This window comes from Pseudomonas sp. fls2-241-R2A-110 (assembly GCF_030209165.1).
Classification (GTDB): Bacteria; Pseudomonadota; Gammaproteobacteria; order Pseudomonadales; family Pseudomonadaceae; genus Aquipseudomonas.
In genome coordinates this window covers 229,625-286,085 of the sequence record NZ_JARVSN010000007.1, presented here as the reverse complement: position 1 = coordinate 286,085, position 56,461 = coordinate 229,625, and the positions used below count along the sequence as shown (strand labels likewise).

Here is a 56,461-nt window from a genome sequence, read left to right as displayed (position 1 = left end):
GCCGCCAACAGCACTCCTTCCGGCACTTCATCGATGTGAATCCGCACCGGCACTCGCTGCGCCAGGCGCACCCAGTTGAACGTCGGGTTCACGTCGGCAATCAGCTCGCGACTTTCCGGGTTATCGCGGTCATAAATACCGCGCGAAATGCTCTCCACATGCCCCTTCAACACTTCGCCGCTCATCAACTGCATGTCGGCTTTGTCGCCCACCCGCACATGCGGCAGTTTGGTCTCTTCGAAGAAGCCATACACCCAGAACGAGTTCATATCGACCACGGCCATTTTCGCTTCGCCCATGCGCGCGTAGTCGCCGCGATGCACGTTCAGGTTGGTGACGTAACCGTCCACCGCCGCACGGACTTCGGTGCGCTTGAGGTTGAGTTCGGCCGCTTCAAGTTGTGCCTGTGCGTGCTGATAATCGGCCAGCGCCGAGTCGGCGATGTTGCTGGCGTCGTCGCGGTTTTCCTTGGAGATCACCAAGGCATCCATGTCAGCGCGGCGATGGGCGTTGACCTTGCGCATCTCCCACGTCGACTTGCGTGAGGCCACCAGCGCTTGTGCTTGTTTGACCGCGATGCGGTAGTGCTCGGGGTCGATCTGCATCAGCAAATCGCCCTTCTTCACCTGTTGGTTGTCGCGCACCGGAACGTCCACCACTTCGCCGGTGACATCGGCGGCGACGTTGATGATGTCGGCGCGCACCCGACCGTCGCGGGTCCACGGCGTGTCCATGTAATGCACCCACAGGGTCCGGCCGATCCATAGCGCGAGGGCCAGTACCAGCAGGGTGGCGAGGAGGCTGAAAAGCTTTTTCATCAGGGCCTTCTTCAGTGATAGAGAGTCAGTGATAAACAGTCAGCGCCAGGGCGCCGAACAGACAGGTAAACAAACTCAGGCGCAACAGCGCCGGGTGCCAGAAGAAGCGGTACAAGTCGAAACCCGACAGGAACCGGTCCAGCGCCCAGGCGAGCGCCGCGGCGATGAAAAACATCAGCGTCATGGTCGGCATGTACACGCCGTGGAAGGCGATTTCACGAGGCATGTTCAAGTCCTTGGGGCTTGGCGACAGCGCTGGCCTTCAGGTAGCCGGCGAGCGGTGATTGCGGGTCCAGCAGTGAGGTGCGGATGAAGTGCAGGTAGCTCTTCACCCGGCGCAAGGCCGAGGTGTCGAAGTGCGGCGCGAACGGTTCGTCGGTGGCTTGCACGCGGCTGATCGCATGGTCGACCGCGATCAATCCACGTTCCAGATTGCTCTGGCTCGGCTGCAGAAACAGCCGCACCAGCGAACGTCCCATCACGCGGATCGCCTGGCGCCACGGCTGGGATTCGGCATAGGCCGGGTGCACCGGCAGGATCGCCTGTTCCTTGCGCAACTCGATGATCGCGTGACCGACCTCCAGCACCACGAACATCCAGCGCAGCAAGTTTCGTTGCACCTGCGGCTGTCCCGCCGCGAGACCGTAGGCCTGGTGCAGCAGGTCCCGCGTACTGCTTTCAAACCCCGACGTCAAACCCTTGAGCTTGCCGCTGATGGCGTACACCACTTGCCCGCGCAGATCCTGCTCCAGTCGCCGCCACAACCAGCGACTGTTGGGCGGCAGGATGATCGCCCCGGCCGCCGCGCACACCAGCATGCCCAGCACCATGGCGATGTAGTCATTGATGAACGCGTAAGGGTTGTAGACAGTGAGATTGTCTGGCACCGAACCGGTGCTGAAGAAGATCAGCAAGCCGAGGCCGACACCGGCGTATTGCGGCCGCGAAGTGAGGAACGACCCGAGCACGATCACCGGCGCGAGCATCACGCACAGCAGTGGAAAACCATCGATCAACGGGAAGATAAAAAACATCTCGAAGAAGCCGATCAGCGCCCCGAGAAATGTCCCGCAGGCCATTTGAAACGCCATGCGCTTGGGGTTCGGCGTGGCCGCAGAAAGGCCCACGGTGGCTGCGGCGATCAGGGTCATGGTCGCCCCGCTCGGCCACGCCGTCGCCACCCAATAGCTGCCCAGCACCACCAGAATGAACGCCGCGCGAATGCCCGACGCGGCCGAGGCCATCCAGTTGGTTTGCGGGGTGAACGGCTCGTCCCATTGCTCCCGCGCATGGCTGTGATCGGCCAGCGAGGCGTGGGTCTGTGCATAACTGTGCAACTCATCGACGAAGCGATACAGCAGCTCGTACGCGGTGTGGAAATCGAGCTGCTCGGCGTCGCTCGGCTCGCTCTCCTGAAACGTCGCCCGAAGGCTCCGGACCCGGGCCGGCAGGTTTTCCTTGTAGCTCGCCAAGGCGTTCGTAAGGCGGGCAGCGTCGGGGCTGGTCAAGGCGCGACCGCTGAAGCCGTCGAGCAATTCGGCGAGGTCCTGCAGCCCCGGTTTGATCGCCGCGACCACATGATCCGCACCACTGCTGCGCAAGCGTTCGAGCAATTGATGCAAGGCGTTGAACCGCGTGGTGATGCCCATGAATTCGCTGTTCAGGCGACTGAGGCGGCCGTTGCGCCGACGCATGTGCGGGTCTTCGAACACGGTGACGCTGCGCAGCCCTTCGAGCCCGACAGCCTCGGCGATAAAGCGCACGTTGCTCGCCTCAAAAGCCTCGGGTTTGCTGCGACCGCGCAAGCCGTCGGTGACGAACAAGGCGAACACGCCGAAGCGTTGATACAAGGCGTTGCGCATCGCCGCGCTGGCGGTTTGCGGCAGGATCGCGGCGCTGACCACGGTTGCGCAGAGAATCCCCAGCGAGATTTCCAGCACCCGCCAGACCGCCGCCATGAACGCGCCATCCGGGTGCGCCAGCGCCGGCAGACCGACCATCGCGGCGGTGTACCCGGCCAGCACAAAACCATAGGCGCGAAAGTTGCGATACCGCGCGGCGCCAGCCGAACAGATGCCGACCCAGATCGCCAGCGAGCCGAGGAACAGTTCAGTGTTCTGCGCAAACAAGGCAATCAGCGCGACCATCACCGCCGACCCGGTCAGGGTGCCAAGGAAGCGATAGAAACTCTTGGCGAACACCTGGCCGCTTTGCGGCTGCATGACGATGAACACGGTGATCATCGCCGTGCGCGGTTGTGGCAACTCCAGACGCATGGCCAGCCACAACGTCAGGAACGCGGCGAACAACACCTTGAAAATGTACACCCAGGTCACGCCGTCGCTGCGTGCCCAGTCGAACAAACCCCGGCGCCATTCAAGGGAGTACAGCCAGCGCAAAGGTGCGGGCAAGGGAGTCATGGAATCCTGCTCACTGTAATTCAGTCAGGTAGAGAACCTGTGGGAGCCAGCCTGCTGGCGATGGCGGTGTGTCAGTCAATGCTGATGTCACCTGACCCACCGCCATCGCCAGCAGGCTGGCTCCCACAGGTGTTGTGTTCACTTGAGAAGCACCGGGGTTTTCGGAGCCTGGGTCTGGCTGTCTTTGGGCACATCGTCGCCCGCACCGAGTCCACCGCCGAGCGCCGTCACCAGTTCAGCGTGGGCGCTCAGCCGTGCGGCCTGCACCTGTTGCTGGACTTGCTGCTGCTTGAACAACAAGGTCTGGGCGTTGAGCACGTTGAGGTAATCGGTGAGCCCGCGTTGATAGGCGATCATCGCGATGTCGTAGGTCTTTTGCGCCATCGCCACCGACTCGGCGGCGAAGGCTTGCTGCTTGTCCATGGATTCGCGACGGATCAACTGGTCCGAAATGTTTTTCAGCGCATTGACCAGGGTCTGGTTGTACTTGGCGACAGCGATATCAAACCCGGCCGAGGCTTCACCCAGCTCCGAACGCAAACGGCCGCCATCAAAGATCGGCAGCGAAATCGCCGGGCCGACGCTGTAGTTGAGTTTCTTGCCGGTCAAAAACTCCAGCGCCCCGCCGCCGGTGGCCATGTAGCCAAGGCTGCCGACCAGATCGACGTTGGGATAAAAACCGGCGTGAGCGACATCAATCCCACGTGCCTGGGCCGCCACTTGCCAGCGACTGGCGACCACGTCCGGGCGTTGACCGAGCAATTGCGCGGGCAATGACGACGGCAGTTTCAGCGGCGCGGCCAACGACAGCGTCGGGCGTTGCAACTGCGCACCCTCCCCCGGTCCCTTGCCCGCCAACGCGGCGAGTTGATTGCGGCTCAGGGCGATTTCTTCGTCCAGGGCGTCAATCTGGCGGTGGGTTTCCGGCAGCGGCGCTTGCGCCTGACTGACCTCGAAATGGGTGCCGATGCCGCCATTCAGGCGTTTCTGCGCCAGGTCGAGGATTTGCTCTTGCTGCTTCAGGGTGGCCTCGACGATGTCCCGTTGCGCGTAGTGCAACGACAGTTCGATGTAGGCGCGCACGATGTTGTTCTGCAATTCGAGCTGGGCCAGACGCGCTTCGGCGGCGCTCATGTGCGCCATGTCCACAGCACGCTCGGTGGCGTTGCTTTCCCGACCCCAAAGGTCAAGGGCATAGCTGAAGCCCAACGCGGCGTTGTTGTCCCAGGTCGTGGTGTTGGCCAACTCGCCCGGCCCGTAGAACTGATCGGTGGGCCAGTTGTGGCGCTTGAGGGTGGACTCGCCATTGATCTGCAATGATTCGGCGGACTCGGCAACCCCCGCCATGGCCTTGGCCTGACGCACACGAGCGGCGGCCATGGCCATGCTCGGGCTGCCTTGCACGGCGAGGTCGATCCAACGGTTGAGTTGCGAGTCGCCATAGGCCTGCCACCATCGGGCGGTGGGCCAGTGAGCGTCTTGCGCGGCGCTCTGGATAGCTTCGTCGGTGGCCAATGAATTGGCCTCCAGTGCCTTGCCCTGCGGGGCAATACCTCCGGTTCCGATGCAGCCGCTGATGGTCAGGGTTAAAGCCAAAACACTGAGCGTCTGAAGCGCTCTGCTGATGCGACGCGGCACTGCTGAAAATTCCTGAGGTGGGGAGTTGTTCCTGAGGCCGCAATTCTAGGGGGGGGCTTTGTTGGCGATAAGCTGGGAATCCTGTGAATCTTTGTTACCGTTAACGCGATAATCCGTTGGTCGGGGTCACCGCCCCCGTAACTTCGTGTCACAATTTGCCATCGCACCCGAGAGCACCCCATGGACACTTTGCAAAACATGCGCGCCTTCAGTTACGTGGCCGAGGCCGGCAGCTTCACCGCCGCCGCCGTGCAACTGGACACCACCACGGCCAACGTTTCGCGCGCGGTCTCCAATCTGGAAGCCCATCTGCAAACCCGCCTGCTCAACCGCACCACCCGCCGCATCGCCCTGACCGAGGCCGGCAAGCGCTACCTGTTGCGCTGCGAGCAGATCCTGGCCTACGTCGAAGAAGCCGAAGCCGAAGCCAGCGACGCCCACGCCCGCCCCGCCGGGCAGCTCAAAGTGCACACCATGACCGGCATCGGCCAGCACTTCGTGATCGACGCCATCGCCCGCTACCGCAGAACCCATCCCGACGTGACCTTCGACCTGACCATGGCCAACCGCGTGCCGGACTTGCTCGACGAAGGCTACGACGTGTCCATCGTGCTCGCCAGCGAACTGCCGGACTCGGGTTTCGTGTCCCAGCGCCTGGGCATCACCTACAGCATCGTCTGCGCCTCACCGGCGTACGTGAAAGCCAACGGCTGCGCGCAAAAGCCCAGCGACTTGCTCAATCACATGTGCCTGCGCCTGGTGAGCCCGGTGATCCCGCTGGAGAAATGGACCTTCGACGGACCTGAAGGCCAGGAAATGGTCACCATTAACAGCTCGCCGTTCCTGGTGAACTCGGCCGACGCCATGAAAACGGCCATCACCAGCGGCATGGGGGTTGGCGTGTTGCCGGTGTATGCGGCGATTGAAGGCCTGCGCAACGGCACACTGGTGCGCGTGATGCCGAACTACCGCTCACAGGAATTGAATCTCTACGCGATCTACCCGTCGCGGCAATACCTGGATGCGAAGATCAAAACCTGGGTCGAGTATCTGCGGGGTTCGTTGCCGGAAATCCTCGCGGCGCATCAAGCGGAACTGGCGGCATATGAATTGAGCGGGACGCTGGGTGGGGCTCGGCTGGCGAACTGATCTCACGGTCCTACAGACGCGGTGAATTTGCGGGATGTTTCCGACGAACTCTGTCGGTTGTTGGGTCAGACGGGAAATCGGTAGGCTTTGTGGGTCGCTGGCTTTCCAGCGATCGGGTCTGGAAAACCCGAATAAGGATCACGGCACATGACATAATGCGGCGCTTTTTCAGCTCCGCAATTTGAGTTATGGCGGCTGTGCGTGGGAGACCTTCGGGTCTGCCGGGTTTGATCCTTTCTCGGTTTTTCCAGTCCGCGTACAGCTGCCACCTCCTCGTCTGGAAAACGAAAAAGTGGCAGTTCCTCAACTCTAAGGATCTTTGCCAATGATTAAAGAAACTCCAAATCCCCCGGAAGCCGACGACGTTTCCCCCTACGAATCCGCCGACTCCAAAAAATTCAACGACGCGGCTGAACGCGCGCTGGATCACTACCTCAACCCCGCCGCCCTCAAATCACCGGCTAACCGCAAACCCAGCACCCTGTTCCTGGTTGCGCCGGACATCAAAGACGAAGACCTGCTGGCCCACACCTGCGAGTCGCTGGCCCAGGCCAGTGTCATGGCCAGTGACTTTGCCGGGTATCTGGAAGGCCCGCATCGACACACAGCAATGGCGATTCAGCAGATAGTGATGCTGGCCGAGCTGGCGGTGAATCGGATGCTCGATAACGTCGAACTGCCAAAACCCGCGCCACACTGCTAATCCCCCTGTGGGAGTAAGCCTGCTCGCGGTGGCGGTGTGTCAGCCAACATTGGTGTCGCCCCGCCAAAATCGCGAGATGCACCAACCAAAGCTTTTGAAACCAACTAAAAAAACAAACCAACCGATCTAACACCGCTTATATTTCGATCCATCAAATAAACCTGTCAGTTATGACAGTAGACACACCACCCTTAGAGATGGAGACTTTCCTAGACGACTTCCTAATTAACGCTGCAGGAATACGCGAATGAATGAAAAATATCTATGGGAAAACTCCAATGCCGTGTCTGGCACCCTGACTACTGTGCCCCTCTCTGAAATCGGACCACTTAAGGCACCTGCCTTTAGATTTATAACAAATAGAACGTTGGTTGTGTTTTCTGCCAGACAGGACATTGAGCCGGGGAAATACCACCACGTACATATAGAGTTCCCCTTTGACATTAAAAACGGAAGACATGATTTTACCGAGACGAGTTTAATACGCCCCCCGCTTGTTGCGCTGATATGGAATTACGGCAACGCTTTTCGCCCTCTACTCTCACGACCCGGCGCTGGATATATTGATATCGATTTCGACAGCATTAACGGGACTTTGAATGCCCAATTCAGTTTCGGTTTTAATGGCGAAATAACTGAAAGTACTGGCCAGATCAAGGATGGTGCGGGCATGGAGTATTTGGAGCCGAAACCATAGTTAAATCTGACCAAGCGTCTTGAATCTGACCAAGCGTCTTCAAACCGCGAAAGCTTCTACAGCGGGTAGATATCCGACTATCGGCAAACCACTGATCCCTGTCCTTGAGCCTGCTCGCTTCCATAGTTTGATCCGGTATAAATCGCAGCAGTGTGGCTCCGCCCTCAGACGACCCAGCGCCTAGACACCTACAGGTGCGGCGGGCGGCTGGCGGCTGGCGAACTGATCTCACGGTCCTACAGACGCGGTGAATTTGCGGGATGTTTCCGACGAACTCTGTCGGTTGTTGGGTCAGACGGGAAATGGGTAGGCTTTGTGGGTCGCTGGCTTTCCAGCGATCGGGTCTGGAAAACCCGAATAAGGATCACGGCACATGACATAATGCGGCGCTTTTTCAGCTCCGCAATTTGAGTTATGGCGGCTGTGCGTGGGAGACCTTCGGGTCTGCCGGGTTTTGGTGGGTGTTCCGGTTTTTCCAGTCCGCGCACAGCTGCCACCCTCTCGTCTGGAAAACGAAAGATGGCAGTGCCAATTCATCTGCCAATGAGTAATTTCCGCATGATTAAAGAAACACCGAACCCTCCGGAAGCCGACGACGTTTCCCCCTACGAATCCGCCGACTCCAAAAAATTCAACGACGCGGCTGAACGCGCGCTGGATCACTACCTCAACCCCGCCGCCCTCAAATCACCGGCTAACCGCAAACCCAGCACCCTGTTCCTGGTTGCGCCGGACATCAAAGACGAAGACCTGCTGGCCCACACCTGCGAGTCGCTGGCCCAGGCCAGTGTCATGGCCAGTGATTTTGCGGGGTATCTGGAAGGCCCGCATCGACACACAGCAATGGCGATTCAGCAGATAGTGATGCTGGCCGAGCTGGCGGTGAATCGGATGCTGGATAACGTCGAACTGCCGAAACCTGCGCTAAACCGCTAATCCCTTGTGGGAGCGAACCTGCTCCGGGCGGCGTTCCGACGATGGCGGTCCGACATCCAACATTGATGCTGACTGACACACCGCCATCGCTGGCAGGCCAGCTCCCACAATAAAAACAGCAGTACACCGCCCGCTTTTCACCACTCAACAGGCCGAGCGTTAGCTCGCCTGCAGCTTTTGATCTTGATCCACCCGCCCCATTGGAACGCGGAGCGTCCCTGGCTGCATTCCCACGCGGAGCGTAGGGAACGATCAGTAAGGTAGCAGGAAGAGATTGGTCGGCTGTCAGGGTGCCATCGCTGGCAAGCCAGCTCCCACAATAGACCGGCGTACACGCTTCGCTCTTCACCACTCAACAGGCCGAGCGTTAGCTCGCCTGCAGCTCTTGATCTGGCTTTTGATCTACCCGCCCCTTCGGCAGGCTGAGTGGAGGCGTTCATCTGGGGGCAGGCGCGTAGCGCCGTGCGGCGAAGCCGCACACATCGAGAGGAGGTCGTCGCGAAGCAGACCGGAGGCGATGCCCCCAGATGAATGCCGGAACGAAGGAACACCGAGCCCCAGCGAGGGGCCGAACGCCGGGGCAAGCCTTTTTGGGTACTTTTTTGGCGTTTGAAAAAAGTGCCTCGCCGTAAGGGCGAAACCCTAGGTGGCCGTTACCGCAGAAATGGATATGTACACCTGAAAGAAAATGGTCGGCTGTCAGGCCGCCTTCGCGAGCAAGCCCGCTCCCACAGGGTTCGGTGTACACCTGCAGGAGACTGGTCGGCTGGCAGGTCGCCATCGCTGGCAGGCCAGCTCCCACAGGGTTCGGTGTACACCTGAAAGAAACTGGTCGGCTGTCAGGCCGCCATCGCGAGCAAGCTCGCTCCCACAATTAGCCCAGGTACATCCAAGAGAACATGGTCGGCCCAAAGGCCGCCACGCATACACCCCCAACCACTCGCACAAAAGCGAAGAACAATGCTAGCGTGCCAGCCATTCAAAAAGCCCCGACGAGCCCCCCCATGAAAAAGACCGTCCTAGCCTTCAGCCGCGTCACCCCCGAAATGGTCGAGCGCCTAAAACAAGACTTCAACGTCATCGTCCCCAACCCGAAAAACGGCGACATCAACGCCCAATTCAACGAAGCCCTGCCCCAAGCCCACGGCCTCATCGGCGTCGGCCGCAAACTCGGACGCGAACAACTCCAAAACGCCACCCAACTCGAAGTCGTCTCCAGCGTCTCCGTCGGCTACGACAACTACGACGTCGCCTACTTCAACGAACGCGGCATCATGCTCACCAACACCCCCGACGTACTCACCGAAAGCACCGCAGACCTCGCCTTCGCCCTGCTCATGAGCAGCGCCCGCCGCGTCGCCGAACTGGACGCCTGGACCAAGGCCGGCCAATGGCAAGCCACCGTCGGCGCCCCCCTGTTCGGTTGCGACGTACACGGCAAAACCCTCGGCATCGTCGGCATGGGCAACATCGGGGCCGCCATCGCCCGTCGCGGTCGCCTGGGCTTCAACATGCCCATCCTCTACAGCGGCAACACCCGCAAGACCGAACTGGAACAAGAACTCGGCGCCCAGTTCCGCACACTCGACCAACTCCTGGCCGAAGCCGATTTCGTCTGCCTGGTCGTCCCGCTCAGCGAAAAAACCCGACACCTGATCAGCCACCGCGAACTGGCACTGATGAAACCCAGCGCCATCCTGGTCAACATCGCCCGCGGCCCGGTCGTAGATGAACCCGCCCTGATTGAAGCGCTGCAAAACAACCGGATTCGCGGCGCCGGCCTCGACGTCTACGAAAAAGAACCACTGGCCGAGTCGCCATTGTTCCAACTGAAAAACGCCGTGACATTGCCACACATCGGCTCCGCCACCCACGAAACCCGCGAAGCCATGGCCAACCGCGCCCTGGCCAACCTGCGCAGCGCCTTGCTGGGCGAGCGACCGCAAGACCTGGTCAACCCGCAAGTCTGGAAAGGCTGATTAAAACGGGCAGACGTTTTCAGACGTCTGCCCATCAAATCAAGCGAGTTTGCCGTTGCCCTGCACCATCGGTGCCTTGGGTTTACGAAACACCAGCACGTTGCCCAGCATCACCAACACCAGCCCCACCAATGCCGGCGCGGTCCATTGGTAGCCTTCGGCAAACGCTGACACATTCAGCGCCACGATAGGGAAAAGCACGGTGCAATACGCCGCACGCTCCGGTCCCATGCGCCCGACCAGTGTCAGGTAAGCGGTGAAACCGATCACTGAGCCCGGGATCACCAGATACAGCAGCGAACCGACATACCGCGCGCTCCATTCAATGTCGAACGGGATGCCCTTGACCAGGCACCACACCGACAACATTGCCGCGCCATAGGCCATGCCCCAGGCGTTGGTGGTCAGCGGTTTCAGACCGGCCTTTTGCTGCAAACTCGACAACATGTTGCCGGCCGAAAAACACAGTGTTCCGAGCAATGCCAAGCTCAGCCCGAGCAAGGTTTGCGGGCTGGCGGTATGGCCGGCCAGCTCAGGCCAGAACAACAAGCCCAACCCGAACAACCCCAGCGCCCCGCCCATCAATACGTTGCGGGCGACTTTCTGACCGAAGAACACCCGCGCATTCAAGGCATTCCAGAGGGTCGCGGTAGAAAACACCACGGCGACCAGGCCGCTGGGAATCCACTGGCTGGCGGTCAGGAAGCACATGAAGTTGACGCAGAACAGGCACAATCCCTGTGCCAGACAGATCAGGTGTCCGCGACGGTTCATCACTTGCAAGCGACGACTGAGCAGCAACATCACGAAAAGCACCAACGCCGCAAGGCCAAAGCGATAGACGATCGACACCGGAATCGCCACCACCCCCAGCTGCCATTTCAGGGCAATCCAGGTGGTGCCCCAGATCAACACAGTCAGCAAGTACAACGACAGGTTCATGGCAAACACTCCTCAATAGGCGTTCAGTGTCCTGCGCCACACCTTTTCGCACTTGCATAAACTTGCGCTTTTGTCGGTCGGGAGGCTGGCACGGCAAGGCCTACGGAGTAGGATGCAAGGCGTTGGAGAGAAGCGATCATGCCCGCACTGGAATCCCTGCAAGTCTTTCAAGCCCTCAACCGCTCGCCCAATGCTCGCCTTGAGCACAGCGCCGAGCTCGGTGACGGCATGGCTGCAGCCTTGTGGAGCAACCATCACGATGCCCAGGATTATGAAGCGCCGAGCCATCACACCTTGTCCTGCTACATCGCCGGGGGCACCGGTACGTTTCGCCGCGACCAGCCCGGCACCAAGGGTGGCCCGGACAAGTTGTGCATTCTTCCGGCCGAGCACCAATCGGGCTGGGTGATCAATGGCGATATTCGCCTGGCCCACGTTTATTTCAGCCCCGAACAATTCGCCCTCGGCTGCGTCACGCTGCTGGACCGCGAACCGCGCGAACTGCAATTGCGCGAAGCGACTTTCCTGGACGATCCGCTGCAAGCACGGCGTTTTCGGCAAATGCTCACACTCAACTGGGACGAACCCGGCGAACGCCTGCTCACCAGCAGCCTGGCCCATGAAATGCTCAGTCACGTCTTGCTCGGTCAGGTCGGCATGCGCGAGGGGTTGCGGCTCAAGGGAGGATTGGCGGCGCATCAGCGGCGACAGTTGGTGGAGTTCATCGACACTCAATTGGCCGAGGCCATCAGCCTGGGACAATTGGCGGCGTTGTGCGCGTTGTCCGAATACCACTTTGCGCGGATGTTCCGAGAGAGCTTTGGCTTGCCGCCGCATCAATATGTATTGGCGCGCAGGCTGAGCCGGGCGCGGGAGTTGTTGCGCTCAACGTCTCAACCGTTGGGAGAGATTGCACTGGCCTGCGGGTTTGCCAGTGCGAGCCACTTCACCAATCGGTTTCGGCAGGTTTTGGGCGGGACGCCTGGGGAGTACCGGCAGGCGTTTTTGCGGTAATGCTGAAATTTGCAGCGAATGTCAGGCCGCCATCGCGGGCAAGCCCGCTCCCACATGAGATCTGTGGCGCTCACAAATCCTGTGGGAGCGAGCCTGCTCGCGATGAACGATGACGCGGTTTTCGATCAGAACTCCAGCGTGCTGGACAGTGAGATCTGCCGCGAATCCCCCATCGACACAAAGAACCGGCTCGCCGCTGACGTGTAGTAAGTGCGATCAAACAGGTTCTTCACATTGAGCTGAAACTTGACCTTCTGCCCTTCGACCTTGGTGTCGTAGGTGGCGAACGCGTCGGCCACGGTGTAGCTCGGCAAGTCGAAATCGTTGACTGCGTTACCCGCTCGCTCACCGACATAACGCGCACCCGCGCCGACTCGCAACTGATCGCCGCCAACGATGGTGCCGAAGTCATAGACCGCCGACAGCGAGCCGCTGTTCTTGGCGACGTTTTGCAATTGCTTGCCCTGGTAGACCGGGTCTTCAGTGACTGAAGCGTCGGTGTAGGCGTAGCTGCCGATCATGCTCCAGCGATCACTGAGCTGGCCGCTCACATCCACTTCCAGGCCACGGGAACGTACTTCACCGGCGGCGCTGTAAATCGTCACCGGGCCTTCGGAGTTGGCCACCAGCACATTGCGTTTCTTGATGTCGAACAGCGCGATGTCGCCGGTGATGCGCCCCGGCATGTCGAGCTTGGCCCCGATTTCCCAGGACTTGGCTTCTTCCGGGGCGATGCTGCCGTCTAGCACGGTGCTGCTGCCGCTCAACGGTGCGATGGTCGAGTTGGGTTTGAACGATTCGGTGTAGCTGCCGTAGAACGACAGTTCATCGGTGAAGCGATAGACCAGGCCGGCACGCGGCACCCACTTCTGCCCGTTGCCGTCGGTGTTGGCCTGGAATGGCACGCCTTTGCCGGCGTACTGGTCGTATTCCTGGAAGCGTGCGCCCGCGACGAAAATCCATTGATCCGTCAGGTGAATCGAGTCCTGCAGGAAGATCGAGTCGCTGCGCAGTTGATCGGTCTGCGCGCTGTCGGCCGGGCTGACAGTGGTCCCGGCGACTTCACGGCCATAGACCGGATTGACGTAGCTGAAGGTGCTCAGGCTTTTCTGGCGGATCAGGTCTTCGCGGTAGATCTTGCGGTATTCGTCATCGATGCCGACCACCACGTCATGTTGCAAGCCCAGCACATTGACGTTGCCTTCGAGGCTGGCGGTGGTGAAACGGTCGGTGCTGATCGCATTCTGCGTGCCGTCCATGCTGCGGGTCAGCGTGCCTTTGTTGGTGTCGATGGCGGTGATGCGCACCTGGCTGGCGTCGTAGGTTTCACGGTTCCAGCTGTAACCGAAGTGGGCCTTCCAGTTGTCGTTGAGTTCATGATCGGCTTCGAAGTGGTACAAGTCCGAACGGCCTTCCATGTTGTTGAACGGCTCGTCCAGGCGCTCGTTGCGCGAGATATCCAACGGGTGGTTGGTGCGCGGATCGATGACGGTGCCACGGTCGAACGGGGTCAGGAACTCACGGTGTTCGTAGGCGAATAACAGCGTGGTGCTCTCGCCGAACCAGGCCAGTGATGGCGCCACCAGCGTCTCGCGGTGGGTGCCGAAATTGCGCCAGTAATCTTCGTCTTCATGGTCCAGCACCATGCGGTAAGCGAGGCCGGAAGTGCCGAGCGCGCCGGTGCTGTCGAGGCCGCCACCGCTGCCGTTCTTGCCGTCGCCGTACGTGGAACCACGCAAGGTCAGGGCGTTGTATTGCTCGAGCTCGGGTTTCTTGCTGACCATGTTGACCACGCCGCCCGGGTCTTGAATGCCGTACAGCAGCGAGGCCGGCCCCTTGAGCACTTCGACGCGGTCGACGCTCGCGTTCATGCCACGGCCCTGCACGATCGGCATGCCGTCGCGCATGATCGAGCCGTTGCGGTTGTCGCCAAAACCGCGGGTCATCACAGAATCCTGAGTACTCGCCAGCGTATTGCCCTGGGTGATGCCGCTGACGTTGGCCAGCGCGTCATCGAGGTTGCGCGGCGCCTGATCGCGAATGACCTGGGCCGGGATCACGTTGACGGTCTGGGGGATTTCCTGAAGCAAGGCTGACGAGCGCATTACCGAACTGGTCGGCGGCGGTTGGTAGCTTGTGGATTGATCGGCCACCGAGGTAATGGTCGTCGCGCCCAGATTCAACGTGCCGGCGGTGGGCACCGGTTCCAGTACGAAGGTGTGGGCATCGGTACGGCGGAAGGTCAAACCCGAACCGCTGAGCAGACGCTGCATCGCCTGCTCGGCGCTCAATGGGCCATTGATCGCCGGCGCGGTGAGACCGTAAGGCGCTTCATCGGTGTAGACCACGCTGATGCCGGTGAGGCGGCTGAAATCGCTCAGGGCCTGGGGCAGCGGTTTGGCGGCGATGGCGAAGCTCAACGGCGGGAGTTGCGGCGTGCCGGCAGCCTCAGCGGCCGACGCAATACTCAACGGCAGCAATGCCAACGCCGAAAAGCTCAGTGCAGAGGCACCCAACCATTGTTTGACCGAACCCGATTTTGCCCTGGACTTCATTGCTCAATGACCTGTGTAGAACCTACGGAATGCGAATGACTCGCAGTTTCAGTCACTACACGGATGGGGCTCGGGTTTACCTCACCAAAATGTTGAAAATAATTTAATTGAGTGTCGGTGGTGTTTGATCAGGCCCCATCGCGAGCAGGCTCGCTCCCACAGGGGAATGCATTCCAAATGTGGGAGTGAGCCTGCTCGCGATGAGGCCAGCCGCCTCAGCGCAAAATAATCAGATGTCCCATGACCTTGGTCTGCTCAAACCCCACCACTCCCTGCAACGAACTCAACACCGCTTGCGGGTCCTTGCTCGGGAAACTGCCACTGACCCGCCGCGCCGCCAGCTCATCGTTGAGCAACACGATCTGCCCCGGGTAATAACGCCGCAGATCCTGCACCACCTCGGCCAGCGTCGCCTTGTAGTAATTGAGCCAGCCCTGACGCCAGGCCAGCTGCGCTTCGCTGTCGACAGGGTGCAGTTTTTCCGCCGAGCCCTCGCCGTACGCCACTTGCTGGCCGGCGGTCAGGATTTGCTGCTCGGCTTGATTGTCCGCCGTCACGCCGACCCGTCCGGACAGCACAGTGACTCGCGCGCCGTGCGGTTGCAGGCGCACTTCAAACTGCGTGCCCAACACCCGCGCCTGACCCTTTTCGGCTTCGACCACAAACGGATCGCCGGTGTGCGTCACGCTGAAAAATCCGGCACCGCGCCGCAATTGAACATGGCGCTCACCGCGACTGAAATCCACCGCGATGGCGCTGTCGGCATCCAGCGTGACTTGCGACTGATCGGCTAACGTAACGGTTTTGATTTGCCCCGGTGCCGAGACATAGTCGGCCCCCAGATCATCGATCCATCGCAACGGCTGCCATCCAACGCCGAAACCGATCATCAGCAACAGACACGCCGCCACGGCCAGCGCCCCCGACCAACGCAGCACGCTGTGGCGGCGAGAGGAATTGATAGCATTGAGGTAACCCTGCAAGGCAAACGCTTCTTCATGGGCCAGCGTTCGTGCCGGCCCTTCACTGAGTTCCCACAGCACTTGTGCCTGAGCATAGGCCTCGGCATGCGCGGGATCGGCCTGCAGCCAATGACTGAACGTGAGCTGGTCGCCGCTGCTGGGCTGGTCGTGCAAAAGGCGCAGCCAGGCCAACGCGGCCTGCTCTTGCGCGGGCGTCGGGGTGACGCGGTCGAATGGGTTCAAGGTGCTTTCCCTGGCGTGCGCATGGGCGGTTCCCGCAGGCTGGCCTTGCAGGCCTCGAGGGCGCGCATCATGTGTTTTTCCACAGCGCTTTGGGACAGGCCCATGGCCGTGGCGATTTCGGCGTATTTGCGACCGTGGATGCGATTGAGCAGAAAGATGTGCCGGGTGCGCTCAGGCAACGCGCGCAATGCCGCTTCGACATGACGCAGATCGTTGCCCGCCTCCAAGGCGGCTTGCGGCTCACTGCCCTGGCTGTCTGGCGGGTCCGGCGCCCAGCCTTCGTTGACCCGCACCCGTGCGCCTTCGCTGCGTAAATGATCGATGGCGATGTTGCCGGCGCAACGCAGCAAGTAAGTGCTGAGCTCCTCGACTTGCACCAAAGGCCGGCGCCAGAAACGCAGAAACAAGTCCTGCACCAGATCAGCGGCGGTCGCCTGGCAGCCGACACGCCGGTTCACCAGCGCTTCCATTTGCGAGCGCTGGGACAGGAACACCTGAAGAAAATGCGCGCGGGCACCCCGGTGTTCATCGTCGCGCAATTCCGGGGGGCTGGTGATCATCGGCTCGGCCACTGCGCCGGCGCCGCAACGCCACAGCCGCCCAGCATCCGGCAAGTGACCACCAGTCGGTAGCAAACAGATAGCGTGCTGATCTTGCCTTTCATGCTTCGACCTTGAAACGGTGAGGCCGCGTGAACGTCACACGGTCAACAAGGCCGCAATACTAATGATAAATATTCTCATACGCAAAGCCGATTCAATTGCCGGATGCCCGCCTGCGTCGCCAAGGTGTTGAGCAGCACCTCTGATCGGTTCTCGACACAAACAAAAACGGGCCTGCATAAGCAGACCCGTTTGTCAGTGGAAAAGTAGAAATTAACTCAGGACTTAACCGTTCTGTGCAGCCTGTTCGTTTTGGAGAAATTCATCTTCCAACAGCGCATCGGCTGTGGCTCTTTCGAACGGCACCACAGCGGCACGTGGTTTGCCCCGCAGTTTGCCAAACAGGTGATCCAGCGCATGTTCAAGTTTTTCGGCCGCACCGTCGATGGCTTGCTCCAGAGTGTCGGCTTTGTGAGTGACAGAAATCGGTTGATGGCCTTTTGGCCGCGCTTCCAGCTGGCAGCGCAAATCGTGGGGACCAGGCTTGTCGCCGTTCTCGTCCCGCAGATGAACCTCGACGCGGGTCAGGTTCTCTTCATAGCGTTCGAGCGTGCTCTCAATGGTAGTACGTACCCACTCCTCCAGTCGGTTGCTGCTTTGAATATGGTTATCACTGTTGACTTGGATTTGCATAGTTCATCCCTTATTTCAGCTAGCTCGCGAGAGGCCCTTCGACTAGCCCTTGGGCGTCATTACCGTGACCTCTTGTTTACACAATCGGTCTGCTCGACAAACATTTCAACCCCTAAAAAAAGATAATTCCGGATTCGCAGAAAAAGCCGGACAAGGAGCAAAAGCGCTGTTAAGGTCGGGAGTTGGCTCGTATCGCTCGTTTGTCATAATTGCTCACATCTGTCGCTCCGCCAGTGGGTGCAAGCTGCGGAAAACCGCGGCCTCTTCTACCAGCCAGTCATGCACCGCGCGCACGCCCGGATGGCTCAACGCCCCCGGCGCATAAAGCAACACGTAGCGCTTGTGATTGGGCACCGCCAAGCCAAACGGCACAATCAATGTCCCCCTCTCCAGCTCATCGTTAAGCAGTGTCCTTCGCGCAATCGCCACGCCCATGCCGGCAATCGCCGCTTCGATGGTCAGGTGATTGCGGTTGAAGGTGTGGCCGCGCCGCACGTCCGCCCCCTCGAAACCGATGGCGTTGAGGTAAAACTCCCATTCCGCGTACTCGTAACTGCCGCGCCAGGCGGTGATGTCGTGCAACAGCGGAAAGTGCACCAGATCCACCGGGCCGTGCAGCGGTCGCCGACCACGCAACAGGCTCGGCGCACAGACCGGAAAGATCTGCTCGTCGAGCAAGGTTGTGGATAACAAGCCCGGGTAACTGCCGTCATTCAGATCGATCGCCAGGTCGAAATCACCCTCGTGCAGCGGCACGCTGCTGTCCTCAGCCACCAGACGCAATTGAATGTCCGGAAAGCGTTGCTGCAAGCGCGGCAATCGCGGTGTCAGCCATTTGCTCAGGAATGACGGAATCGAGCGCAGCCGCAGAATTCCGCTGATCATTCCCGCGTCCAGTCGTCGCAATTCCGCATCGATGCTGCCGTATGCCTCGTTGACCGTGATGGCCAGTCGCTGGCCTTCGGCGCTCAGCTCCACGCCTCGAGCGCGACGGTGGAACAGTCGGAATCCCAGCCGTTCTTCCAGTTGGCGGATTTGCTGACTGACCGCACCCGGCGTGATGTGCAGTTCTTCGGCGCAACGGGTGAACGACAAGTGCCGCGCGGCACAGGAAAACACGTGCAGCCAGACGTAAGTCTGGGCGTGCAATTGGCGACTCATTGTTTAGTCCTGCTAAAGGCTGTCTTAGGAAGTTTCGTTGGTCACCTCGGACCGAGGGAGGCAGTATCGCCGACATTGCGCTTGTCCTACAAAACATGGCAGCGATTCCTCTTCCATTGCTTGTATAGGCTTTAGCATGGCTATCAGTGTTTTCGATCTCTTCAAAGTTGGCATCGGTCCGTCCAGCTCCCACACCGTCGGCCCTATGCGCGCCGCCGCGACCTTCGCCCAGGCGCTGATTGACCAGCATTTGCTGGACGCCGTACGTCGGGTAGAAATCCGCCTCTACGGCTCGTTGTCGGCGACCGGGGTCGGTCACGCCACCGACCGCGCCTGCATCATGGGCCTGATGGGCGAATGGCCGGACAGCATCGACCCGACCACCATCGATAGCCGAATCCAGGCCCTGCGCGAAACCGGCGAATTGTCCCTGGCCGGCAAAACCACGATTGCCTTCAACTGGCAACGCGATCTGCTGCTGCTCGACGAGAGCCTGCCCTACCACCCCAACGCCATGTCCCTGACAGCCTTCGGTGAAAACGGCGAATTGTCGGAGCAGACTTACTATTCGATCGGCGGTGGTTTCATCATTGAAGCGGCCGAAGCCGAGTCCGGTATCGCGCCGACCAGCGACGTGGTGCTGCCGTACGATTTTTCCAGCGCCGCTGAGTTGCTCAAGCTCTGCAACCAGCACGGCCTGCGGGTTTCCGAGCTGATGATGGCCAATGAACTGGCTTGGCGCAGTGAAACGGAAATTCGTCAGGGCCTGCTGCACATCTGGTCGGTGATGCGCGAGTGCGTCGAGCAAGGCCTGCTCCACGAAGGCATCCTGCCCGGCGGTCTGAATGTTCCGCGCCGCGCGGCGAAATTGCACCGCAGCCTGCTGGAAATCGGCAAGCCCAATGTCATCACCTCCACCCTGTCGGCCATGGAGTGGGTCAACCTGTTTGCCCTCGCCGTGAATGAAGAAAACGCGGCCGGCGGAAGAATGGTGACCGCGCCTACCAACGGGGCGGCCGGGATCATCCCGGCGGTGCTGCACTACTACATGAAATTCAACCCGGATGCGTCGGACGACGACGTCGTGGCGTTCTTTCTGGGCGCGGCGGCGGTCGGCATTCTCTGCAAGAAAAACGCGTCCATCTCCGGCGCCGAAGTGGGCTGTCAGGGCGAGGTCGGTTCCGCCTGCGCAATGGCCGCCGCCGGTCTGGCCGATGTGCTTGGCGCCACCCCGGAACAACTGGAAAACGCCGCCGAAATCGGCCTGGAACACAACCTCGGCCTGACCTGCGATCCGGTCGGCGGCCTGGTCCAGGTGCCGTGCATCGAGCGCAACGCGATTGCCGCCGTGAAGGCCATCAACGCCACGCAAATGGCCCTGCGCGGCGACGGCAAACACTTCATTTCCCTGGACCGGGTCATCCGCACCATGCGCGATACCGGCGCCGATATGCATGACAAATACAAAGAGACTTCACGGGGCGGCTTGGCGGTGAGCTGGGTGGAGTGCTGAGGAGCATTTCCTGACCGCCCGTAACCGTGAGCCCGAGCAAGAACAATAACGAGGCCAAACGATGACCGATGTACGTACACCTGCTGCCGATAATCCCGCTGTAGACCTGACACGCCAAACCGAAACCGCCCACAAGGGCTGGAGTAAACACGACACCACCTGGATGCTCGGCCTCTACGGCACGGCGATTGGTGCGGGCACGCTGTTCCTGCCGATCAACGCCGGCGTGGGCGGTTTCTGGCCGCTGCTGATTCTGGCCGTGCTGGCGTTTCCAATGACTTATTTTGCTCACCGGGGCCTGACCCGTTTCGTGCTGTCCGGTCGTTCCGGGGACATCACCGAAGTGGTGGAAGAACACTTCGGCATCGGCGCCGGCAAACTGATCACGCTCCTGTATTTCTTCGCGATCTTCCCGATTCTGCTGGTGTACAGCGTGGCGCTGACCAACACCCTGAGCAGTTTCATGGAGCATCAGTTGCACATTGCCCCGCCACCCCGGGCGATCCTGTCGCTGGTGCTGATTCTCGGCCTGATGGCTATCGTCCGTTGCGGCCAGGGCGTGATCGTCAAATGCATGAGCGTGCTGGTTTACCCGTTCGTCGCGGCGTTGCTGCTGCTCGGCCTCAGCCTGATCCCGAACTGGAACGGGGCATTTTTCGCCACCGCCAGCGAGGGCATGCCGCTGCCGTTGTTCTTCAAGACGCTGTGGCTGGCGATTCCGGTGATGGTGTTCTCGTTCAATCATTCGCCGATCATCTCTGCTTTCGCCGTCGATCAGAAACAGCGATATGGCGAGCAGGCTGAACGCAAGAGCAGCGGCATCCTCGCCATTGCCCACGCGATGATGGTGGTGACGGTGATGTTCTTCTGCTTCAGCTGCGTGCTGGCGCTGTCCCCGACGGACCTGGCGGCGGCCAAGGCGCAGAACATTTCGATCCTGTCGTACCTGGCCAACCACTTCCAGACCCCGGTCATCGCGTATGCCGCGCCGCTGATTGCGCTGGTGGCGATCACCAAATCCTTCCTCGGCCATTACATCGGTGCCAGCGAAGGCTTCCAGGGCCTGATCGTGAAAAGCCTGCGCGGCCGTGGCCGGGTGATGTCGTCCAGCTGGCTGAACCGCATCACCGCGCTGTTCATGATTCTCAGCTGCTGGGCCGTGGCAACGTTCAACCCGAGCATTCTGGGCATGATCGAAACGCTTGGCGGACCGATCATCGCGTGCCTGTTGTTCCTGATGCCGATGTACGCCATCCGTCGGGTGCCAGCCTTGCGCCAGTACTCGGGGCAGGCATCGAATGTGTTCGTGGTGTTGATCGGTTTGATTGCACTGTCAGCGATCATCTACTCATTCATGCCCTGAAACGGGCAGGCAAAAAGAAGGCGGGCCACCGTGCCCGCCTGTTTTTTGCCGGGTTTATTGTTCGACAATTTTTCCGGCATGCCGCTTGCTACATCACCTGCGAGGCAAAAGGATTTTTGAAACCTCGGCGAGCAATCTGCCAATGGTCTGGTGGGGCGAACCAACCCGATCATGGCCGGTCAACTACTGCACGTTCAATCAGGCGGTGACGCATCATGGACAACCCCTTTCAGCTCATTACCGATGCCTTTGCGCCGGACTATCAGATCAATCTGAGCATTCAAGGTCTGGACGGCAGCATCATGCTGACCCTTTCCAATGGCGGTCGCGTAGTCGCCAAACGGATGATCAGCGCCGAGCAGCGCAATGATCCCAAGCGCCTCAAGCGCCTGGTGCAAAGCATTCAGTTCGGCATTGCTATCGAACAGGGTCACAGCGCCATGACCATCCTTGAAGCCATGACCGACGGCGACAATCGCAACCTGCCGCCGCCCTCCGTCAAAGGCCAGGCTCGCCCGGCCAGCAGGCTTTAAAGCTCGCCCTTCTCCACTTCGGGATGCTCACTGGACCCCGCACCGATCTTGCGCTGCGGGTGTTCGATCTTCACTGAAGGAAACTGCGACGACGCGTAGCGCACCACCAGAATCGAGAACGCCAGCAGCAAAATTCCGCCGCACAGGTAGATGATGCCGATGTCCGGCGGATTGTGGTGCGATACGTTGGAGATCAGCAGTCGCGTCAGCGCCGTGATCGCCACGTAGATCAGGAAACGTACCGGCATGTGGTTGGTCTTGAAGTAAATCCCGACCATCGCACCCAGTTCCAGGTAGATGAACAGCAGCAAGATGTCATCGATCTTGATGTGTCCTGCCTCGATCATCCCCAAAAATTCCATCACCGCCGCCCATGCGGTCACGGCACCAATGGCGAACAGCGCCATGTAATGGAAAGTCTCGACGAACAGGTTGCCCAGTGACTCGGCGAGTTGATGCACGTTCTGCCGCAGGTTCTCGGCCCAGTTGATTTTCACGATGATGCTTCCTTAGGTCGGTTCGACCGGATAATGCAAGTTGGACGTGACGGTTGTTCTGCATGCAGAAAAAAGGCCAGAGGCTGTGAATTGAGATGAAGGCCGAGTGACATGAGGCACGTCGGTGGTGTCTGGATAGACGCCATCGCGAGCAAGCTCGCTCCCACAGGGTCAGCGCTAATCCTGTGGGAGCGAGCTTGCTCGCGATGGCGGCACCACGGTTTAGCTGACAAACCCTGATTTCGGTCTACATTAAAAAGCCACTACCCAAAGCGCAGGGATTCGCTTATCCTTTTCGCTGTATATAAATACAGTGGTCGAAACAGACAACTAATGTGAAGGCATGTGAGGTGGTGAATGGCCGTCGAAGTGGTATACCGCAGCAGCCGAGATCTGGAGCGCTTGTTCATGGATAAAGCCGAAGCTGACCGTCATGACAAAATGCTCGAACTGGCCGAATTGCTGGCTGAAGTGTTGCAAAAAGCCGTTCCGTCCCTGAGCGAGCAGCAAGTGGAAGAAGCCGGCATCTACATGGCGAAGAATCGCGATGTGTTTGCCAAAGCATTCAAGAGCCAGCCGGATGCACTGTCCGAACTGCTGAATGCGCCGGCTGAAGTGATTGAAAAGGCTGCACCGGTTGAAGCGCCTGCCCCGGTTGAAGCAGAGGAAGCTGCACCCGCCAAGCCCGCCAAAGCGGCCAAGGCAACGAAGTAAGCAACGCCCGAATTGAATAGGCCCTGAGTCAAATGGCTCAGGGCCTTTTTCATGCCCGGGAAAAATCAGGCATCGGGTTGCTCCAGGGCATCGACCAGCGCCTTGAAGAACCGCGCCGCCTCACCGCCGGTCACCACGCGATGATCGAAGGTCAGCGACAGCGGCAGCACCGGATGCACCACTACCGCGCCATCGACGGCCACCGGCTCGTCGCGAATCGCGCCAGCGGCGAGGATTGCCACTTGGGGCGGCACCACCACCGGGTTGGCGTAGCGGCCGAACAAAGTGCCGAAATTCGACAGGGTCAGAGTTGCGCCCATCATTTCCTTGGGCGGAATAGAGCGTGCCTGCACGTCGGCGCGCAATCGCATGACGCCTTCTTTCAAGTCCGCCGTCGAGCGCTGGCCGACATCGCGCAGCACCGGCACAAACAAACCGTCCGGGGTGTCGACGGCGATGCCCAGGTCGAGCCGTTCGTGTTGTTTTAGCGACAGGGTCTTGCCGTCGAACGCGCTGTTGAGCACCGGTTCCACCGCGCAAGCCGCCGCCATCGCCTTGGCCAGTCGAATCAGCGGCTCACGTGCCTGGCCCCAGCGATGCAGGTCGGCGTCACCGTAAAGGGTCACCGGCACCACTTCGGCGTGGGAGCGGGCCATGTTCAGCGCCATGCTGCGGCGTACGCCACGCAGTTTCTCGCCGCCGAACCGTTCACGATCGTTCTGGGCAGCGCTTTCCACGTCACTGCGAATGATCAGTCCATCGTTGCCGGAACCTTTCAACCCGCTCAGTTCCACGCCCAACTGCCGGGCCAGTTGACGCACGGCCGGTGTGGCTCGAATCGCCAAGTGCTCGCGGGTGGAAGGTGCCGCTCCGATAAAAAAAGAATCCTCCTCACTGTTGCCGCCACCCTCGAGCCGCCCGACTACGGTGCCCGCGTCCGCCTCGCCTTCGTACCCGAGCAGCGGTTCGCCTACGTGAATGATGTCGCCCTCGCCGCCATACAGTTTTGCCACCACGCCGTCATAGGGCGCGGGAATGTCCACAAGGGCCTTGGCGGTTTCCACCGACACCAGCAGTTGATCGGTCTTGACGGTGTCGCCAACGCTGACATGCCAGCGAACGATCTCCGCCTCCTGCAAGCCTTCACCCAGATCCGGCAGTTTGAAATATTTCATCGCGGCCTCCTTGGGTCGGGCGTCTCTTTAGAAGTGGTGCAGCAGGACGTTGTCGCAGGCCAGAAGAATGTCGTCGACGTTGGGCATGTACAGCGATTCCAGCCGATACAGCGGCGGCGGAATGTCCGGCGCGGTGACGCGCTGGATCGGTGCCTGCAATTCCAGCAACGCTCGCTCATAAAGGCTCGCGGCGATTTCCGCGCCGACGCCACAGGAGCGCGGCGCTTCGTGGACGATCACGCAACGACCGGTCTTGCGCACCGAGGCTTCCAGGGTGTCGAGGTCCAGCGGTTTGATGCTGGCAACGTCAATCACTTCCGCCGAGACGCCGCGCTCGGCCAGCGCAGTGGCGGCTTGCAGGGTTTCCATGACGCTGGCGCCCCAGCTGATGAGGGTGATGTCGCTGCCTTCGCGCAGGGTGAAACAGCTGTCCAGCGGCAAGCGTTTGCCATCGTCCACCAGGGTTTGCGGGTTCATCCGATAGAGCCGGGTCGGCTCCAGAAACACCACCGGGTCCGGGTTGTCGATGGCCGCCAGCAGCAAGCCATAAGCTCGGGCCGGGGACGAGGGGATGACCACCCGCAGCCCCGGAATGTGCGCGAACAGTGCTTCGGTGCTTTCGCTGTGATGCTCCGGCGCGCGAATCCCCGCGCCCATCGGCGTGCGCATGACCATCGGGCAAGTGATCCGCCCGCGCGTGCGATTGCGCATGCGGCTGGCGTGGGACACCAGATGCTCCATGGCGGCGTAGATGAAGCCCATGAACTGAATTTCCACCACTGGTTTCAAGCCTTGCGCCGCCATGCCGATCACCAGTCCGCCGAGCATGGTTTCGGCCAGTGGTGAGTCGATCACCCGCTTGAAACCGAAGCTGTCGCGCAGCCCTTGGGTGGCGCGAAACACGCCGCCGTTGACCCCGACGTCCTCGCCCAGAACGATGACGTTGTCGTCTTCGCTCATGGCCCGATGCAGGGCGAGATTCACCGCTTCCAGCAGCGTGAACTTGCCGTTACTCATGGCCCGGACCTCCTGCCCGGCGCGCCGCCCGCTCCAGCAGCCAGTCACGCTGCTCGGCCAACGCATCAGGCCAGGTTGCATAGACGTGATCCAGTATCGATTCAGGGGCCTGAATACCCGCCGCTTCGAAGTTATCCACAGCGCGCTGCACCAGGTCCTGGCATTCGCTGATCAATGCCTGCTCCCGGCCTTCGTCCCACACGCCTTGCCCGACCATGAAACGCTGCAGGCGTTTGACCGGTTCTTCGAGCCAAGCGTGCCGGACTTCGTCCGCCGACCGGTAGCGCGTGGCGTCGTCAGCGGTGGTGTGATCGCCCAAGCGATAACTCAAGCATTCGAGCAACACCGGGCCTTTGCCGTGGCGCGCGCGTTCGAGGGCCGCTTGCACCCGGTCGTAAACGGCGAGCAGGTCATTGCCGTCGACTTGTTCACCGTGGAACCCGGCACCGATGGCTTTCTGCGCCAGAGTCGGAGCGCCGCACTGAATCCGTCGCGGGACCGAGATCGCCCATTGGTTGTTGTTGACCACGAACACCACGGGCAACTGCCAGGCGCCAGCGACATTGAGGGCTTCGAGGAAATCGCCTTTGCTGGTTGCGCCGTCCCCGCACGTGGTGACCGCGACCCGATGCTCGCCACGGATCTTGAAGGCGCTGGCGACGCCGCAGGCATGCAACGCTTGCGTGGCGATGGGCACGCAAATCGGAAAGTCCTCGGCCACCGCCGGTTCGGCAAAATCGCTGCCGCGCTCATCGCCGCCCCAGTACAACAGGATTTCTTCCATGCGCACCCCGCGCATCAATTGCACCGCGGTGTCGCGGTAATACGGCACCAGCACGTCTTCGGCGTGCATCACACTGCCAATCGCCACGCCGATGGCTTCCTGGCCCAAGGTGGGCGCATAGGTGCCGATGCGCCCGGTGCGTTGCAGGGCGACGGCTTTCTGATCGAAGAGGCGGGTCAGGACCATTTGCCGATAGAGGCGCGTCAGCAAATTGAAGTCGTCGGCCCAGGCTGGAAGTTCGCCGAGCAACTGACCGTCAGGGGATAAAAACCGGGTGTAGGGCAGCTCAACCTTGTGAAACATCACAGGGCTCCTGGCACGCGGGGTCGGCGTGCGGTTAACCGGCCCGACACTTGTGACGCCGGGCCTGTGGAGCAAGTTTGCCGGGTAGGCCCTTACTCCTTCATCGGTACAGCACTTTCTCCGCCAACTCGTCCGCCACCCGCGCCGGCGAACGTTTTTCCGCCTGGGCATGGGCAAAGACTTCGGTCAGCCTCGAGGCGATTTTCGACAGGTGTGCAGTAATGGTCGTGAGCTCTTCACCCCGGTGTTTGAGTGATACGTAGATCAGCCCGCCGGAATTGATCACGTAATCGGGGGCATACAAAATGCCCCGCCGCTCCAGTTGATCGGCGACCTCCAGGTGAGTCAGCTGATTGTTTGCAGAGCCGGCCACCGCCGAGCAGCGCAGTTGCGTCACGCTGTGACTGTTGAGCACGCCGCCCAGACCGCAGGGCGCAAGAATGTCGCAAGGAGTGCTGAGCAGCGCTTCGTTGGCGATCGGGTGCGCACCCAATTGTTCCATCGCCAGTTGCACCTTGCCGTGATCGATGTCGCTGACCAACAGTTCGGCGCCGGCGGCGTGCAGTTGTTCCGCCAAGGCATAACCGACGTTGCCCAAGCCCTGAATGGCCACGCGCAGGCCTTCTAGGTTGTCGCTGCCCAGGCGGGCCATCGCGGTGGCACGAATACCGGTGAATACGCCCATGGCAGCGTGAGGCGCAGGGTCACCCGCCGAGGTGGTGCTGGTGACGTGCTGGGTCTGTTGAGCGATGCAATCCATGTCCGCCACCGAGGTGCCGCTGTCGATGGCGGTGATGTAGCGACCATCGAGTTCATTGACGCAGCGTCCAAACGCTTCGAACAACGCGGCGCGGCTTTCCACATGGGCGGGGCGAATGATGACGGCAACCCCGCCGCCCTGTGCCAGGCCGGCAAGCGCAGCCTTGTAACTCATGCCTTGGGCGAGGCGAATGGCATCCTCGACCGCTGACTCGTCGCTGGGATAGGCAAGGTAACGACATCCGCCCAGGGCTGGCCCCAGACGTCTGTTATGAATGGCAATGACCGCCTTCAACCCGGTCACCGGGTCGACGCTCAGATGCAGCGATTCAAGGCGAGTGCTTTGCATGAGAGCGAACATCGTAAGGCTCCCGAATCACTTCTTGTAGTCGCCCCAGTATAGGCTTGCGCCCAAAAATTGCAGAAGCGCACAGGAATAAGCAGCGCTGCGATGCAGGCTTTCGGACATAACCTCAAGCTGCCCGTGTACAGCACTGGACGAATGCTGGAGACGGGGCTAAAACGAGGCATTGCCCGGAGATTTCCATGACGCCCCGCCAATGTTTCTTTGCCTGCCTGCAACGATCACCGCCCGCGCTGTTCGAGGCGGCGCTGTGGATGGCGGCCGAGCACGATAAGGCGCTGAACCCGGAAACGGTCCTGGCAGACTTCAACGATCTGCAACAGCGGGTCAGCTATGGCTTGCCGATGTTACCGGTGAGCGAACTGGCCCAACCGCTGTTACGGCGAATGAATGACCTGGGGTTCGCCCAGGACGACTTCACGCCGCTGCGCCCACAAGTGGCGTTGATCCATAAGGTGCTGGAACTGCGGCGCGGCCAGCCGTTGTCACTGGGACTGATTGCCCTGGAGTTGGCCAGGCGCCTGGAGATCCCTTTGGTCGGGGTCAATTTCCCAGGGCATTTCCTGCTGCGGGTACCGGGCGCCGATCACTTGCTGGACCCGTGTGGCGGGCGTCGGTTATACCCCAACGATTGCCGTGAACTGCTACATCGCCAGTACGGCCCGAACATGCAACTCGGCGCCGACCACTTGCTGACTGCCGACCCGGTTCAAATGCTGCAGCGCCTGTCGCGCAACTTGCGCCAGTTGCACCTCTCACACGATGACTACATCGGCGCCTTGATCGACGCCGAACGCGTGCTCGAACTGGGCAACGCCAACGCCTCCGATTACCTGGCGCGCGCCAGCCTCTATCAGCGGCTGGACTGCCCGAACGCCGAGCGCTTTGACCTGGAGCATGCGTTGCTGCTCAGTGATGACCCGATCCAGCGGATTCGCCTGACTGAACGGCTGGGGCATCTACCGCCCAATGCAATCGTCCATTGATCGCAGATCCATTGTGGGAGCGGGCTTGCCCGCGATGGCGTTAGTAAATCCAACATCAATATGTGAGTCAGACCGCTATCGCGAGCAAGCTCGCTCCCACATCGTAATGCTGTTCACTTAAGAACGTTTTGGGGTTGCGGGTTGCGGGTTGGGTACATATCCGTTGCTGCGGTAACGGATATGCCCCCCAACCCAAACCCAAAAACGGTCTTAAGTGAACAGCATTAGCTCCCACATCGGGGCTTTAAGGGGTATCTGGCTGGTTGGCCGGGTGAGCTTTTATGAACGCCGGATGGGTTGCAGCCAGCGCCGCCACTCGGCGAATCCGTGGGTACGCTTCAAGTGAAATATTGAAGCGCTCGGCCGCATACAGTTGCGGGATCAGGTAGACGTCCGCCAGTCCCGGATGATCGCCAAGGCAAAACCCCGCATCCCCAATCAACTGTTCAACCGCCGCCAGCCCTTGGCTGATCCAGTGGCCGATCCACTCCACCACCTGCGGCTCATCGTGTCCCAATTGCCGAAGCTTGTTGAGCACGCTGACGTTGTGCAGCGGATGCACGTCGCACCCGATCAACGCCGCCACACCGCGCTCATGAGCGCGGGCAGCGAGGTCTTTGGACAGCAACGGCACCTGTGGATAACGCTCCTCCAGGTATTCGATGATGGCCGGTGACTGGATCAGCAGTTCGCCCTCATCCGTGCGCAAGGCCGGCACGCGGCCTTGCGGGTTGATGGCCAGGTACGGCGGCTGACGATGCTCGCCGCCGGGCGGCGCGATCAGGTTGATCGGCAGCGCCTGATAGTCCAGGCCCTTGAGCGCCAACGCAATGCGCACCCGGTAAGACGAGGTCGAACGGTAGTAGGTATAGAGTTCCATGACCCGATCCTCTTAGCGCGCCGCCACGACTTTGCCACGGCATTCGCCGAAGCCGATGGACGCAAAACCGTCGCGGCTGCAACGGGCGCGCAGGATGATTTCGTCGCCGTCCTCGAGGAATTTGCGGACTTCGCCCGATGCCAGCTCAATCGGCTTTTTCCCGCCCTCGGTAATTTCCAGCAGGCTGCCGAACTGACCGTTCTGCGGCCCCGACAATGTGCCCGAACCGAACAGATCACCGGCCTGCAACTGGCAGCCGTTGACGCTGTGGTGCGCGACCATTTGCGCCACGGTCCAGTACATGTGTTGGGTGTTGCTCAAGGTCAGGCGATGAGCGGGCAGTTTTTGCTCGCGCAGGCCTTCGGTCATCAGCAGCACTTCCAGTTCGATATCGAATGCGCCCGTCGCTTGATCGCGCTTGTCGAACAGATACGGCAGCGGCTGCGGATCGCCTTCAGGACGCGCAGGCTGAGCGCGGCGGAATGGCTCCAGCGCTTCGGCCGTCACGACCCATGGCGAAATGCTGGTGATGAAGCTCTTCGACAGGAACGGCCCCAGCGGCTGATATTCCCAGGCCTGGATGTCGCGCGCCGACCAGTCGTTGAGCAGGCAGAAACCGGCGATATGATCGGCGGCATCACCGATGGCGATCGACTCTCCCATCTCGTTGCCCGGGCCGATCCAGATGCCCAGTTCCAGTTCGTAATCCAGGCGTGCACACGGGCCAAAGGTCGGCTCGGTCTGACCGGCTGGCAAGGTCTGGCCCTTCGGACGGCGAACGTCGGTGCCGGACGGGCGAATGGTCGAGGCACGACCGTGATAACCGATCGGCACGTACTTGTAGTTGGGCAGCAACGGGTTGTCGGGGCGGAACAGCTTGCCGACGTTTTGCGCGTGCTCGATGCCGACGTAGAAGTCGGTGTAGTCATTGATTTTCGCCGGCAGGTGCATCGCGCAATTTGCCGCCAGAGGCAGCAGCTTTACACCTTGGGCTTCGATCTTGCCACGCAGCGTGCTGCCCTCGGCGAACAGTTCCAGCAGACGTTCGCGCAGCGCGACGCGAGCCTCACGGCCCAGTTCGAAAAACCCATTGAGCTGACCGCCACGGGTGGCTTCGACGGCGGTACGAGCGACGCCATCGAACAGGCCCGCGTCCAGTGCCGCTTCCAGATCAAAGATATGCTCGCCAATGGCCACGCCGCTGCGCGGTGCCGAACCGTTGACGCTGAACACACCCAGAGGCAGGTTTTGCAGCGGGAAATCGGTGTGGCCGTTGGCGGAGGCAACCCAGCTACGAGTGATGGAAGTCTGAGTCATGGGTTATCTCCGGGTCGGGTCGAAAGTGGCGGGCAGCGTGGCCCAGCAGGCATCGTAGTTGGGTTGCAGTTGCGGGCACTCAAGGGCGAATCGGCTCGGGCGCAGCACCTGGCTGGTCTCGAACATGAACGCCATGGTGTTGTCGATTTTCGTCGGTGCAAGTTCAGCGTTGATCGCTTTGGTGCAGGTCTCACCGTCCGGGCCGTGCGCGCTCATGCAGCTGTGCAACGACGCACCGCCGGGCACGAAACCTTCGGCCTTGGCATCGTACTCGCCCTTGATCAGGCCCATGAATTCGTTCATCAGGTTGCGGTGGAACCACGGTGGACGGAAGGTTTTCTCGGCGACCATCCAGCGCGGCGGGAAGATCACGAAGTCCAGATTGGCCAGGCCGTGGACGCTGGTCGGTGACGTCAGGACAGTAAAAATCGACGGATCCGGGTGATCGAAACTGACCGTGCCGATGGTATTGAAACGGCGCAGGTCATATTTGTACGGCACATTATTGCCGTGCCAGGCGACCACGTTCAGCGGGGAATGATCGAGCTCGCAGCCCCACAACTGGCCGAGGAATTTCTGCACCAGAGTGGTCGGTTGCTTGAGGTTTTCGTAATGCGCGACCGGCGTCAGGAAGTCTCGCGCATTGGCCAGGCCGTTGCTACCGATCGGTCCCAGGTCCGGCAGGCGCAGTGGCGCGCCGTGGTTTTCGGCGATGTAACCGCGAGCCTGCGGGTCGAGCAGTTCAACGCGAAATTTCAGCCCGCGCGGCAACACGGCGATTTCCAGTGGCTCCAGTTCCAGCACGCCCAGTTCGGTGGCGATGCGCAGACGCCCCAACTCAGGCACCAGCAGCAGTTCGCCGTCGGCATTGAAGAACACCCGCTCCATCGAACGGTTCGCGCGGTAGCTGTAGATGCTGATCCCAGACGGTTTGTCCGCGCCCGAGTTGGCGGCCATGCTCACCAGCCCGTCGATGAAATCGGTCGGCTCGCTAGGGAGGTCCAACGGGTTCCAGCGCAGGCGATTGGGGGTCACTTCACCCAACGGGCCTCCGGCCAGTTGTCGATCCAGTTTGACGAACGCCGGGTGATTGGCCGACGGCTGAATCCGATACATCCACGTGCGCCGCGCTTCGCTGCGAGCCATGGTGAACGCGGTGCCGGAGAACAGTTCGGTGTAGAGGCCGTAAGGGGCTTTTTGCGGGGAGTTCTGGCCGACGGGCAGTGCGCCGGGCAACGCTTCACTGCTGAATTCGTTGCCGAAGCCTGACTGGTAAGCCAGCGCTGGCGCCGTTGAATCGAGGTTCATGGAGCCTCCTGAACAGGGAGTAGGCAATGGCCTGTCGCTCTGTTGCAGAGGTTGGGGCCTGCCTGGGTTATTTTTATCGTAATTCGATTACGCATAACGTAATTTGATTGGTATTGACCGTCAAGCTATAAAGACGCCCATTCATCCCCGGATCAGACCGCCTTCATGGAAACGCCGCGCAACAACGATAAACAGAAAGTCCGCTCGGCCGAGGTCGGTACAGACATCCTCAAGGCGCTGGCCGAGTTGTCACCTTCGACCTCGCTGTCGCGCCTGGCGGAACACGTGCAGATGCCGGCAAGCAAGGTTCATCGTTACTTGCAGGCCTTGATTGCCAGCGGTTTTGCCGAGCAGAACACGGCCACCAACCATTACGGACTCGGTCGTGAAGCACTGCGCGTAGGCCTTGCCGCACTCAACAGTATGGACGTGCTGAAAGTCGGCGCCCTGCCCCTGGCCGAGTTGCGCGATGAACTGAACGAAACCTGTTTTCTGGCGGTGTGGGGCAATCAGGGTGCGACCGTGGTGCACATCGAACCGGCCGTGCGCGCGGTGACGGTGGTAACGCAATTGGGCTCGGTGCTGCCGTTACTCAGCTCGTCCACTGGCCTGGTGTTTGGCGCTTATCTCCCGAAACGGGAAACCGTGGACTTGCGTGACCAGGAACTGCGCAACACCACCGACCATGCCTTGGCGGACGATCAGACCTATGCGGCGTTATGCGAACAGATCCGCGAACGCGGCCTGCATCATGTGCATGGTTTGCTCATGCCTGGGGTCGATGCGTTGTCGGCACCGGTGTTCAATGCTGTCGGGAATGTGGCGGCTGTCATGACTATTGTCGGCCCGGCGTCGTTGTTTCACGCCGATGAAAACGGCCCGGCGGCGCAGCGATTGCTGGCGGCGACGCGGGCCGTTAGTTGGCGGATGGGGTTTGAGCCAACCCCGACAGCGGTTCAGCTCAAGGATTAACCGGCAGTCAGATCAACGTACCGTGGTTTTGCTGCTCCTTACGCCGACCTCGGACAGTACGTCCTCAACAATCTCTATTAGCACTTTGTGAGGGACCTCTCGGCCCATGGCCTGGGAAACCAGGCCTGCAACTGTCTTCGCATCCCCGGCAAGACTGATCAGTGTTTTCTGGGTGGCGGTGACTGCTTGCTTGCCAAACTCCTTGTATTTGCCATAGCCCAATGAAGCCAGATCGATCAGTGCATCCTTGAAATGAGTGATGGCTTTGTCTTTGTTTCCATCGTGATAAGCCTGTGCACCCTCCAAGATGTTCTTAGTGATTTGAATCGCGGCAACCGCCAGCCCAAGGGGAGGAATAATCAGGCTGATGACTTGTGCGGCCTGGATGACGGCATTGTAGGTCAGACCTGTAATGATCTCGGCAAGACTGGTGGTTTGCGCATCCACTTCCCTGATAACGCGCCGTACCCTGTCATCGTAAGACCTGGCGAAGTCCCGGACGCGGCTGTTGTGTTCCAAGTCAGGCGGCGGCACGCTGCGAGTCGACGCTTCCAACTCGTCGAAGTAATTGCTGACGGCGAGTTGATCAGTGAAGTGGACTCGCGTCGCGTAATACTCCCTCAAGCCCTTGATACGCACCGATGAAACAAAATGGCCTAGCGGGCGAAACCACGTTCCGTCTGGCGCTTGCGGCGTATACAACCAATCCTCGTTTGTTTTCCCGTTCATAAGCCGGAATACATAGACCCCTTCCACTGGACGTCGTCGACCAAGGTGAAACTGGTAAACACTGTTTTCCATCGCAGGGTAATCGCCCAACGGATCGCGCGTTTGCGAACTCTTGAGGGAAACAATGGAATTGAGCAAGCCATTGAGTTGTTCAAAGGTCATTCGCTGCTGAAAGTACTCAGACAACGCAGCCCGGTTCATTTCCGCTAACTGACGCTGACGATGGACCTCGCGCCTGAACGTGTAGCTCAACTCGGTGGGCTCAAGATAAACCGAACTCAGCATTGCAATGTACTTCTCACCTGGACGTAGCGTCCGGGCCCACTGGGCAAGGTGCACGATAGTGAGTTTTTTGAGCGAGGGATGCCCAGGTTCCAGTCGATACCTTGGGTAAAGATCGGGTGACGTGTTTCCCTTCTCAACTGGATAGAAGACTTTTTCACTGGCAATAACAGAAGTCAGCGTGGCTTTTTCCGAAGGACTGAACTCAATCATAATTAGATCGGGATCGACGGCTGCGAATTCGCCTTGAGACTTTAGTGCCTGTTCAAGGGTGTATTTTATTAAGTCGTAGGCAAATTGCTGATACGAAATGAACGTGTGATCCCGAGCTTCGACGGTATAGAGCGCCTTCAGTTCGGTATTAAGTCGAGCAAACTGCTCACGCCAAAAGACAGGCGCATTACGATAGTTTGCCGGGGCCAACTCACCCGCCTCGATTGTGTCCCAGCGAATCTGTTCAGACACGACACCGAACAGAGGCTGCCCTGGTTTCGGAGAAATAAACTCGCGCAACTTTACATCGTCGTTTTTCCAGAAGCGCTTGTTCTGCGCCAGCTCGCGGAAAAATAGATGAGCGGAGTCTCGATAGCGGACACTCACCTGATCATCAATAAACGCTGGAGACTTGCTTGCCCAATCACCTACGGCATTTCCCATTGCGACGACGTTATCGAAACTGTGCCAGACCTTTCCATCGGGAGCGCCAGGCGCATATAGAATATTTCGACCTTGCGGATTCCCCTGTTCACTGATAACAAACAGGTTTTTCATCGGAGCTGCCGAGCCCGGTAAAATCACACCACGTACAAACAGCGCAGGATCTCCTTGCAGGTATCGCAGAACCCAACGGTCGTCCAGACGTTCGTAATAGCGTTCGACGTTAGCGCAAAAAAGCGTGAACTCTATCTGTCGAGCCAAATGCTCTTGCATCGCCTCATTGATCGCTGCGGATGCACCGGAAACCATCATGATCGTAAAGTCAGAACGAATATCTGTCGAAGAGAGCCAGCGCTGAAGGCCAGAACTTGTGAGCCCCGGAAAGACCGTTCCTGAAAAATCCAATTGTTGCAGCGTCGACATTTGCAATCCGAAAATAACAAACTCGGTCAACGATCGCTTGTCTTCCTGCACAATCTCTCGTCCCCCCACGTTAAATTTATGCACGGACGTCACGATAATCTGGTCAGGCTCACACTCGACACCCGCCGAACTTTGTGCCCATGAACGAATGCGATGACGCGCATAGGCTTTCAATGAAGCTCGTGGCCCCAATACTTCATTCAACGTGTTTTCACTTTCCACCAAGGCTGATTCAAGAGCCAGAAAACGCTGCACATTTTGTTCACCATAATTTTCACGCCAATAGTCCAGTCGCAACTGCCTTTGACTTGGTAATTCCTTATTAACACTCATCAAAATAATCCTTGTTGATAACGATAATGGCAACACGCCAATTATTCGATCAACAAAAACTAACTTCATTTTCTAAAATTCAAAACCCACAACATCTTTCTTGTTATGTAAGTTACGACTCTTCACCCACACAAAAATACCTGGTTATTTTTAAAAACAATAAAAAGCAAAACCGCACTACAACCAGCCAACCCTCTTTTCAATCAAGCAACCCCAACCTCTTGGCCTTTGCAACTGCCTGAGTCCTACGCTCCACACCTAACTTTCCATGGATGCGCCGAGAATGTGTCTTGACTGTATGTAACGAAATGAACAGCTGTTCTGCAATCTGCTGATTGGAATTACCCAGTGCAATCAACTTGAGTACTTCAACTTCACGCTGACTGAGCGGGTTTACTTCACTAACGAGTGCCGTGTTTTCAAGACTGACGCCGGTAGCGCCCAGCGTTGATACAAGGTCGGGCTGACGCAGTTGCAACTCGCAAAACGCCTGCTGGAGACCACAGCGATCAACCAGGTTCAAGCCCTTGTGCAAAGACTCTCTGGCCGTAACGCAATCACCGCTCAGCCATGCAACTTCAGCCCCGGCGAACAGCAATTCGACTTCCAGCGCCAGCATGGCCGACCGTTGCGACTGTTCGAGCAGGTGGGCGAGTTGACTCATCGGGTCTTTGGCCTGGTGCAGATATACCTGAGCCAATACCAGCAAGTATTCATTCCGCGCAATCAACATTAATGTTGCCGGTGGGGCCTGTCGCGCCAGCGGAGCACGGTAGTGGCGCAGCACCCGGCTGAGCGCTTCATTGGCCAGTTCGGGGCGACCCTGCTGTAGCCAGAGTTGACTGCTGACTTGCAACAGCGCCCCACGATAAACGGTGTCGGGAATCTGCCGTTGCTGCATCAAGCGCTCGGCATCGCGCAGATGAACAAACGCTTGAGCGTAGTCGCGCTGATTGCCTGCAACCTGCGCCAATCCAAGGAAGCCATAAAGCACCCGTTTGTCATGGTTGCGCAGACAAATTTGCAGCCCTGCTTCGAAATGTTCGGCCGCCAGGGCATCCAGGCCCTGAGACAAACTCAACCGGCCACGATGCAAGGCAATCCGCCCCAGCAACGGCTCAGCTTTTCGATGCTGGCGGGTGAGCAGGCCATGGATGTTGGCGAGCAAACTTTCGGCACGTTGAGGCGCCCCACGTTGCTCCAGCAATTTCGCGTGATCGAGTTCCAGCAGCCCTTCGAACACCAGCGAGCCTTGTGCTCGCGCCAGGCACAACGCATCGCGGTTAATGGACTGCGCGACATCGAGTTCGCCCCGCAGCAAGGCCTGTTGCGTCAAACCCGACAGGCACATCAAGCGCACGGGCCAGAGGTCAGGACCGAGCACGCTCAGCGCGTCGATAAAGTGCTCGCGTGAGCCCTCCATGTGCCCCTGCAAATGCAGCATCCAGCCTTGCTGGGCCTGCCAGCGCGCAATCAATTGCCGCTGAAGGAATGCCGACGGCTGAGGTGTGAATCGAGACAGATATTCGATGCAATCAGCCGCTTGGCCGAATCGACCGGCAAACAACAAGGCGGCGGTGATCAGCCCGACCAGTTGCGATGACCCGAGCATCAGTTCTTCGCCCTGTTGTTCATGCAAATGCAACAACAGCACGACCGTCTGTTCCTCGAACAGGTGCTCAAAACTGAAATGCTGCAACAGGCTGACCGCGACCTCGAATTCTTCAGCCAGCAAGGCATGTTCGAAGGCGGCTTTCCAATCGAGTTCGGCCGCAAACCACTGGCAGGCACGACGATGCCATGAGCGCCCCGCCGGCCATTGTTCAGCGCGCATCAACTGCGTGAGCGGTGGGAAAATCTGCAACCAGTCGTCCGTTTCCCTCCAGGGCTCGATAAAACACCCCAACTCTTGCAAGGTTTTCAAAAATTGCGCACCTTCACCCGCCCCAAACAGGTGATCGCACAGGCGGGCATTGAATCGCGGAAAATGCGCGAGCACCCGCCAGACTTCCGCCAGCTCCGGGGTCAAGCTGGTGAACAGCTCGTGCTCGAGATAATCGAGTAACGTGTCCGGTCGACTGTGCTGCGGGTCGTTGCGCGACCCGTCGCATTTTTGCAGCAGCGCAACACGCACACCGGCACACCAGCCGCCACTGCGCTGGATTATTTTGCTGGCAGCGGCGCTGGCATCGACCGGTGTCAGGTGACGTAACAGCGAAGCGATTTCCGGTTGATTGAACGCCAGCGTGGCGCGCTCGCATTCGTACAACTCGTCATCGAGCAGCAATCGTGGCCAGTTGCATTGCGGGCGCCGCCGGCCGCCCAGCCACCAGGTCAGCATCGGACTGCTGGCGGCCAGCATGCGGTCCAACAGGTGATCGAGTTCCGGGTTCGGAACGCGACAATAGTCATCGATAAACAGCCAGGTTGGCGCTTGCAATCGAGCCAGCGCACCGAGTACATCCGACTCTTGCGCAGACGCCAGCCCCAATGTCTGCGCCAGACGCTGGCAAAAATCCGCGGGACTCAATGCCACACCTGACAGCGGCAGCCAACACACCCGACACTGTGGCGGAGCCTGTAGCAAGCAGTCGGTGAGCAGCGCTGTCTTGCCACTGCCGGCGGGCGCGCAGAGTAATTTCACCCGTGCCGCCGAAGCCAGCAAAGGCTCGTTCAATCGATCACGCGACAGGTGATGCGAAGACAGTCGGGGCAGAAATCCAGGACGGTCCAGACACGGGGTCATGGCGGTCATTGCGGCGTGCCTATTTATAATTGTCCGACAACCCTAGCCCTCTGAAGCGCGCTTGTTGAGAAGTATTCAGGGCGCTGATTGGCAGCCATAAAAAAGGCGACCCATGGGTCGCCTTTTGCATTGCCCGTGAATCGAGTCCCTTACCGGACGCCCTCCGCCCGCAGTGCCGATGGTGTGTAATCGGCGGACTTGGCCTCAAAGCCGAACTCGAAACTGTGTTTCTCTTCGTTCTTCATGCCCAGCGCAATGTAGCGACCGGCAATGATGTCGTAGAGCGCTTCGAGCGTGTAGGCCTGAGCCTGGTGATCGTAGTAATACTGGGCGTGACCTTCGGCCACTCTCCACAGTTGGCCGCGACCGTCGTAGTGGTCAGCCAGCGCAACTTGCCAGCTGTCTTCGTCGAGGTACATGTGGCGTTTGGCGTAGATGTGGCGCTCGCTCGGCTTCACTGTGCCGATCACCTCCCAGACGCGGTGCAACTCGTAGCGGGTCAGGTCCTGGTTGATGTGGCCAGCCTTGACGATGTCGTCGTACTTGAGGCTCGGCGAGTCGAGTTTGTAACTGTTGTACGGAATGTACATTTCCTTCTTGCCGACCAGTTTCCAGTCGTAACGATCCGGTGCGCCGGAGAACATGTCGAAGTTATCGGAGGTGCGCAGACCATCGGCGGCGGTGCCCGGCCCGTCGTAGGCCACTTGCGGCGCACGACGCACACGACGTTGGCCGGCGTTGTAGATCCACGCCAGGCGCGGCTCTTTCACCTGATCGAGGGTTTCGTGCACCAGCAGCACGTTACCGGCCAGACGCGCCGGCGCGGTCACCGACTGCTTGAAGAAGGTCAGCACGTTGGCGGCCTTTTCCGGGTCCAGGTCTTTCATCAGTTGCGGGACGGCGATCTCTTCTTCGAAGCGGATCGGCGTGTAGCTGCCGTTGGTCTGCGGCGTCACCTGAGTGATGATGCGGCGCAGGTTGCCGCCGTGATAACGGGTGATGTGGTTCCACAACACTTCCACGCCAGTCTTCGGGATCGGAAACGCGTAGTAGCGGTTTCCGGTGAAATTGGCCAGGCCGTTACCGTCGTTGATGCTGTTCACGTTCAGCGCACTGCGTTTGGCCGATTCGTAGATTTCCGGCGGCACGGCCACGGTACGGTGAGTCGGGTAGACCGGGATCTTGTAGGTTTCCGGGTAGCGCTTGAACATCGCCACCTGGCCTTCCGAGAGTTTGTCCTTGTACTTGTCGACGTTGGCGGGGGTGATCACAAACAGCGGTTTTTCGCTGGCGAACGGGTCAGCCAGGAAGCCTTTACTGTCTACCGCGCCGGCGTTTTTCGGGATACCACCGGTCCATGCCGGGATCGAGCCGTCAGCGTTACCGGCCTTCTCGGCGCCGAGCGGGGTGAGCGTGGTGCCGAGTTTGTTCGCTTCTTCCGGCGATACCGCCGCCATCACGTTGGCAGCCAGCAGGCTCAAGGCCAGGGCGCCGCATTGCAGAATCATCTTGCGCATTGAATTCATCCTTCTCAGCCAGATCAGAAGTTCACGCCGAAGCTCAGTGCCAGGAAGTCACGGTCTTCCAGGGTGTTGTAGTTACCGCCGAAGAAATCGGTGTAACTCAGGCTCGCGGTATAGGTGTTGCGGTAATCGGCATCGACGCCGATGCTGACTGCCTTGGCGCCTTCGTTGAACAGTCCGTTGGGGCCGTAGCCCGCGACGTCATGGGACCAGGACAGGTTGGGTTTGAGGTTGACGCCGGCAAAGACGTCGGCATAGTCGAGAATCGCCCGGGCGCGGTAGCCCCAGGAGGTCGAGGTGACGAAGCCGTCGGTGTCGCCGCCAAAACCGTACTGGCCGTAGACCGAGTCGCGGCCGTAACGCAGACGGCTACGCGGTTCCAGACCACCGACGTGAACCACCGCCGCTTCGCCCACCAGCGTCAAGCGCTGGGCGCCCAACACCTGATCGAAGAACTGTGTGAGGGTGCTTTGGATCTGCGTGATTTCCTTGCGGCGATAGCCTTTGTTGTCAGCGCCAGGTGTGGTGGCAATCGGTGAGGCGGCGCCACCGGCGATCGGGTTGACCATGGCCAGGGTCAGGTCGTTGGTGTTGACCTGCACCGGAGCATTCGGGCGATAGCTGATCTCACCGCTCCACGCGGTGCCGGTAGGCAAGGTGGTAGAGAAACTCGCGCCGTAGAGACGAATGTCTTCCGGGTATTCGAGGTAGTACTGGCCACGTCCGAGCATCACGCTTTGCGCCAGCCCCGAACCACTGCCCGGCGCCAGGCGGTTGGCCACACTCACCATGCCCGGCAGGCTGGCCAGCGTCGACAGGCCGGCGGTGGTGGTGCCGACCGTCGGTGTGCGGCTGTGGTAGTTCATGAAGTACAGGCCGTACTCGGTGTCGTCACCGAGCCAGCGCAACGCCGTGCCCCACTGCCCGGAATCCCGCGCATCGCGGTCACCGCCACGGGGAACGACCACGCCCTCGCGGGTCACCTGGATCGGTTGACCGAAGGCCGCTGCCAAAGGCGCCAACGGGGCAATCGCCGGACTACCGACGGTGTAGTTGTTGTTGCAACCGTCCGCCACCACGTCGTTGCCGAAGAAGGTGCCGCAGTTGTCGACGACGGTCTGGTCCCACTCCAGTTGATAGAAACCTTCCACCGAGAGCTGATCGGTCAGGCCTTGGGAGGCGAACAGCATGTTGACCGGAATCAGTCCTTCCTTGATCTCGGCGCCTGGGCGACGGAACGCGGAGACATCGATCGGGTTGATGCTGTTGATCGAGTTGCCGATGAAGGTACTTTCACCCCAACTGACCACCTGCTTGCCCGCGCGCACGGTGCCCGGCAAATCGGCGATGGAATAGTTGTGATAAACGAAGGCATCGAGAAGCTCCGCCCCCGAAGACTTGGCGCCTTCCTTGCGGCCACTGTCACTGATCTGCTTGAACTCGCGGTCTTCGTCCTTGAGCTCGAAGTCGTACCAATACTTGCCGCGAACGAACACGCCGGTATCGCCATATTTTAGCTCGAGGTCGTGAATGCCCTTGAAGATCTTGGAGAAGGTTTCGCCCTTCTTGAAGTTCAGCCGACCGTCGTCACCGGTCGAAGACTGACCGGTCCCGCCGTTGACAGTGCCCACCAACGACTTATCAGCATCGCGCATACCCCAACTCGCGCCGACGGACAGCGAGGAGTCAAACGATCCCTCGATTTCGCCAATGTTGAATGAAACAGCCTGCGCCTGGGCACAGCAACCCAAGGCAACCGCAGCGGCCAGCGCTTGCGGCGTGAAGATGGCGCGCATTGTTGTTTTTGTCATGCGTCTTCCCCGGTGAGTGACAGAAGGCCCCACCCTACTGCCGCACGTTGGGAGCGATAAGCGCACCAAGGAGGTATTCGAGGTGTACCTCTTAAGTATGAATGCCTAGATGGAACGCGGGTTTGCGCCGTGTATGGATGGGCTGGATGGAGGGTTATCAGCCAGATGCATGAACGGGGCTGATCGCTAGCGGCTGTCGAATGTTGCGTTCGACGGCGACGCACGGGAAATGGCGGGACTGTTGCTCAGACTGCAACACTGCATGTCGCGAATCGCTATTTTTCCTTAGGGCTCAACGGCTTATTCTTGCCGGGCTTTCAAGGTGAACCGCCAGAAAGCACGAAGCGATGACGTGTGATCAATCCACCTCATCGCTGACACAATCCAGATGAATCGATGCGTTATCGATTGATCGCCCTGAGTACACTGACGTTGATTTGTAGCTCCTTGATCCAACGTCTTACTTTGGCCGCTGCGTTTGCAGCGGCCTTTTTTATGGGCGATGGTTTTGTAGCGAGGGGGAACAAGCGGGGGCATGGCAGGGCTCTGAAAAGCCCTGCGCAACACATCAACGTCAGATCGAATACTTCTGCAAATTCGCCATCATTTCCTTCAGCGCTTCGATGTTGTCCTTCGGATGCGCGGCGCCTTCGAAATCACAAATCTGCTGCCAATGCGCCGCCACATCCTCCGGCGAGAACCCCTCCCGTGGATCAAACCCGGCGCCCAGGCTCCGTTCCCAACGCACTTTGCCCATCCAGCCGCCGCCGACTTCAAACAGCCCGGAAGTCTCCTGGCAGGTTTCGCTGGCCAGGTACACCACCAACGGGCTCACCAGTTCCGGCTTGAGTTGCTCAAACACTTGCGGCGGAATCAGGCCTTCGGTCATGCGCGTGCCGCCGGTAGGCGCGATGGCGTTGACCAGGATGTTGTTCTTGCGGCCTTCGATTGCGAGGGTGCGGGTCAGGCCATAGAGGCCGAGTTTGGCCATGCCGTAGTTGGACTGGCCGAAGTTGCCATAGATGCCCGAAGTCGAGGCGGTGAAGATCACACGGCCATAGTTTTGCTCGCGCATGTGCGGCCAGGCGGCGCGGGTGACTTTGTAGGCACCTTCGACGTGGACGCGGTAAACCAGGTCCCAATCGGCGTCGTCCATTTTGTGGAAGGTCTTGTCGCGCAGGATCCCGGCGTTGTTGACCACCACATCGATGCGGCCGAAGGCATCGAGGGCGTGCTGGACGATTTTGTCGCCGTCGGTGACGGAGTCGTGGTTGGCCTCGGCGATGCCACCAGCCTCACGGATCTCAGCTACCACGCGGTCTGCTGTCGAAGCGTTGGCGCCTTCACCTTGCGCCGAACCGCCGAGATCGTTAACCAGCACTCTGGCGCCCTGTTTGGCGAACAACAATGCGTGCGCACGGCCCAAGCCGCCGCCTGCACCGGTGACGATCACGACTTTATCTTCGAAGCGCACAGACTCATTCATGGGGAAAACTCCAGCAGGCCAAGGACAATAAGTCCGAGTGTCAGGCACGGCACTGCTGGTCACAACGAACAAGGGTGGGGCTGAATGGTGCTCGATAAGGCTGGGGGATAATCAGGAACAGGCCACTTTGAGCGGTGGCGAAACCAGCCGATCACGAAACTCGAGGTAATGCTTGAGCACCAGTGACGGGGCCTCGGATTGCGGGTAATGACCGATGTCGGGCAACAGGACGGTGTCCGGATTGGGGATCAGTTCCCGATAGCGCTTGACCATGTGCGCACCGGAAATGGGATCGACCTCACCGTCAATGACTCGCAGCGGCACTTCACCACGCTGCATGGCGCCGACCCAGCGCTCGCGCTGGACACGCCGTTCGGGAATGTAGGCGATGAGCTTGTGCATGATCCGTGGGCCGTGATTGCTGTCGATCAAGCTCCAGAAGTCATCCATTTCACTTTCGCTGGGGCAAGTTCTCGGGCCGAATATCTGCCGGAAATTCTTCACCAGTCCGTCGCGGGTAAAGGCTCGTCCGATCATCCAGCCCAAGGGGCTGAGCAAGAGTTTTTGCATCAGCACCGGACGATGGGTTTCAGGAAACAGGCCACCGTTGAGGAACACACAACTGGCGATGTCCACGCGGGTCTCGTAATGCCGCGCCAACAACTCCTGGGCCACGCTGTCACCATAATCATGGGCCAACAGGTGCACCGGCCGTTCGACATTCAAGTGCGCGAGCAAGGCCTGCTGCAGATCGGCCTGCTCCAGCAAGCTGTATTCATGGTTGGCCGGTTTGGCGGAGTCGCCGAAGCCGAGCATGTCGCAGGCAATCACTCGATAGCGCTGCGTCAGCGGCTGCCACAGGTAGTGCCAGTCCCAACTGGCAGTCGGGAAGCCATGAATGAGCAACAGCGGCTCACCCTGCCCCGCCGTCCAGTAACGAATGGTCTGACCACGAAACACAAACGTCTGGCCGCGTTTACGCCAGACACACAGGGGGATCTCGGCGAGTTGCATTAGAGTTTATAACCCGGGTCTTGTTGATCGAGTTTGCGCAGCAGCGCCGGCCAGGCCAGCGCGCCACCCATCCCTTGAGCACTTTTGGTAACACCGGCGATCATCGCCTTGGCGCCCGCCAGAATCTGCGGTTCGATGGCGATCAGTTCAGCGCCGCCGCCCTGCGCCATGACCTGGATATCGCAGGCGCGCTGGAAGGTGAACATCATCAGGAAGGTATCGGCGATGGTGCCACCACAGGTCAGCAGACCGTGGTTATGCAGCATCAGGAAGTTGTTTTGGCCAAGGTCGGCTTGCAGGCGCGCCTTCTCTTCATGGTTCAGCGCAACGCCTTCGTATGCGTGGTACGCCAGGCTGGACAGCACAAACAATGACTGCTGACTGATGGGCAGAATGCCCTGTTTTTGCGCCGATACCGCAACACCCGACGCCGTGTGGGTGTGCAGTACGCAGACCACATCGTGACGCACTTCATGCACGGCGCTGTGAATGGTGTAACCGGCCGGATTGATTTCGTAAGGGCTGTCCATCAGCTTGTTGCCGGCCTGATCGACCTTGACCAGGCTTGAGGCGGTGATCTCGTGAAACATCAACCCGAACGGGTTGATCAGGAAATCTTCGGTGCCCGGCACCTTGGCCGAGATGTGCGTAAAGATCAGATCATCCCAACCATGCGCGGCAACCAGACGGTAGCAGGCAGCCAGGTCGACGCGGGTCTGCCACTCGGCAGCACTGACCTGGTTTTTCACATTGTGGGGTGATTGGACGGGGGCAACATTCACGGCAAGGACCTCCTGTTCTTATTGTTTTACTGTCATTACAGCAGTCTAGTCAGCCCCTGGATTTCGCGTAGTTGCATTGGCAGCCAGCTTGATGGCCTAACGAGTCAGTTCAGGCCGACACCTGGATCCAGGTCAAAGGACCGCCGCCAGTAATGGGGCGCAAAACAAATTCAGCAACCCCGTCAGCACCATGACAAGTCCCGCCACCGAACCTTCTTCACCGCCCACTTCATGGGCCCGGCTGACGCCGGCACCGTGCGCGCCAACGCCAAACAGCGCGCCCCGTGCCAAGGCGCTGTGCAGCGGCAGCCACTTGAGCAGAATGCCGCCGAGCATCGCCCCGAACACGCCGGTGAACATCACGAACACCGCCGTCAGTTCCGGAACCCCGCCGAGTTGATGAGCCAGGGGCATGGCAAACGGCGTGGTGATTGAGCGTGGCACCAGTGACAGGGTCACTGAACTGTCCAGCGCTAGCGCCTTGGCCAGACCGAACGAGGTGCCGATGGACGCCGCACTGCCCGCCAGCATGCCAAGCAGCAACGCCGACCAATGCCGCATCAGCATCTGCCGCTGTTGCCAGATCGGCACGGCAAACGCGACAGTCACCGGGCCCAGAATCCACATCAGCCAATGGGTGTCGCTCGAATATTCGGCATACGCGGTGTGCAGCGGCACCGCGAGCGCCAACAGCAGCGCAGGCACCAGAATCAGCGGCGACAACAGATATCGACCGGTACGCCGATAGATCCACCGGCTGAACACATAGGCCAGCAGCGTGAAGGCCAGCCAGAACATCGGCATCAGCTCAAGCTTCATGGGGCCTCCTCAACCGCACCACCGCTTCCACGGTAAACGCCGTCACGAGCATCACCATCAGCGTACTCATGCCGATCACCAGCAGAATCCGCCAGCCGTCATTGCGCATCAGGCCGCCGTAATCGAGCAGGCTCATCAGCGCCGGAATAAAGAACAACAGCATCTCGGCCATCAATAAACCTGCGCCCGTTTGCAACGTCGCCGGCTTGACCCAACCGAAGGCGAAAGCCAGCAACAGCAATGCCATGCCAATGACGCCACCCGGGATCGGCCAGGCAAACCATGCGCCGATTGCGCAGCCAAGCAGATAAATGCCGAGCAGCACGGCCAGTTCAGTCACCAGTCGGGCCAGTTTTTTCAGGGTGGGTGCATGCATGATGTCGTTCCTCGCAAGGGCTCATTTTACGGAGCACGCTTCCATCACCGAAACGAATTGTTAGACTCGACACCATTCCAATCTGGAATCAGGCCCATGGAATTCAAGCAGCTGCGCAGCTTTGTCGAAGTGATGCACCAAGGGGGGTTCACTCAAGCCGCCAAAACCCTGCACCTCAGCCAATCGGCGGTGAGCAAGCAAGTCGCGCAACTGGAACAGAGCCTGGGCACCCCGCTGCTCGAGCGTCTGGGTTCGCAGTTGCGCCTGACCGCCGCCGGCAGCGTGGTCCTGCAACGGGCCGAAGGCATGCTTCGGCTGCGCAACGAATTGCTCAGCGAGCTGGATGATTTAAGCCAACTGGTGCGTGGGGAGTTGCGCCTGGGCCTTCCGCTACTGGGCAGCGACGCACTGTTTGCCGAGTTGTTTGCCGAGTACCGGCGCCGCTACCCGAACATCAGCATTCAGTTGCTTGAGGGCGGCAGCCGGAACATCGAACAGGCGGTATTGAGCGGAGATCTGGAGCTAGGCGGCAGTCTTTTGCCGAAGGATCCGCAATTTGCCTTTCAGCCCTTCTGCGATGAACCGCTGGATGCATTGCTACCGGCCGATCATCCGCTGGCGACAAAGACTGTGATTGGATTGGAGGAGTTGGCCGACACTCCGTTTCTGCTGTATCAGCGCAGCTTCGTGCTCAACGACCGATTGCTCCAGGCCTGCCATCAACTGGGATTTACGCCCAAGGAAGGCGGGCGCAGCGGTCAGGCGGATTTTCTGGCGGCGTTGGTGGCCGCAGGTCAAGGCGTGGTGTTGTTGCCCAGCGTGGTGGCGCGCGGGCTGGTGCGGCCAGGCGTGGTGCGCCTGACCTTGAAAGCCCCGAGCTATCTACGCTGGGACATCGCCTTTATCTGGCGCCAGGGTGCGTACCTGTCCAAAGCCGCGCAAGCCTGGCTCGCCCTGTTGCGCGAACGGTCGGTCAGTCCCGCAGCGCGTTGACGAACTCAGCCAGCCAAGGTTCGGCGTCGGTTTCCGGGGTGACGCTTTCACTGGCATCCAGACGCAGCATCGGCAGCACTTCGCGCACGCCAAGCTCACTGAACAATTCGCGCATCTGCTCGCCGCCACCGCAAAAGGTATCGCCATAACTCGCATCGCCCAGGCCGATGACTGCACCGGGCAAACCGCGCCAGGCGGCAGGCAACTGGTCACGAATCATCGAGTACAACGGTTGCAGGTTGTCCGGCAATTCGCCCATGCCGGTGGTCGAGGTCACCGCCAAAAACGCTTGCGGGCCGAAAGCCTGGACATCGGCGAGCGTCGCGCGCGGGTTGTGCCAGGTCTCGAAACCCGCGGCATTCAAAATAGTCGCGGCGTGGCGGGCAACCTCTTCAGCCGTGCCGTACACCGAGCCGGAAATGATGGCAACTTTCATCAATCGATCCTGAAGCAGAGTAAAAACACAGATATTAACAGCACAGGCTCGTTTGATCTTTTAGAATGCAAATCCATATCAATACGGAAAGGACTCTCCGATGATCAATGCTCAACTGCTGCAAATGGTGATCAACGCTTCCAATGACGGCATCGTGATTGCCGAAAAAGAAGGCGACCAGGACACCATCCTGATTTACGTGAACCCTGCGTTCGAACGCCTCACGGGTTACACGAGCGAAGAAATCCTCTACCAGGACTGCCGCTTCCTGCAGTCGGGTGACCGGGATCAGGATGGCCTGGTAACGATTCGCGAGGCGCTGAGCAGTGGCGGATCCTGCCGGGTGATTCTGAGAAACTACCGCAAGGACGGCACGCCGTTCTGGAACGAACTGTCCCTTTCTACAATGAAAAATCCGAGCGACGGACAGACTTACTTTGTAGGCGTGCAGAAAGATGTCACCGCTCAGGTCAAGGCACAGCAGCGGGTAACGCAGTTGGAAGCGCAAGTGGCGCAGTTGCAGGCCGAACTTGCCGCGCTAAAAGCGACGAACGGTAAAAACAAAACGACGAATTAATTGTCATTAACTACAATCACCGATGAATTTGTATCTTTTTCTTTCGAGCAAGCCATGCAGCGCGACGCACTCCTGACCCAGGATGAGCTGGATTTTATCCAGACCATGCAACACAACCCGCAGCTCAATGTGCGGGATGCGACGTCGAGTCTGCTCGTTAACGGTGGTTCGCAAATCCGTGATTTGCTCACGCGCCTGGCGGCACATGAGCAGGTCACCATCCAGGCCAATTTCGAAAACCAGCAAATGACGTTTCCGCTGCACCTGGTGGAAGACGAGTTTCATGCGCTGCATTTACGCCTGGGGGTGCCGAGTATTTATGAGGACGGGCCGATGGTCCGACCTTGGCGCCTCTCACTCGAAGAGCCTGTAGCGCTTGAGAATGCCAAGGGCCAACCCGGAACGATGTGGGTACACGAAATATCGTTCAAAGGGGTATTGCTGGAGGTCCGTAACAAGACCAAACCGCCCAAGCACTTTGCATTGTGGTTCAGCCCTTCAGGCTATGAGCGCATTGCATTGCGCGGCACCTTCGAGCGTGAAACCGAGCAAGGGTTTTACGCCTACGAACTAAGCCAGACCGACAAGGACGAGACCGAGCGCCTGCGCCAGTACATCCTTCAACAGCATCGTCTGACACACCCTGCGCTGCACATCTGAAACTCAGGTATCCAGGTTTCCTGCCAGGAACTGCTTCATACGCTGGCGCATCACCGTCCCCTCATTACCCAGACATCCGATCGACGACCCGGCCAGGCTTTCCTGTGCCAGGTCCGACGCATCGCCAGCCAGCAATAGTTGACAGTCCAGACTGATAGCCAGTCGGTTCAAACGCCGAGGCAATTCGGCTGCCGGCGCATGATTGGACACCAGCACCAGTGCCTTGGGCTTGATCCGCTGACAAACCAGGGCCAACTCGTCGAATGGCTGGCCGATAGCCAATAACTGAATCGCCGAATCGACACTGCACAGGTACAAGGCCGTGATCAGCACTTCCAGCTCACGGGCTTGATCGGCCAAGGCACAAACAATGATCTGTCGCGGTTGCATGACACGCACCAGCAGCAATCGTTGCAACACTCTGGAGCGCAGAAAACCGTCGAGAAAAAGCCATTCACTGGCTTGCCCGAACGTCTCATGGCGCTGAAGCAAATGCTTCCAGACTACCAGCAAAACGTCCTGAAACACGACCGTCAGGGGATAGCTGGAAAAAATCTGCCCATAGACGTGCTCCAGTTGCACCTCGTCAAAGGCTGTGACCGCTGCCTGGACTTGTTGCTGCCACTGGATGTAGTCGGCCTGAACGAGATCGTTGGGGATAAGGTGCGACAACACCTGAAGAGGCTCGCTCTTGGCCAGTATCTTGCCCACCTTGCTGACGGCGACGCCGCGATCGATCCAGCCGAGGATGCTGCGGACTTTCTCGATATCGGCCATCGAGTACAGCCGATGCCCGCTTTCGGTGCGCGTGGGCTGGATCAACCCGTACCGTCGCTCCCAAGCGCGCAACGTGACCGGGTTTATCCCCGTCAGGCGCGCGACCTCACGAATAGGAAAGAGATCCTCCCGCTGAAGGGAAAGATCCGCCTGTGAGGCAGAGCCAACGTCAGTCAGTACAGGCATTGATAGTCGACGTCCGCGTTTAAATTGGATCCCATTCTAACTCTCCTGCCCTGTCACTATTCAACTCATTAATAAACGAAGAATCTCATTGGTGTCATCCAGGCAATCAGGAATAATCCTTGCTTGTCTCAAGACGCAGCCCACCACCCCGGTGTTGCGCCTGGCGAAACTCCTATCCGGAGGGCCGCGATCGTTATACGGAGATACACAATGTCTACTTCCCCCGTCACCTTGATGGTTGCACGCCGCGTCGCCGATGGACGTTATCAAGACCTTATGGCCTGGTTGCGCGAAGGCGAACAACTGGCGACTGACTTTCCCGGTTACCTCGGCTCTGGCGTGCTCGCTCCGCCACCCGACGATAACGAATTCCAGATCATTTTCCGCTTTGCCGACGAGCACACCCTGCACGCCTGGGAGCATTCTGCTTCGCGCACGGCATGGCTGGCACGTGGCAGCGATTTGTTTGCACACCCTAAAGAGCATCGCGTCAGCGGCATCGAAGGCTGGTTCGGCGCAGCCGGCCAACGTCCGCCCCGGTGGAAACAAGCGGTGGCGATCTGGCTGGCATTCTTCCCGTTGTCATTGCTGTTCAACGTTGCGCTGGGGCCATTGCTTGGCGAACTGAGCCTGCTGCCTCGGGTGCTCATCAGCACCTTGTGCCTGACGCCGCTGATGGTCTACTTCTTCATTCCGCTGTCGACCCGACTGCTGGCCAACTGGCTGAACAGCACACCGGCACGTCCATTGCCCGCCAAGCTGCCCGCCACTCAAAACCCCTGACCGCCCGCTCCTGCAAAGGCACGTAGGTGTACAACTCCCGTCGCTGGTATAGTTTTGCTCTTACCGCGACGCGAGCCGTTCATGAACTCTTCCGCAGCTCCGATCCTCATCACCGGTGCCGGCCAGCGTGTCGGCCTGCACTGCGCACAGCGACTGCTCGAAGATGGCCATCCGGTGATCTTCAGCTACCGCAGCGAACGCCCCGGCGTGCAGGCATTACGCGACCTGGGCGCGATCGCGGTGTTTGCCGACTTCTCCAGCACCGCGGGAATCCTTGCGTTCATCAGCGAACTGAAAACCCACACCGACGTCCTTCGCGCAATCGTCCATAACGCTTCCGAATGGCTGGCCGAAACCCCGGAAACCGATGCAGAAGCATTCACCCGCATGTTCAGCGTACACATGCTGGCGCCGTACCTGATCAATCTGCACTGTGCCGACTTGCTTCAACGCTCAAACCTGGCCGACATCGTGCACATCAGCGATGACGTAACCCGCAAGGGCAGCAGCAAACATATTGGCTATTGCGCCAGCAAAGCCGGGCTCGACAGCCTCACCTTGTCCTTCGCCGCGAAATACGCGCCGACAATCAAGGTCAACGGCATTGCGCCGGCCCTGCTAATGTTCAATCCCGACGATGACGCGGCGTACCGCGCCAAGGCGCTGGCCAAGTCCGCGCTGGGCATCGAGCCCGGCAGCGACGTGATCTACCAGAGCCTGCGATATTTGCTCGACAACCCTTATGTCACCGGCACGACCCTGACCGTCAACGGCGGGCGGCACATCAAATAAGCGGCCCCGCGAGGATGTTCCATGACGTTATCCCTGCACCAGAACGCCCTGTCCCAGAGCTATCGCGAGATTCTCATCGGCCTCGGTGAAAACCCCGACCGCGAAGGACTGCAAGACACCCCGGCTCGCGCAGCCAAGGCCATGCAGTACCTCTGCCATGGCTATGAGCAAAGTGTCGAAGAGATCGTCAACGGCGCGCTGTTCGCGTCCGACAACGATGAAATGATCATCGTCGACAACATCGAGCTGTACTCGCTCTGCGAACATCACATGCTGCCCTTCATCGGCAAGGCGCATGTGGCTTATATTCCGACCGGCAAGGTGCTGGGCCTGTCGAAGATTGCGCGGTTGGTGGACATGTTCGCCCGTCGCCTGCAAATCCAGGAAAACCTCACCCGGCAAATCGCCGACGCGGTGCAGCAAGTGACTGACGCGGCAGGCGTCGCGGTTGTCATCGAAGCCAAGCACATGTGCATGATGATGCGCGGCGTCGAGAAGCAGAATTCGACCATGAACACCTCGGTGATGCTCGGCGCCTTCCGCGAGTCGAGCAACACCCGCCAGGAGTTCCTGCAATTGATTGGACGGAGCAAGTAGCAATGCCACAACTTCAACCAGGAATGGCACGCATCCGGGTCAAGGACCTGTGCCTGCGGACCTTCATCGGCATCAACGAAGACGAAATCCTCAACAAGCAGGATGTGCTGATCAACCTGACCATTTTGTACGCCGCTCAGGACGCGGTGCGTGACAACGACATCGATCACGCGCTCAATTACCGGACCATCACCAAGGCGATCATCGCCCATGTGGAGGGTAATCGCTTCGCGTTGCTCGAACGCCTGACCCAGGAAATCCTCGACCTGGTCATGGCCAACGAGTCGGTGCTGTATGCCGAGGTGGAAGTCGACAAGCCGCACGCCTTGCGATTCGCCGAATCGGTGTCGATCACGCTGGCGGCGAGCCGCTGACCACGTCTGGCGCAATGTCCGTCAGACTTTTATCATCCGCGCCACGATTGGAATGCACAGAGCCCGCCATGAACGACCAACAACGCCTGGAACTTGAAGCCGCCGCCTTTCGCCGGCTGGTCGCCCATCTGGACAGCCGCAAGGATGTACAGAACATCGACCTGATGAACCTTTCCGGTTTTTGCCGCAACTGCCTTTCCAAGTGGTACAAGGCGGCCGCCGACGAACGCCAGATCGAGGTCAGCCTCGATGACGCCCGCGAAGTTGTTTACGGCATGCCGTACGCCGAGTGGAAAGCCAAATACCAGCAAGAAGCCAGCGCCGAACAACAAGCGGCGTTTGCCAAAGGAAAACCCAATGAGTGATTTGAACACCCTGCGCGCCAGCCTCAAGAGCGGCGAGCACGCTTTCGCCGACACTCTGGCGTTCATCGCCGCCGGCTACGATTACCAGCCACAGGCATTCAACAACGGCGGCGTGGAAAACGCTGCCGGGCAGAACGAAGGTTCGTGCAAGACCCTGGGCCTGGCACTGCTGGAAGGCTTGAGCGATGAAGAAGCGCTGTTGGCGTTTGGCGAGCATTACCGTTCGGTAGTGGCCACGCCTGAAGGCAGCGACCACGGCAATATCCGCGCGTTGATTGCCCATGGATTGGCCGGTGTGAAGTTCTCGCAGCAACCACTGACTCGCCGCTGACTTAAAATCAAAAGATCGCAGCCTCGTTGCACTCGAGGCTGCGTTATTTTTGATCGTCCACCGTACATCCCGACTTTTAATATTGACCCGGCGACTTTATTTCGTTTGCCGGGCAGCACTGCTCGCGGCTTAGATAAAAAGAAGCATCCCTTCTTCTGAGTCAGGTATCCATGAGCAGCGAAACCATCAGCCAGTCGATCAACGTCGTTCACCCCGTTACGCTCAGCCACGGCAAAAACGCCGAAGTCTGGGACACCGATGGCAAACGCTACATCGATTTTGTCGGCGGCATCGGCGTACTCAACCTCGGCCATTGCCACCCGCGTATCGTCGAGGCCATTCGAGAACAAGCCACGCGCCTGACCCACTACGCGTTCAACGCCGCCCCGCATGTGCCCTACCTCGAATTGATGGATCGTCTGACGGCGTTCATTCCTGTGGACTACGCTGTCAGTGGCATGCTCACCAACAGCGGCGCAGAAGCAGCGGAGAACGCTCTGAAGATCGTCCGCGGCGCGACCGGTCGCACCGCCGTCATTGCCTTTGACGGCGCCTTCCATGGCCGCACGCTCGCCACCCTCAACCTCAACGGCAAGGTCGCGCCATACAAACAGAAAGTCGGCGTGCTGCCAGGTCCGGTGTATCACCTGCCCTTCCCGAGCAAGGACAACGGCGTGAGCTGTGCCGAAACGTTGAAGGCCATGGATCGATTGTTCAGCGTCGAAATCGATGTCGAAGATGTGGCCTGCTTCATCGTCGAACCAGTGCAGGGCGAAGCGGGCTTCCTGGCAATGGACGTGGAATTCGCGCAAGCGCTGCGCACGTTCTGCGATGAAAAGAACATTCTGCTAATCGCTGATGAAATCCAGTCCGGCTTCGGTCGCACCGGTGAACGTTTTGCGTTTTCGCGATTGGGCATCGAGCCGGACCTGATCCTGCTGGGCAAAAGCATCGCCGGTGGCGTTCCACTGGGTGCCGTGGTCGGGCGCAAGGCGCTGCTCGACACCTTGCCCAAAGGCGGACTCGGCGGCACCTATTCGGGCAATCCCATCGCTTGCGCCGCCGGGTTGGCAACGCTGGATGAAATGACGGATGCCAACCTCCAAGCGTGGGGCACGCAGCAGGAAGAAGCGATTGTCAGCCGCTACGAAGCCTGGCGTGCCAGCAAGCTGTCGCCGTACCTGGGCCGCTTGACCGGCGTCGGTGCGATGCGCGGTATCGAGCTGATCAACACCGACGGCAAACCGGCATCGGCGCAGCTCACACAATTGCTGGCGTCGGCGCGCGATGCCGGTCTGCTGCTGATGCCGAGCGGCAAATCGCGGCACATCATTCGCCTGTTGGCGCCGTTGACCACCGAGGCGGCCGTGCTGGAGGAAGGACTGGATATCCTTGAGGCCTGCCTGGCAAAACTGTCCTGAACAACGCGATTTCCGGGACTGACGTAGCGAATTATGTTCGCTTGTTGTCCCGGAATCGGCGCCGCAATACTGACCAAAGACCTGAACCCGAACGGTAACAACGCACTTCGCCTGACCGTTCGGATTAGCCAAAAACCCCTTTAACAAGCGAGAACATCACCACCTACAAGCTGAGGCAGACATGTATCACGACAATATAATTTATAAGAAAAAGTCCAACGATCCTCAATTCCTGCTCGGCGTAGCCGTGGTGCTGTTTCTCGGCTCCTACCTGATGAACCTGGGCAACAGCGCCCTTAGCCATTTTCTGCAACCGCTGCTGGGCAATGCCCCGGACAGTCTGACCGCACGCAACGTCGCCATCGGGCTAGGCATCGCAGTACTGGGCACACTGAATTTCCACGTCCTCGGACGCCTTAAGTTCAAAGTACAGACGACGGTGGTGTGGATCGAGCTGCTGATCCTGTTCCTGGCCTTCTTCGACACCTTCAACCTCTCCTACAGTTTCATCCTCGACAAGATCGGCTTCCTGATCATTCAGGGTGCCGCGACCACGCTCTACATTTCCGCCATCGCGATTGTGCTGGCGTTCGTGCTGGCGCTGATCGGCGCGGTGGCCAAGCTGTCGAACAACGGCCTGGCCAATGCCCTCGCCTCGTTCTACACCTCGTTCTTTCGCGGTGTTCCGTTACTGATCCAGATCTACCTGATCTATCTCGGTCTGCCGCAACTGGGCTACGTGGTCGACGCGGTGCCGGCCGGCATCCTCGCGCTGTCCCTGTGCTACGGCGCCTACATGACCGAGATTTTCCGTGCCGGTATCCAGAGCATTCCGGTCGGCCAGTGGGAAGCCTCTCGGGCGTTGAACATCAGCCCGTTCAAGACCCTGAGCCGGGTCATCATGCCGCAGGCCTTGCGCGTGATCATTCCACCCACCGGCAACCAGTTCATCGCCATGCTCAAGGACAGCTCGCTGGTGTCGGTCATCGGTGTCTGGGAGCTGATGTACCTGGCCAAGACCCAGGGCCGCGCGGACTTCCGTCACCTGGAAATGCTGATCACCGCCGCGATGATTTACTGGGCCCTGTCATTCATTCTGGAGCGGGTTCAGGCGCGAATCGAAAAACGGGTCAACCGATCCGTGGCAAGGGGTTGATGTGTGATGACTCGAACCAATACCGCTGAACAACTCGACCTGGCGCCTGTTGCTCAGGTCAGCCCTTCTATGATTTCCATCACCGGCCTGAACAAGTGGTACGGCAACTTTCACGCCCTGCGCGACGTCGACCTCAACGTCGCTACCGGTGAAATCCTGGTGGTGTGCGGGCCGTCGGGCTCGGGCAAATCGACGATGATTCGCTGCATCAACCACCTGGAGAGTTTCCAGAAAGGCCACATACAGGTCAACGGCATCACCCTCACCAGCGAAGCAGAAAGCGTCAGCGCCGTGCGCGGCGAAATCGGCATGGTGTTCCAGAGCTTCAACCTGTTCCCGCACTTGAGTGTGATGGACAACCTGACCTTGGCCCCGCAACTGGTGCAAGGCGTGTCCGCTGTCGAGGCGAAAAAACGCGCGCAGGTCTATCTGGAACGCGTTCGGATTGCCGAGCACGCCCACAAATATCCGTCGCAACTGTCCGGCGGCCAGCAGCAGCGCGTGGCGATTGCCCGGGCGCTGTGCATGAACCCAAAAGTGATGCTGTTCGATGAGCCAACCTCCGCACTGGACCCGGAGATGGTCCACGAAGTGCTGGACGTGATGGGCGAACTGGCCACCGACGGCATGACCATGATTTGCGTGACCCACGAGATGGGTTTTGCCAGCAAGGTCGCCGACCGCGTGCTGTTCATGGACCAGGGGCAAGTGATCGAACAAGCCACCCCGGCCGAGTTTTTCAACAACCCGCAGACCGAACGCGCACAGAAATTCCTGTCGCAGATCATCGGTCACTGAGAAGCGCTTTACCCCGTATAACAATAACGAGAAGTGGAGATGGACATGCTCAGTAAAAAACCCGCAATCACCCTCGCAGCTGCCCTGTCACTGTTGTTCGTCGGTGCCGCGAACGCCGGAGCCGTTCTGGACAAGATCGAAAGCAGCAAGACGTTGACCGTCGCCACCTCGGCGACCTGGCCTCCGCAGGGGTTCATCAACGACAAGAATGAAATCGACGGTTTTGATATCGACGTG

General features: G+C 59.5%; 53 protein-coding genes and 1 pseudogene (2 of these 54 cut by a window edge). 25 read left to right on the top strand and 29 right to left on the bottom strand.

Translation table 11 applies throughout. The annotated features are described in order from the left end of the window. The 4 genes from QRN31_RS06705 to QRN31_RS06690 form a co-directional block, all read right to left on the bottom strand. On the bottom strand, positions 1-818 hold the 5' portion of the coding sequence (locus QRN31_RS06705) for an efflux RND transporter periplasmic adaptor subunit (RefSeq protein ID WP_285430941.1). The gene continues 31 nt to the left of window position 1, outside the view; 818 of the gene's 849 nt are visible here — the first part of the coding sequence; its start codon is at positions 816-818; its stop codon lies beyond the left edge, outside the window. Between the two features lie 25 nt (positions 819-843). Beyond that, positions 844-1,044 (bottom strand): DUF1656 domain-containing protein, encoded by a 201-nt coding sequence (locus tag QRN31_RS06700; protein WP_008153498.1) that lies wholly within the window; start codon positions 1,042-1,044, stop codon positions 844-846. Continuing rightward, positions 1,034-3,238: an FUSC family protein gene (locus QRN31_RS06695; protein WP_285430940.1), complete on the bottom strand. Its 2,205-nt coding sequence runs from the start codon at positions 3,236-3,238 to the stop codon at positions 1,034-1,036. Before QRN31_RS06695 ends, QRN31_RS06700 begins: the two co-directional genes overlap by 11 nt. 138 nt (positions 3,239-3,376) lie before the next feature. Continuing rightward, the gene (locus tag QRN31_RS06690) at positions 3,377-4,876 is read right to left on the bottom strand and encodes an efflux transporter outer membrane subunit (protein ID WP_285430939.1); all 1,500 of its coding nucleotides are present in this window, start codon (positions 4,874-4,876) and stop codon (positions 3,377-3,379) included. Between the two features lie 180 nt (positions 4,877-5,056). Here QRN31_RS06690 and QRN31_RS06685 point away from each other — a divergent pair, with 180 nt between their 5' ends. The 5 genes from QRN31_RS06685 (at position 5,057) to QRN31_RS06665 (ending at position 10,340) form a co-directional block, all read left to right on the top strand. After that, positions 5,057-6,025 (top strand): LysR family transcriptional regulator, encoded by a 969-nt coding sequence (locus QRN31_RS06685; protein ID WP_285430938.1) that lies wholly within the window; start codon positions 5,057-5,059, stop codon positions 6,023-6,025. Between the two features lie 325 nt (positions 6,026-6,350). Beyond that, on the top strand, positions 6,351-6,728 hold the full coding sequence (locus QRN31_RS06680) for a DUF6124 family protein (RefSeq protein WP_285430937.1): 378 nt from the start codon (positions 6,351-6,353) through the stop codon (positions 6,726-6,728). A 247-nt stretch (positions 6,729-6,975) separates the two neighbouring features. Then, on the top strand, positions 6,976-7,425 hold the full coding sequence (locus QRN31_RS06675) for a hypothetical protein (RefSeq protein WP_285430936.1): 450 nt from the start codon (positions 6,976-6,978) through the stop codon (positions 7,423-7,425). Positions 7,426-7,983: 558 nt separating this feature from the next. Next, entirely contained in the window at positions 7,984-8,361 is a 378-nt protein-coding gene (locus QRN31_RS06670; protein ID WP_285430935.1) for a DUF6124 family protein, read from the top strand. Positions 8,362-9,365: 1,004 nt separating this feature from the next. Next, entirely contained in the window at positions 9,366-10,340 is a 975-nt protein-coding gene (locus QRN31_RS06665; RefSeq protein WP_285430934.1) for a 2-hydroxyacid dehydrogenase, read from the top strand. Between the two features lie 39 nt (positions 10,341-10,379). On the opposite strand, the gene QRN31_RS06660 is transcribed toward QRN31_RS06665, so the two are convergent. Then, positions 10,380-11,282 (bottom strand): DMT family transporter, encoded by a 903-nt coding sequence (locus QRN31_RS06660; protein ID WP_285430933.1) that lies wholly within the window; start codon positions 11,280-11,282, stop codon positions 10,380-10,382. Positions 11,283-11,420: 138 nt separating this feature from the next. Between QRN31_RS06660 and QRN31_RS06655 the strand changes: the two genes are divergently transcribed. Further along, entirely contained in the window at positions 11,421-12,296 is an 876-nt protein-coding gene (locus QRN31_RS06655; protein WP_285430932.1) for an AraC family transcriptional regulator, read from the top strand. A 125-nt stretch (positions 12,297-12,421) separates the two neighbouring features. Here the strand turns inward: QRN31_RS06655 and QRN31_RS06650 are convergent, their stop codons facing one another. From QRN31_RS06650 to QRN31_RS06630, 5 genes are all read right to left on the bottom strand, one after another. Then, a complete protein-coding gene (locus tag QRN31_RS06650) occupies positions 12,422-14,851 on the bottom strand; it encodes a TonB-dependent siderophore receptor (RefSeq protein ID WP_285430931.1) in 2,430 nt (809 codons plus the stop codon). Positions 14,852-15,066: 215 nt separating this feature from the next. Beyond that, a complete protein-coding gene (locus QRN31_RS06645; RefSeq protein ID WP_285430930.1) occupies positions 15,067-16,056 on the bottom strand; it encodes a FecR family protein in 990 nt (329 codons plus the stop codon). Further along, complete coding sequence (locus tag QRN31_RS06640) at positions 16,053-16,616, bottom strand: RNA polymerase sigma factor (RefSeq protein ID WP_285430929.1); 564 nt, start codon at positions 16,614-16,616, stop codon at positions 16,053-16,055. Before QRN31_RS06640 ends, QRN31_RS06645 begins: the two co-directional genes overlap by 4 nt. Before the next feature lie 327 nt (positions 16,617-16,943). Further along, on the bottom strand, positions 16,944-17,351 hold the full coding sequence (locus QRN31_RS06635; protein WP_285430928.1) for an HPF/RaiA family ribosome-associated protein: 408 nt from the start codon (positions 17,349-17,351) through the stop codon (positions 16,944-16,946). A 213-nt stretch (positions 17,352-17,564) separates the two neighbouring features. Continuing rightward, on the bottom strand, positions 17,565-18,512 hold the full coding sequence (locus tag QRN31_RS06630; RefSeq protein WP_285430927.1) for a LysR substrate-binding domain-containing protein: 948 nt from the start codon (positions 18,510-18,512) through the stop codon (positions 17,565-17,567). A gap of 136 nt (positions 18,513-18,648) precedes the next feature. Here QRN31_RS06630 and QRN31_RS06625 point away from each other — a divergent pair, with 136 nt between their 5' ends. The 3 genes from QRN31_RS06625 to QRN31_RS06615 all read left to right on the top strand — a co-directional run bounded on the left by QRN31_RS06625 (position 18,649) and on the right by QRN31_RS06615 (position 21,921). Then, the gene (locus QRN31_RS06625) at positions 18,649-20,025 is read left to right on the top strand and encodes an L-serine ammonia-lyase (RefSeq protein ID WP_285430926.1); all 1,377 of its coding nucleotides are present in this window, start codon (positions 18,649-18,651) and stop codon (positions 20,023-20,025) included. 61 nt (positions 20,026-20,086) lie between these two features. Next, on the top strand, positions 20,087-21,388 hold the full coding sequence (locus QRN31_RS06620; protein ID WP_285430925.1) for a serine/threonine transporter: 1,302 nt from the start codon (positions 20,087-20,089) through the stop codon (positions 21,386-21,388). Positions 21,389-21,603: 215 nt separating this feature from the next. After that, positions 21,604-21,921, top strand: a complete 318-nt coding sequence (locus QRN31_RS06615) for a DUF3509 domain-containing protein (protein ID WP_285430924.1) — start codon at positions 21,604-21,606, stop codon at positions 21,919-21,921. Here the strand turns inward: QRN31_RS06615 and QRN31_RS06610 are convergent. Further along, positions 21,918-22,418, bottom strand: a complete 501-nt coding sequence (locus tag QRN31_RS06610) for a phosphate-starvation-inducible protein PsiE (RefSeq protein ID WP_222589840.1) — start codon at positions 22,416-22,418, stop codon at positions 21,918-21,920. The genes QRN31_RS06615 and QRN31_RS06610 overlap by 4 nt on opposite strands. Positions 22,419-22,775: 357 nt before the next feature. On the opposite strand from QRN31_RS06610, the pseudogene QRN31_RS06605 reads away from it, so the two are divergent. Then, positions 22,776-23,030 (top strand): annotated as a pseudogene (locus tag QRN31_RS06605) (YebG family protein); the annotation flags it as partial. 167 nt (positions 23,031-23,197) lie between these two features. Here the strand turns inward: QRN31_RS06605 and QRN31_RS06600 are convergent. From QRN31_RS06600 to QRN31_RS06585, 4 genes are all read right to left on the bottom strand, one after another. Beyond that, positions 23,198-24,307 (bottom strand): dihydrolipoamide acetyltransferase family protein, encoded by a 1,110-nt coding sequence (locus QRN31_RS06600; protein WP_285430923.1) that lies wholly within the window; start codon positions 24,305-24,307, stop codon positions 23,198-23,200. Between the two features lie 27 nt (positions 24,308-24,334). After that, positions 24,335-25,324 carry an alpha-ketoacid dehydrogenase subunit beta gene (locus QRN31_RS06595; RefSeq protein ID WP_285430921.1) on the bottom strand — a complete coding sequence of 330 codons (990 nt, stop codon included), beginning with the start codon at positions 25,322-25,324 and terminating at the stop codon, positions 24,335-24,337. Then, positions 25,317-26,411 (bottom strand): pyruvate dehydrogenase (acetyl-transferring) E1 component subunit alpha, encoded by a 1,095-nt coding sequence (pdhA, locus tag QRN31_RS06590; RefSeq protein ID WP_414923998.1) that lies wholly within the window; start codon positions 26,409-26,411, stop codon positions 25,317-25,319. Before pdhA ends, QRN31_RS06595 begins: the two co-directional genes overlap by 8 nt. Before the next feature lie 100 nt (positions 26,412-26,511). Beyond that, on the bottom strand, positions 26,512-27,531 hold the full coding sequence (locus tag QRN31_RS06585) for a Glu/Leu/Phe/Val dehydrogenase family protein (RefSeq protein WP_285430919.1): 1,020 nt from the start codon (positions 27,529-27,531) through the stop codon (positions 26,512-26,514). Positions 27,532-27,716: 185 nt separating this feature from the next. On the opposite strand from QRN31_RS06585, the gene QRN31_RS06580 reads away from it, so the two are divergent. After that, complete coding sequence (locus tag QRN31_RS06580) at positions 27,717-28,520, top strand: SirB1 family protein (protein ID WP_285430917.1); 804 nt, start codon at positions 27,717-27,719, stop codon at positions 28,518-28,520. A gap of 244 nt (positions 28,521-28,764) precedes the next feature. On the opposite strand, the gene maiA is transcribed toward QRN31_RS06580, so the two are convergent. Genes maiA through hmgA form a run of 3 tightly spaced genes read right to left on the bottom strand, consistent with a single transcriptional unit; the run spans position 28,765 to position 32,025 of the window. Continuing rightward, positions 28,765-29,400, bottom strand: coding sequence for a maleylacetoacetate isomerase (gene maiA, locus QRN31_RS06575; protein ID WP_285430915.1), 636 nt, complete (start codon positions 29,398-29,400; stop codon positions 28,765-28,767). A gap of 12 nt (positions 29,401-29,412) precedes the next feature. Further along, a complete protein-coding gene (gene fahA / locus QRN31_RS06570; protein WP_285430913.1) occupies positions 29,413-30,717 on the bottom strand; it encodes a fumarylacetoacetase in 1,305 nt (434 codons plus the stop codon). A 3-nt stretch (positions 30,718-30,720) separates the two neighbouring features. Further along, the gene (gene hmgA, locus QRN31_RS06565; protein ID WP_285430912.1) at positions 30,721-32,025 is read right to left on the bottom strand and encodes a homogentisate 1,2-dioxygenase; all 1,305 of its coding nucleotides are present in this window, start codon (positions 32,023-32,025) and stop codon (positions 30,721-30,723) included. A 165-nt stretch (positions 32,026-32,190) separates the two neighbouring features. Between hmgA and QRN31_RS06560 the strand changes: the two genes are divergently transcribed. Then, entirely contained in the window at positions 32,191-32,997 is an 807-nt protein-coding gene (locus tag QRN31_RS06560; RefSeq protein WP_285430910.1) for an IclR family transcriptional regulator, read from the top strand. Between the two features lie 12 nt (positions 32,998-33,009). On the opposite strand, the gene QRN31_RS06555 is transcribed toward QRN31_RS06560, so the two are convergent. The 9 genes from QRN31_RS06555 to QRN31_RS06515 all read right to left on the bottom strand — a co-directional run bounded on the left by QRN31_RS06555 (position 33,010) and on the right by QRN31_RS06515 (position 45,978). Beyond that, positions 33,010-35,421, bottom strand: coding sequence for a serpin family protein (locus QRN31_RS06555; RefSeq protein WP_285430908.1), 2,412 nt, complete (start codon positions 35,419-35,421; stop codon positions 33,010-33,012). 199 nt (positions 35,422-35,620) lie between these two features. Next, the gene (locus QRN31_RS06550) at positions 35,621-38,176 is read right to left on the bottom strand and encodes a LuxR C-terminal-related transcriptional regulator (protein WP_285430907.1); all 2,556 of its coding nucleotides are present in this window, start codon (positions 38,174-38,176) and stop codon (positions 35,621-35,623) included. A gap of 140 nt (positions 38,177-38,316) precedes the next feature. Further along, positions 38,317-39,684, bottom strand: coding sequence for a DUF1329 domain-containing protein (locus QRN31_RS06545; protein WP_208669949.1), 1,368 nt, complete (start codon positions 39,682-39,684; stop codon positions 38,317-38,319). 23 nt (positions 39,685-39,707) lie between these two features. Further along, positions 39,708-41,501, bottom strand: a complete 1,794-nt coding sequence (locus QRN31_RS06540) for a DUF1302 domain-containing protein (RefSeq protein ID WP_285430906.1) — start codon at positions 41,499-41,501, stop codon at positions 39,708-39,710. A 574-nt stretch (positions 41,502-42,075) separates the two neighbouring features. After that, entirely contained in the window at positions 42,076-42,987 is a 912-nt protein-coding gene (locus QRN31_RS06535; RefSeq protein ID WP_285430904.1) for an SDR family oxidoreductase, read from the bottom strand. A gap of 111 nt (positions 42,988-43,098) precedes the next feature. After that, entirely contained in the window at positions 43,099-44,001 is a 903-nt protein-coding gene (locus QRN31_RS06530; protein ID WP_285430903.1) for an alpha/beta fold hydrolase, read from the bottom strand. Further along, positions 44,001-44,783, bottom strand: coding sequence for a class II aldolase/adducin family protein (locus tag QRN31_RS06525; protein WP_090175389.1), 783 nt, complete (start codon positions 44,781-44,783; stop codon positions 44,001-44,003). Before QRN31_RS06525 ends, QRN31_RS06530 begins: the two co-directional genes overlap by 1 nt. Positions 44,784-44,915: 132 nt before the next feature. Then, complete coding sequence (locus QRN31_RS06520) at positions 44,916-45,602, bottom strand: LrgB family protein (RefSeq protein WP_285430899.1); 687 nt, start codon at positions 45,600-45,602, stop codon at positions 44,916-44,918. Then, entirely contained in the window at positions 45,592-45,978 is a 387-nt protein-coding gene (locus QRN31_RS06515; protein ID WP_285430897.1) for a CidA/LrgA family protein, read from the bottom strand. Before QRN31_RS06515 ends, QRN31_RS06520 begins: the two co-directional genes overlap by 11 nt. Before the next feature lie 96 nt (positions 45,979-46,074). Here QRN31_RS06515 and QRN31_RS06510 point away from each other — a divergent pair, with 96 nt between their 5' ends. Continuing rightward, the gene (locus tag QRN31_RS06510) at positions 46,075-46,971 is read left to right on the top strand and encodes a LysR family transcriptional regulator (protein ID WP_285430896.1); all 897 of its coding nucleotides are present in this window, start codon (positions 46,075-46,077) and stop codon (positions 46,969-46,971) included. Here the strand turns inward: QRN31_RS06510 and QRN31_RS06505 are convergent. Then, on the bottom strand, positions 46,952-47,407 hold the full coding sequence (locus QRN31_RS06505; protein ID WP_285430895.1) for a flavodoxin: 456 nt from the start codon (positions 47,405-47,407) through the stop codon (positions 46,952-46,954). The genes QRN31_RS06510 and QRN31_RS06505 overlap by 20 nt on opposite strands. A gap of 100 nt (positions 47,408-47,507) precedes the next feature. On the opposite strand from QRN31_RS06505, the gene QRN31_RS06500 reads away from it, so the two are divergent. After that, positions 47,508-47,984, top strand: a complete 477-nt coding sequence (locus QRN31_RS06500) for a PAS domain-containing protein (protein WP_285430893.1) — start codon at positions 47,508-47,510, stop codon at positions 47,982-47,984. A gap of 54 nt (positions 47,985-48,038) precedes the next feature. Continuing rightward, positions 48,039-48,644: a hypothetical protein gene (locus QRN31_RS06495; RefSeq protein WP_285430891.1), complete on the top strand. Its 606-nt coding sequence runs from the start codon at positions 48,039-48,041 to the stop codon at positions 48,642-48,644. A 3-nt stretch (positions 48,645-48,647) separates the two neighbouring features. Here QRN31_RS06495 and QRN31_RS06490 read toward each other — a convergent pair whose 3' ends face one another. Further along, a complete protein-coding gene (locus QRN31_RS06490; RefSeq protein ID WP_285430889.1) occupies positions 48,648-49,607 on the bottom strand; it encodes a MerR family transcriptional regulator in 960 nt (319 codons plus the stop codon). Between the two features lie 210 nt (positions 49,608-49,817). Here QRN31_RS06490 and QRN31_RS06485 point away from each other — a divergent pair, with 210 nt between their 5' ends. From QRN31_RS06485 to QRN31_RS06440, 10 genes are all read left to right on the top strand, one after another. Beyond that, positions 49,818-50,390, top strand: a complete 573-nt coding sequence (locus tag QRN31_RS06485; protein WP_285430887.1) for an antibiotic biosynthesis monooxygenase — start codon at positions 49,818-49,820, stop codon at positions 50,388-50,390. 81 nt (positions 50,391-50,471) lie between these two features. Then, positions 50,472-51,182: a dihydromonapterin reductase gene (gene folM / locus QRN31_RS06480; protein ID WP_285430886.1), complete on the top strand. Its 711-nt coding sequence runs from the start codon at positions 50,472-50,474 to the stop codon at positions 51,180-51,182. Between the two features lie 21 nt (positions 51,183-51,203). After that, positions 51,204-51,779: a GTP cyclohydrolase I FolE gene (gene folE / locus QRN31_RS06475; RefSeq protein ID WP_285430884.1), complete on the top strand. Its 576-nt coding sequence runs from the start codon at positions 51,204-51,206 to the stop codon at positions 51,777-51,779. A 2-nt stretch (positions 51,780-51,781) separates the two neighbouring features. Next, on the top strand, positions 51,782-52,153 hold the full coding sequence (gene folX / locus QRN31_RS06470) for a dihydroneopterin triphosphate 2'-epimerase (RefSeq protein ID WP_059403284.1): 372 nt from the start codon (positions 51,782-51,784) through the stop codon (positions 52,151-52,153). 68 nt (positions 52,154-52,221) lie between these two features. Further along, positions 52,222-52,518, top strand: a complete 297-nt coding sequence (locus QRN31_RS06465) for a DUF1244 domain-containing protein (RefSeq protein WP_090175413.1) — start codon at positions 52,222-52,224, stop codon at positions 52,516-52,518. Beyond that, positions 52,511-52,849, top strand: a complete 339-nt coding sequence (locus QRN31_RS06460; protein WP_192346194.1) for a HopJ type III effector protein — start codon at positions 52,511-52,513, stop codon at positions 52,847-52,849. Before QRN31_RS06465 ends, QRN31_RS06460 begins: the two co-directional genes overlap by 8 nt. Before the next feature lie 170 nt (positions 52,850-53,019). Continuing rightward, positions 53,020-54,270 (top strand): 2-aminoadipate transaminase, encoded by a 1,251-nt coding sequence (locus QRN31_RS06455; protein WP_285430882.1) that lies wholly within the window; start codon positions 53,020-53,022, stop codon positions 54,268-54,270. Positions 54,271-54,451: 181 nt separating this feature from the next. Next, positions 54,452-55,426 carry an amino acid ABC transporter permease gene (locus tag QRN31_RS06450; protein WP_285430881.1) on the top strand — a complete coding sequence of 325 codons (975 nt, stop codon included), beginning with the start codon at positions 54,452-54,454 and terminating at the stop codon, positions 55,424-55,426. Positions 55,427-55,495: 69 nt separating this feature from the next. Next, positions 55,496-56,224: an amino acid ABC transporter ATP-binding protein gene (locus QRN31_RS06445; protein WP_414924097.1), complete on the top strand. Its 729-nt coding sequence runs from the start codon at positions 55,496-55,498 to the stop codon at positions 56,222-56,224. Positions 56,225-56,269: 45 nt separating this feature from the next. Next, positions 56,270-56,461: the 5' end (the start) of a transporter substrate-binding domain-containing protein gene (locus QRN31_RS06440; RefSeq protein WP_502942451.1), read on the top strand. Its footprint extends 642 nt past the window's final position; the window shows 192 of its 834 coding nt (coding positions 1-192); it begins with the start codon at positions 56,270-56,272; its stop codon lies beyond the right edge, outside the window.

Coding starts and splice junctions, on each gene's coding strand:
- QRN31_RS06700 (WP_008153498.1), bottom strand. CDS start 1,044: ATGCCTCGTGAAATCGCCTTCCACGGCGTGTACATGCCGACCATGACG.
- QRN31_RS06695 (WP_285430940.1), bottom strand. CDS start 3,238: ATGACTCCCTTGCCCGCACCTTTGCGCTGGCTGTACTCCCTTGAATGG.
- QRN31_RS06685 (WP_285430938.1), top strand. CDS start 5,057: ATGGACACTTTGCAAAACATGCGCGCCTTCAGTTACGTGGCCGAGGCC.
- QRN31_RS06680 (WP_285430937.1), top strand. CDS start 6,351: ATGATTAAAGAAACTCCAAATCCCCCGGAAGCCGACGACGTTTCCCCC.
- QRN31_RS06675 (WP_285430936.1), top strand. CDS start 6,976: ATGAATGAAAAATATCTATGGGAAAACTCCAATGCCGTGTCTGGCACC.
- QRN31_RS06670 (WP_285430935.1), top strand. CDS start 7,984: ATGATTAAAGAAACACCGAACCCTCCGGAAGCCGACGACGTTTCCCCC.
- QRN31_RS06665 (WP_285430934.1), top strand. CDS start 9,366: ATGAAAAAGACCGTCCTAGCCTTCAGCCGCGTCACCCCCGAAATGGTC.
- QRN31_RS06660 (WP_285430933.1), bottom strand. CDS start 11,282: ATGAACCTGTCGTTGTACTTGCTGACTGTGTTGATCTGGGGCACCACC.
- QRN31_RS06655 (WP_285430932.1), top strand. CDS start 11,421: ATGCCCGCACTGGAATCCCTGCAAGTCTTTCAAGCCCTCAACCGCTCG.
- QRN31_RS06650 (WP_285430931.1), bottom strand. CDS start 14,851: ATGAAGTCCAGGGCAAAATCGGGTTCGGTCAAACAATGGTTGGGTGCC.
- QRN31_RS06640 (WP_285430929.1), bottom strand. CDS start 16,616: ATGATCACCAGCCCCCCGGAATTGCGCGACGATGAACACCGGGGTGCC.
- QRN31_RS06635 (WP_285430928.1), bottom strand. CDS start 17,351: ATGCAAATCCAAGTCAACAGTGATAACCATATTCAAAGCAGCAACCGA.
- QRN31_RS06630 (WP_285430927.1), bottom strand. CDS start 18,512: ATGAGTCGCCAATTGCACGCCCAGACTTACGTCTGGCTGCACGTGTTT.
- QRN31_RS06625 (WP_285430926.1), top strand. CDS start 18,649: ATGGCTATCAGTGTTTTCGATCTCTTCAAAGTTGGCATCGGTCCGTCC.
- QRN31_RS06620 (WP_285430925.1), top strand. CDS start 20,087: ATGACCGATGTACGTACACCTGCTGCCGATAATCCCGCTGTAGACCTG.
- QRN31_RS06615 (WP_285430924.1), top strand. CDS start 21,604: ATGGACAACCCCTTTCAGCTCATTACCGATGCCTTTGCGCCGGACTAT.
- QRN31_RS06600 (WP_285430923.1), bottom strand. CDS start 24,307: ATGAAATATTTCAAACTGCCGGATCTGGGTGAAGGCTTGCAGGAGGCG.
- QRN31_RS06595 (WP_285430921.1), bottom strand. CDS start 25,324: ATGAGTAACGGCAAGTTCACGCTGCTGGAAGCGGTGAATCTCGCCCTG.
- pdhA (WP_414923998.1), bottom strand. CDS start 26,411: ATGTTTCACAAGGTTGAGCTGCCCTACACCCGGTTTTTATCCCCTGAC.
- QRN31_RS06585 (WP_285430919.1), bottom strand. CDS start 27,531: ATGTTCGCTCTCATGCAAAGCACTCGCCTTGAATCGCTGCATCTGAGC.
- QRN31_RS06580 (WP_285430917.1), top strand. CDS start 27,717: ATGACGCCCCGCCAATGTTTCTTTGCCTGCCTGCAACGATCACCGCCC.
- maiA (WP_285430915.1), bottom strand. CDS start 29,400: ATGGAACTCTATACCTACTACCGTTCGACCTCGTCTTACCGGGTGCGC.
- fahA (WP_285430913.1), bottom strand. CDS start 30,717: ATGACTCAGACTTCCATCACTCGTAGCTGGGTTGCCTCCGCCAACGGC.
- hmgA (WP_285430912.1), bottom strand. CDS start 32,025: ATGAACCTCGATTCAACGGCGCCAGCGCTGGCTTACCAGTCAGGCTTC.
- QRN31_RS06560 (WP_285430910.1), top strand. CDS start 32,191: ATGGAAACGCCGCGCAACAACGATAAACAGAAAGTCCGCTCGGCCGAG.
- QRN31_RS06555 (WP_285430908.1), bottom strand. CDS start 35,421: ATGAGTGTTAATAAGGAATTACCAAGTCAAAGGCAGTTGCGACTGGAC.
- QRN31_RS06550 (WP_285430907.1), bottom strand. CDS start 38,176: ATGACCGCCATGACCCCGTGTCTGGACCGTCCTGGATTTCTGCCCCGA.
- QRN31_RS06545 (WP_208669949.1), bottom strand. CDS start 39,684: ATGCGCAAGATGATTCTGCAATGCGGCGCCCTGGCCTTGAGCCTGCTG.
- QRN31_RS06540 (WP_285430906.1), bottom strand. CDS start 41,501: ATGACAAAAACAACAATGCGCGCCATCTTCACGCCGCAAGCGCTGGCC.
- QRN31_RS06535 (WP_285430904.1), bottom strand. CDS start 42,987: ATGAATGAGTCTGTGCGCTTCGAAGATAAAGTCGTGATCGTCACCGGT.
- QRN31_RS06530 (WP_285430903.1), bottom strand. CDS start 44,001: ATGCAACTCGCCGAGATCCCCCTGTGTGTCTGGCGTAAACGCGGCCAG.
- QRN31_RS06520 (WP_285430899.1), bottom strand. CDS start 45,602: ATGAAGCTTGAGCTGATGCCGATGTTCTGGCTGGCCTTCACGCTGCTG.
- QRN31_RS06515 (WP_285430897.1), bottom strand. CDS start 45,978: ATGCATGCACCCACCCTGAAAAAACTGGCCCGACTGGTGACTGAACTG.
- QRN31_RS06510 (WP_285430896.1), top strand. CDS start 46,075: ATGGAATTCAAGCAGCTGCGCAGCTTTGTCGAAGTGATGCACCAAGGG.
- QRN31_RS06505 (WP_285430895.1), bottom strand. CDS start 47,407: ATGAAAGTTGCCATCATTTCCGGCTCGGTGTACGGCACGGCTGAAGAG.
- QRN31_RS06500 (WP_285430893.1), top strand. CDS start 47,508: ATGATCAATGCTCAACTGCTGCAAATGGTGATCAACGCTTCCAATGAC.
- QRN31_RS06495 (WP_285430891.1), top strand. CDS start 48,039: ATGCAGCGCGACGCACTCCTGACCCAGGATGAGCTGGATTTTATCCAG.
- QRN31_RS06490 (WP_285430889.1), bottom strand. CDS start 49,607: ATGCCTGTACTGACTGACGTTGGCTCTGCCTCACAGGCGGATCTTTCC.
- QRN31_RS06485 (WP_285430887.1), top strand. CDS start 49,818: ATGTCTACTTCCCCCGTCACCTTGATGGTTGCACGCCGCGTCGCCGAT.
- folM (WP_285430886.1), top strand. CDS start 50,472: ATGAACTCTTCCGCAGCTCCGATCCTCATCACCGGTGCCGGCCAGCGT.
- folE (WP_285430884.1), top strand. CDS start 51,204: ATGACGTTATCCCTGCACCAGAACGCCCTGTCCCAGAGCTATCGCGAG.
- folX (WP_059403284.1), top strand. CDS start 51,782: ATGCCACAACTTCAACCAGGAATGGCACGCATCCGGGTCAAGGACCTG.
- QRN31_RS06465 (WP_090175413.1), top strand. CDS start 52,222: ATGAACGACCAACAACGCCTGGAACTTGAAGCCGCCGCCTTTCGCCGG.
- QRN31_RS06460 (WP_192346194.1), top strand. CDS start 52,511: ATGAGTGATTTGAACACCCTGCGCGCCAGCCTCAAGAGCGGCGAGCAC.
- QRN31_RS06455 (WP_285430882.1), top strand. CDS start 53,020: ATGAGCAGCGAAACCATCAGCCAGTCGATCAACGTCGTTCACCCCGTT.
- QRN31_RS06450 (WP_285430881.1), top strand. CDS start 54,452: ATGTATCACGACAATATAATTTATAAGAAAAAGTCCAACGATCCTCAA.
- QRN31_RS06445 (WP_414924097.1), top strand. CDS start 55,496: ATGATTTCCATCACCGGCCTGAACAAGTGGTACGGCAACTTTCACGCC.